The sequence below is a fragment of the Labrys sp. F242 genome, assembly GCF_057813875.1.
In genome coordinates this window covers 1-57,671 of sequence record NZ_JBVASG010000011.1, presented here as the reverse complement: position 1 = coordinate 57,671, position 57,671 = coordinate 1, and the positions used below count along the sequence as shown (strand labels likewise).

Genomic DNA, 57,671 nt, shown 5'->3' with positions numbered 1-57,671 from the left:
TCGGCACGCCAGGCAGCAACCCGGCAACCGACGTCGTCATGGGCGGCGCTTGCGCTTACGTGCCGTGCGACGGGGCACTCGGCTATACCGGCATTGCAGCGGCGCTCGGGCCGCATGCGGCCGCATCCGGCTTGAGCCCCATCCTCATCGCGCATGATTTGCCGGTCGGCTACTGCCGCAAGATGCGCCACGGGGCTGCCGAGGCAGAGGTGTGGCCCAGTTCATGGTCGGCCGACCATGTTATTATCAACGATCCGGCGGCGTCGTAGCTTTCCGATTCGAAGCGGCCGTCATCATTTGGCTCTGATCAACGAGTCCTGGGCCTTGCCGCTTCTCCCTCTCTCTCAGCTCCTTCCATCAACGGCTTCTGCTATTGGTTGCAGGGCACGGAACCCCTGATTTGAATCTGCGATTGTAAGTGCTTGATTTTATTGATGCGCAATTTTTCGAGCGAAACGAGGTCGCTAAAACATTGTTTAAGCCATTGCCGGACCGGCCCATCGAGCAGGCGATAGCCGAGTCGGGCTGAAAGCCCGTCAGTTCGGCACGCCCGCCTTCGGATTCGGCGGGAAATAGGCGCTCTTCTGCGCACCATGCAGCAGGTCGATCGCCTTGTTGAGCTGGGTATCGTCCTTCTCGTTGGCGGGCACATAGGCCGAGGAGCCGCCTTCCTCCGACTTGTTGTCGGCATCCGGATTGGCCAGATGGCCCTTGAGACCGGATTCGCCCTTGGTCTGGTCACTGCCCTTGAGGTCGTCGGGCACGTTCTCCTGAACCACGATCTCCGGTTCGATGCCCTTGGCCTGGATCGAGCGGCCGGACGGGGTGTAATAGCGCGCCGTGGTCAGGCGCAGCGCGCCATTGTCCTGCAGCGGAATGATGGTCTGCACCGAGCCCTTGCCGAAGGAGCGCGTACCCAGGATGGTGGCGCGCTTGTGGTCCTGCAGGGCGCCGGCGACGATCTCCGATGCCGAAGCCGAGCCGCCATTGACCAGCACCACGATGGGTTTGCCCTTGGTGAGATCGGGGCCGCTCGCCGTGAAGCGTTGCACGTCGTCGGCCTGGCGTCCCCGCGTCGAAACGACTTCTCCTCGTCCCAGAAAGGCGCCGGAAACGGATACGGCCTGGTCGAGCAGGCCGCCCGGATTGTTACGCAGGTCGATGACAAAACCCTTGAGCTTGTCCGGGCCGATTTCCTTGCTCAGCTTGTCGATGCTTCTCTTCAGGCCGTCGAAGGTCTGCTCGGTGAACTGGCTGATGCGGATATAGCCGATATCATTGCCGAGTTTCTCGTCTCTCACCGACGCGACCTTGACGATGTCGCGCACGAGCTTGACGTCGAAGGGAGCTCCCTTGCCCGCTCGCAGGATCTTCAGCGTGATCGGCGTGTTGACGGCGCCGCGCATCTTGTCGACGGCCTGCTGCATGCCCATGCCCTGCACCGCATCACCATCGAGCGCAGTGATCACGTCACCCGCGAGGATTCCAGCTTTGGAGGCGGGCGAGTCATCGATCGGCGATACAACCTTGAGAGCATTGTCCTCCATGGTGACCTCGATGCCGAGGCCACCGAACTCGCCCTTGGTCTGCTCCTGCATGTCCTGGAAGCTCTTGGCATCCATATAGCTCGAATGCGGATCGAGCGAGGTCAGCATGCCGTTGATGGCCGCTTCCACCAGCTTGCCATCCTCGGGCTGCTCGACATAATCCGAACGCACCCGCTCGAACACGTCGCCGAACAGGTTGAGCTGCTTGTAGCTATCCGCCAGGGACGCCTGGGCACGGCCGACAAAGGAAACAGGGGATTGCGTCAGCGCGACCGTGCCGAGAGCGCCAAGGGCTGCTCCCGTCAACATGAGGGCAAGATTACGCATGGGGGAACTCTTCTGTTGGAAGCCAAGCTTGAGTCCAAACGAACTCGGTGCGCCTTCCATCCCCACTTCACTTTGCCCCAGGTAAGCGCCAGCGAAAATGATACCTCGATTATGGCCGCATTTTGTTGCTCGTTCGGCGCCATCCAACCAATGAGCTGCGTCGCAAACGCGTGCTTGGACAAAAAGGCCATCGGATACGGTATTCGGTCAGCGAGGAATTCGAACCGATTGGCGAGCAGTCGCACCGGATCACAGGCATACCTCGCCTGCCGTTTCCGCATCATGTGAACCATTTCGATCCCAGACTGTCGCTGCGCTGGCAGTCGATTTGAGGCTGGGCACGGCTTGGGTCCGCATCGGAGACATGGCGGACTTTGAGGTGGCCGAGCACCAAGGCCTTCCGACCGCGAAGTGGTTTCTCTGAAACGTGTCTGGTGAAAACGCGTTTGCGTTCCATCCGTGAATTTGCGACACAATCCTGTGAGTTCGCGCTATCGTGTTCCCGGTCGTCGGGCGCTACGGTCTTATTTGGCTGCTGCATGATCCTCTTGGTTGGCAACGGTCCCATCTCTCCTGACGCCGTGTCCCTTATCGATCAGGCCAACTTCGTTGTCCGGTTCAACGACTGCCGGTCTTATGGCGAGCTACCGGGCCCTACACATGCCGTAGCCGTCTGCAATACCGGCCGATCCGGCCGCTCGTTGGCGACCTCTGCCAAATGGCGATCCCATCTGGCGATCCGCGAGGCCCGCGAATTTTGGTGCGTGCGCAATCCAGCCAAATTTCTCGAATTAAGGGATTCCATCATAGATCAGTGGCCCGGCCTTGCTGACTTTTGCGACGATCACACATCGAGGTTCGCCGCCTATTCCGCCGCCCTTGGCAAGAATTTTGTCGTTTTTGATCACAGTATCCATGATGAAGTCGACCGCAATCTGGCGGATTTTGGCCCCCCGCGCTATGTGGTACCGAGCAGCGGAATGCTTGCCCTCCACTATGTTCTCCGACGTTTCCCGGACCTTCCTGTCATTCTCACCGGCTTTACCCACCAAGGGTGGAAGTGGCATCCTTTTTCTGCAGAAAAGACCCTCGTGGACCACTATATCCGTCTTGGTCGGGTAACTCGCCTTTAAGAGAGCCCAGCCCATGAGCGGCTATGTTCCAAGCTCAACTCGTCGCACTCTTCAGGGAGTGGTTCATCGGGGCCATGGCGGCCCGACGGTCAAGCAGCAACCTACGCACGAAATTCCTGACAGTCCCGCTTGCCGATCCCAATGGTCTTACGAGCCGAGTCCGCGTTACCTATTAAGCACCCATGCGGAAGAACCCTTGCGAGGCCCGCGGCCTTGTCGCCTCCAGCATGACGTAGTCATGCTTAGCCGCCCCGGCGAACCTCATTGTTGAGTAGATATTGGGCATAAAAGACAAAAAGTATCGACCGGTAGCTTAATTCCAAATTAAAATTACAATATTACGATGCATAAAGAATTTTTGGCCAAATAATCCAACATATCAATTTTTATACCAAGGTAAAATTGTCAAATCCGAATGAAAAATCAAAAGTTATATTACAAAATTGGAATGTACCTGCAAAAATATTGCTGGGCCACTGACAACACGATCCGGTCCATGCAACCAGCTCGCATCAAAGAATAAACTATCTCCTGGTGTCAATGCATAATACTTTGTATCATGCCGATATATCATCTCCCCTTCCAGCACATAAACGAGGAAATTTCCCTTCTTTTGCACCAATTCGAAACCAATACCACAATCTTCCAAGAGAATTATAGATGAATTTAATTGAAAATGACTTGAATCATTCTTGATTTCACCAAGTAGATAACTTGCACGCGTCTCAAGTAGATTACGATTTACGGGAGAAGTCGCGTGATCTCGCCTTACGAATATGGCGCTTCGATGCTGTTCGGCGCGCCGCATCAGCGTGGAGAGAGAGACGCCAAGAATTCGAGAGAGGGACTGTATAATTGTCAGCGACGCCGTAATGGTGCCATGCTCGATTTTTGACAGTGTCCCCCCCGATATCCGTGCTGCACGAGCCAAGTCGACGGCCGAAATTCCCTCGCGTTCTCTGCAGGCTCGCAGTTCTCGTCCAATTACAACCGGAAGGCGTTCCTTCTTTCTCCTGATTGACAACCGACCCTCCCGATCGAATGGTGCTGCAAATTCATCCATGGAAGAAGCAATTGGCTCAGGCCGATATAGCCTGGGCCTTTGTCACGCCCATGGATGACGGTGATCAGAACTTTGGTAACGGCGACGCGCATGGCTGTCTAAGCCAGACCGCCGAGAAGAACGACGCCGGCAATTGCGATGAGAGCGCCCGTGGAACGAACCATGAGCTCGCCCCGCCCCTCCCGCAGATTGCCGATTGCAAGGCCCGTTCCCACGCCAATTGCATGCAGCAAAGCCGTTCCAAGCACGAAACCCACGCCATAGGTGAAGCCTCCGACATTTTCTGGCATCTCGGCTCCATGCGCATACCCATGAAAGATCGCAAAAAAGCCGACAAGGGCCATCGCCACGGGTATGGCAGCACGCAATCGCAAAGCAACGATCGCGCCCAGCACCACCACGGAAAGACCAATGCCCAGTTCAACGAACGGCAAGGTCACGCCAACAAGCCCCAAGGCGCCGCCGAATGCCATGACGCAGACAAAACTCAGGGGTACGAGCCAGATTGCCCGCCCGCCCAATTGGGCAGCAAACAGGCCGACAGTGACCATGGCCAGGACATGATCCGGTCCACTGACAGGATGAAGGAAACCATGCGCGAGCCCGCTGGTCGCTCCAACACCCGTATGGGCATTGGCCGTGGCTGTCATGGCGCCAACAAGGATCGCGGCAAGCAATGGGGCGGTGCACCGGGATTTCATGGGCATGTCTCCTTTATAAAATCAGTCAACGTCCCCGAGGCGTTATTTTCTCCGGGGCATGGGCGAATGGCCGAATACGGCTTGGCAACACAGTGAGAACAGCCGATCGGAGGCCTTACGAGCCGCAATCGCATCTGCGGCAAGGCAGCGAATGCCCCAGCCGGCCACATTGGGGAGCGCACTCACACCAATGATCGAGCCGCCCTCGACATGCGAGTTCTGCAGGTCGGCTTGGGACGGCAGACGGGAGGAGGGCCCGAGAATGAGATAGCTTGCCATGACCTGCCAGCGGCCCATCGGAGAAGCCCGATCGCGTAGCGCATCGCCGACGAGCTGGAAGCAGTCCCGCACGGCCAGCCTTCCGCCACGATCCCGGATCACCACGTCCGAACTGAGCCGATCGAAACAGCGCCCTTCGGCCCTGGGGTCATGTATGCTGAAAGCATCGCAAAGGAACAGGACTGCGTCATCGGCCAGGCTAGCCTCCAGCCCGGCTGCAAAAAACGCACCAGGAAAGAGCACGAGCGGGTCAGGCGCATAGGCCAGGAAACCGCCGCTCTCGACCCGGATGGCGGTATTCTGACGAGCGGGCTGGCCCTGGCAGTCATGGACGATCGTGGCAGCTTGGGTCGTTATATGGGCGGCGGCACCTGCTGCAACGCGAAATCGGCAGGAGAGCCGCTCCCCTCGATAAAGGCCGCCGGATGACGATTGCTGGTAGAGCGTGAGTAGCGACGGAATGTCTGGATCCAGCCGAAAGGGCCGGGTCAAATGAAAAGGGTAGGAGACAAATTGGCGTGCAAGCGTCGTTCGTGCGCCGTGGCGAACGAAATCCAGTTCGAAGCGGCCGCGGGACTCGGCCATTGTCCGCAAGCCCGGGTCGAGATGCAATGCTTGAGGCTGCCAATGCTGCGTCATCGGAACAACACTTCGGCCAGAATACGATCGACAATTGCATCGATGCCCTCGGCTTTGCGGCAATTGGTCAGCACCAGGGGGCGACCACGGCGGGCGGCAGCGGCCTCGCCTGTCATGCGATCGAGATCGACACCGACATAGGGAGCCAGATCGCTCTTGTTGATCACCAGCAGATCGCATTTGAGCACGCCCGGGCCATTCTTGCGGGGAATGTCGTCGCCACCGGCGACGTCGATGACGAACATCCACCAATCGACGAGGTCCAGCGAGAAGGTGGAGGCCAGATTGTCGCCGCCGCTCTCGATCAGGATCAGTTCGGCATCGGGAAAGAGCAGCTCCAGCTCGTCGGCGGCGGCAATGTTGAGAGTGGGATCTTCCCGAATGACCGTGTGCGGACACGCCCCGGCCTCGACAGCCGCAACCCTCGCCGGATCGATCAGGCCGGAACGCCGCAGACGCTCGGCATCTTCCGCCGTCACGAGATCGTTGGTGACGACCGCCAGCGAGACACCTCTTGCCGCAAAGGCAGGGATCAGCTGTTCGATAAGCGCCGTCTTGCCCGACCCGACCGGCCCGCCAATGCCAACCCGGGCAGCGCCCACGCGGGTCGATGGCCGATCCTTCAATAGATATGTCGCGTCCATGGCGTCACCTCAGCATATAGCGTTGTGCCAGCGGCAGCTCCCGCGCCGGCTCACATGTGGCAAGCTCGCCATCGACAAAGACATCGAAGGTCTGGGGATCGACACGTATCTGGGGGCAGACGTCGTTATGGAGCATGTCCTTCTTGGACAGTTGCCTCGATCCCCGGGAGGGCAACAGCGCCTTCTTCAAATCGAGCGTGGAGGCCAGCCCACGGTCGATTGCGGCTGGATTGACGAAACAGGCCGACAAGGCCTGTTTGGCCCGTCCGAACGCTCCCCATTGCGGACGCAACAAGAGAGGTTCGCAGGTCATCAGCGAGGCCGCGCTGTCCCCCATCGCGCCCCAGGCTATGAAACCGCCCTTGATGACCAGTTCGGGCTTGATGCCAAAGAAGGCCGGGCGCCAAATCACGATATCCGCGATCTTGCCGTCCTCGAGCGAACCGACATGGTCTGCGATGCCAAAGGTGCGTGCCGCATTGATGGTGTATTTCGCGACGTAGCGTTTGATCCGCTCATTGTCGCCAAGACGCGTCTTCTCCTCGGGCAGGCGCCCTCTTTGCTGCTTCATCTTGTCGGCGAGCTGCCAGGTCCTGCAGATGACCTCGTTGATGCGGCCCATGCCCTGGCTGTCGGATCCCAGCATCGATATCGCGCCGATATCGTGCAGGACGTCTTCGGCGGCGATCGTCTGCGCCCGGATGCGGCTTTCCGCGAAGGCCACGTCCTCGGGTATGGACGGGTTGAGATGATGGCACACCATCGTCATATCGAGATGTTCGTCGAAGGTGTTGACCGTGTAGGGATTGGTGGGATTGGTGGAAGATGGAAGGCACCATGGCACACCGGCGACGCGGATGATGTCGGGCGCATGACCGCCTCCCGCACCTTCGGTGTGGTACATGTGGATGGTGCGCTCCTTGATGGCTGCAAGGGTATCTTCCAGGAAGCCGGACTCGTTCAGCGTGTCGGTATGAATTTGGACAGGAAAGTCCATATCGTCGGCGACCGACAGGCAGGTATCGATGGAGGCGGGCATCGTGCCCCAATCCTCATGCAATTTGAGGCCGAGACATCCCGTTTCGATCTGCTCGATCAGCGAGGCGGGCTTGTGCGAATTGCCACGGCCGAGGAAACCGAAATTGATCGGCCATTGTTCGGCGGCCTGCAGCATCTTGCCGACATTGAAGGCGCCGCCGCAATCGATGCCGACGGTGATGGGCCCGAGCGAACCGCCCAGCATCGTGGTGATGCCCGAGGCGATTGCGTGTTCGCAAAGCTGGGCGCTGTCGAAATGAACATGGACATCGAGCGCCCCGGCCGTGGCAATGAGGCCCTCGCAATCGCGCACCGTCGTCGCCGCCGAAACGATCAGACGAGGATCGACATTGTCCATGATCGCTGGATTGCCGGCCTTGCCGATGCCGACAATGCGCCCTTCCTTGATGCCGAGATCGCCCTTGACGATCCCGAGCACGGCATCGATCACGGTGACGTTGCACAAGAGAAAGTCCAGCGCCCCTTCGGCGCTGGTCACACCCGCAGCAAGACCCGCACCATCGCGCAATGTCTTTCCCCCACCGTGGAGACATTCGTCGCCATAGGTGGCGTAGTCCTTCTCGACCACGGCGATGAGCGAGGTGTCACCCAGCCGGAAACCGTCGCCCAGGGTTGGTCCATACATCGCGGCATAATCGCGCCGGGAGAGAGAGGCCATATCTGTCTTCTCCTTTTCAAGCGCCACGAAAGCCAGCGCCGCGGGCGCGTTCCAGGGCAGCCTCTTTGACTTTGGGATCCCGGGCCGAGCCATTGGACAACGCGTTCAGCCCGGAGAGCGTCTGGCTGCCGCCAAAGGTGGTGAGTTCCACTTCCCTTTCCTGTCCAGGTTCAAAGCGCACCGCCGTACCGGCCGCGATGTCGAGGCGCATGCCGAAGGCGGCGGCGCGGTCGAATTCCAGTGCCCGGTTGACCTCGAAGAAATGGTAATGGGAGCCGATCTGCACGGGACGGTCACCCGTGTTGACCACCCGAAGCGACCGCTTTTCCCGGCCGGCATTGAGCTCGATTTCGCCTTCTTCGCTGACGATTTCTCCCGGCTCAAACGTGTCGTGAGGACCGTCGGGCGCGGGGCGCAGGGGGTCGTGAACCGTGACGAGCTTGGTGCCATCCTTGAAGGTCGCCTCCACCTGCAACATGGGGAGCATCGCGGCTACGCCTGACATGACATCGTCCTGCGTGAGAATTTGCGACCCCAACGCCATCATTTCCGCCACAGAGCGCCCCTCGCGCGCACCCTCGAGGATCTCGTCGGAAATCAGGGCCACGGCTTCCGGATAATTGAGCCTGAGACCTTTGGCGCGTCGTTTGCGGGCGAGTTCTGCGGCCGTGAAGATGGTGAGGCGTTCCAATTCAGTGGGTGTCAGCAACATGAATGCGCTCCCTCCTTGATCGGGCTAATTGGAGAACAGCCGCTGACCGCCATCGCGTTGAAAGGCGACGGCGATTTCAGTCAGCGGATTGAATGAACGGATCGGCTCGTTGGCAGCCACCGGTTCCCGGCAAATGGCAGCAATGACCGGCAGGGCCGAGGTGAGGATGGCCTGCGCCTCGATGGCGCCGATCAGGCCCAATCTGATCGCGGCGGTGCTAAGCGATGCGGCAGCCTGATAGCCGCTCATCGATGCAGCCGCGGTTTCGTCGAGCCCGATCACCCCCCAGAGCAGGCCCTGCACGACTGCCAGGTGCCCGCAGGCGGAACCGTCACGCACCAAGGTTCGATAGTCCGACGCTCTGGACGTGGCGATACGCGCGTGGGTCGTCAGCAGCGCCATGCCGTTGCGACGCGAACCGATCCTGAGGCCTTCCACGAAGGTCGACGCCTCGACTTCGAGATCCAATTCGGTAACGCTCGACAATTCGCCTGCACAACGATGGGCCCTGATCAAGGCGACGCGATCGGCGCCGGCCCAGCGATGGCGGAGCTGGGTAAGCACGAACTCGGCCAGGTCCCAACCGCCCAGCATCTCTCTCAAAAGGGCGGAGGCTTCCAGTCCCTGTGAGAAGGCAAAGCCCCCCGACGGGAACTGGCTGTCGGCGTGCTGCAGAGCCACCAGCAATTGCTCCGGATCGGCCGTGTTCATTGCTGCTCTTCAGCCGCGAGAACACGCCCGCTCCTAACCAGCGGTTCTATGCGCGCGATATAATCGGCGGCCGGGCCATCCAGCGACACCAGCAGGTCCCTGCCCTCGAAACGCACGCGCCAATGCAGATTGCCGGCATGATATCCAAGTTCCAGCGCCTCTTCGGCAGCACGCGGTGAAAGCCTGAGCCAGCGCTGTTCGCCGGCTTTGACGACGATGGCTCTCTTCGCTTCCATGAGCAGCACGGCCCCGTCGAACAGCTTCTGGTCTCTCGGAAGCGCGATAGCGAGTTCTTCACCACGTTCGGTCCGGGCGAGCAGGCGTCGACGATCGAGATCTCCGACCGCGATCTTGACCACTTCCAGATCACCGTGATGTTCGAGATGATGAAGATGCTCATGCAGGCCGGGATCCGTGCTGGCGCCGACAAGGCTCTCGATGCGAAGCATGCTGGGTTCCTCCCATTGTCTGGTTGCAGCGCCTGTCCTTGCGATGCGCTACAGGCTCATGTGTCGATGGACGACTTCTTGGGTGAGTTCGCTGGTCGGTCCGGCCGCCGCGACACGCCCCTTTTCGAGGATGGCGAAGCGGTGGGCCGCCGTTCGAGCAAAGCGGATCTTCTGTTCGACCAGGATGATCGTCAGGCCATGATCGCGGTTGAGGGCGATGATCGCTCTCTCGATGTCCTCGACGATGTTGGGCTGGATGCCCTCGGTGGGCTCGTCCAGGACCAGGAGACTTGGATCGGTGGCGAGAGCGCGAGCGATGGCCAGCTGCTGCTGCTGGCCACCCGACAAATTGGTTCCGCGACGGCCGAGATGGTCCTTCAGGAATGGAAAGAGGCTCCACACCAGCGGCGGCACCTCGACCTTGCCGTCGGTACGTGCATTGCAGCCCAGAAGGATGTTGTCGAGAACGCTCATGCCGGGAACGATTTCCCGCCCTTGCGGCACGTAGCCAATTCCGCGCCGAGCACGGTCATGGGTCAGAGACTGGCTGATTTCGCTGCCCTGAAATTGGATGCTGCCCGTGGTGCGTACCCCGATTCCAAGAAGACTGCGCAGCAATGTGGTCTTGCCGACACCGTTCCTCCCCAGGAGGCAGAAGGTCTCGCCCTTGCGGATCTCCAGGTCGAGATCGTGGATGATGTGGCTCGTGCCGTAGAAGGCATTGACGTGGCTGATCTTAAGCATGGCTGAGCGTCGCCGAACCGAGATAGGCTTCAATGACAGCGGGATTCTTTTCGATGTCGTCTGCCGTTCCCTCCGCCAGGACCGCGCCTTGATGGAGAACGGTAATGGTGCGGCAGATCCTGCGAACGAACGCCATGTCGTGTTCGATGACGAGCACGGTGTGTTCACCGGCCAGCGACAGCAGGAGTTCGGCCGTCTTGTCGGTTTCGGCGGCTGTCATTCCCGCCGCTGGCTCGTCGAGAAGAATGACCTTGGGATCCTGGCTGAGGACCATGGCGAGTTCCAGCCATTGAAGTTGTCCGTGGGACAATTCCCCAGCCCGGCGCATCATGAAGGAGGTCAGCCCCGTTCGGTCGGCGACCGCCAACTCCCTGTCGGTCGGCCGGCGTGAGAAGCGCCGAAACAAATTGTCGCGAACCTTGACGTACCGGTTGCTTGCTATCTGCAGGTTCTCGAGCACCGTCATTTCCTTGAAGACGGTTGGCGTCTGGAATTTCCGCCCGACACCACTGCGCGCAATCGCGGCCTCACCAATGCCGGTAATGTTGCGGTCGTTCAGCCAGATCTCTCCTTCGGACGGCAATACCTTTCCGCACAACAGATCGAGCAGCGTCGACTTGCCGGCGCCGTTTGCGCCAATAATGACCCTGAGTTCACCGTCTTCGATGGACAGGTCGACATTGCTCACTGCCGGAAAGTCATCGAAGCGGACGGTGAGTTGGCGAGTCATGAGAATAGGCGGTTTGGTAGCCTTCGATTGTGCGGCCGCTATTCTGGTCACGGCGTTCATGGATAGGCCTCCCGCCCGGAGGCACGCTTGCGAGGTGAACGTTCGAGCCACGCCTTGATGACGCCCGCAATACCGTTGGGCATCACCAGCACCACGAAAACGAACAATCCGCCCAGGATGATCGGCCAAACCGGCTGAAACACCGCATTCTCGCTGGCGTAGGACCCGACGAAGTTCACCAGCAAGGCGCCGATGCAGGCCCCGAGCAGCGACGCCCGTCCGCCCGTTGCTGCCCAGATCACCATCGAGATGCTGAAGGAGGTCGCCATCAGGGAGGGCGAAGCGAACTCTGCCGTGAGCGTAAACAACATGCCGGCCAGCCCCGCAATGATGGCCGAGAGGCAGAACACGAACAATTTGTAGCTCTCGACGTCATAGCCCAGATAGCGGGCACGCGCCTCGTCCTCGCGGATGGCCTTGAGAATCTGTCCGATCCTGGCGGAAAGGAGCAGGCGCAGCCCGAGCACGACCAGGAACAGCACACCGGCGACGGCATAGTAGACACTGGGTCCGTAGGGATCGAATTCAAAACCGGCAATCGTCAAGGCCGCAAAATTGGCCAGGCCATTGAAGCCGCCCGTCAAGGGCTGATTGTTGATCACCAGCAACTGTCCGATCAGGGCAAACGCCAAGGTGATGATGCTGACATAGACGCCCGTCGTCCGCCGCTTGAACATGACATAGCCAAGCCCCGCAGCCAGGGCGCACGGCACCAACAATCCTGCCATCACCCCGATCGCGAGCCATCTGAACGGGATCCAGAGAAAAGAGCCGGGAGTCACGCAGCACAGGTCGCGCACGGCGTCTGGCTGCATATTGAGCAACATGAGCTCCGGCACCGGGTTGTTTTCCGGCGCGGCCAGCGTGAGCGACATTGCCAGCATATAGGCGCCCATCCCGAAGAAAAGGCCCTGGCCCAGACTGAGTATTCCCGTGTATCCCCAAGCCAGGCTTATACCGACGGCGCAGATTGCGTAGACGAGATAGGTTGCAACCCGGTTGGTCCAAAAGCTGCTGAGCAGGAACGGCAGGGCGAATACCACCGCGAAGAACACTATGTAGGCGGCAATGGAAATATTTCGGTATGTCATGCGCTCATCCATGATCGTGGGGGTCAGCGGCTCTTGGTCACGAACAGACCTTGAGGCTTGAACAGCAGGATGAGGATGACCACGACAAACAGGACGGTACGGCCATACACATCATTGAGCCAGGTGGCGACGAAGCTCTGGACCTCGCCAAGCATTCCGGCGGCAGCAAAGGTGCCCAGCAACTGGCCCACCCCTCCGGCAACCACTACGAGAAAAGCATCGACGACATAGGAGGTTCCCATATCCGGGGATACCGTCTTGAACCCGGAAACCAGGACACCCGCTATCCCGGCAAGTCCGCAGCCATAGGCAAAGGCGAGTGCATTGACCCGCTTGTCGTTGACACCGCAGGCGGCTGCCGTGTTCCTTGCGACCGACACGGCCCTTAGCTGGCTACCGAAGCGTGTTCGGTAGAGGAGACACCAGGTCAGGGCTCCCAGAAGCGCAGCGACACCAAAAACGAAGGCCCGATAGACCGGTATGTTTGCGCCGAGCAAATGCCATGTCCGCTGCAATTCGGCAGGAACCGGAACATTCTGCAGATCGGACCCAAGTCCATCGATGGTGACCCCGAACAGGGCCAGCCCGAAATGGATGCGGATGAGCTGCTGGAGAATGAGCGCAATACCCCAGGTCGCCAGCAAGGTGTCGAGCAGGCGCCCATAGAGGTGGCTGACGACCGTGCGCTCGATGACGAGCCCGAAAATCGCCGTGACGATGAATGCCAGAGGCAGGCACAGGTAAATGTTCAAGCCCAGATGCCGGGTTGCCAGCACGGTGACATAGGCCCCGATCATCACCATCTCGCCATGGGCGAGATTGATGACTTTCATGGTGCCGTAGATGATCGCAAGGCCAAGCGCGACCATGAACAGGATGGACCCGATGCTCAGTCCGATGACGAAGGTTTCCATCTCAAACCCGATCGCAGGTTGCCGGCAGCCAGTGCAGGTTCTGCACCGGCCTTGCTTCCGGCCAATGATGCGTTAGAGCGATGCGCCGCTTGTGGTGCAGATACGCTTTTCCGCGCTTTCCCCGACGCTGGAATAGGGTAGAGGCAGTAGCGGTTCGGGATATTGATCGACGATGTCGAGCAGGCCATCGGCCCTCGTCTTGCCGATCCGCGGCGTCAGGTAGCTATGAAGGTTCTGCGGGTCGATCGTGACCTTGCCCTGCGGTGCCTCGAAGGACATGCCGCCGATGCTCGAAGTCACGCCCTTGGCTGTGAATTCGCCGGCCTTTTCCGCCGCCATCGCCCACATGTGAACGCCGATATAGACAGCCTCCATCGCCGCATGGGTTACCGCGTCAGCGCCGGCATAGGCTTTGAAAGCCTTCACGAATGCCTGGTTCTGCGGTGTTTCGACAGTCTGGAAATAGGGCAGGGAAACGTAGCTGCCGAGGGCATATTCAGGCCCCATTGCCTTGATTTCGACTTCGGTCGTCGTCGACGAACACAAAGGCAGCTTATCGAAGCTGTAGCCCTGATTGCGCAGCTCGCGATAGAAGGCAACGATCGAATCCCCGACGACATTGGAGAAGATCACATCAGCCCCGCTGGCCCCGATCTTGGACACCATCGACGCCCATTCGGTGTGCCCGAGCGGGAGATATTCATCGCCGACCACGTCCATGCCGATCTTCTGGCAAATCGTTTTCGAAGTCTTGGCCATGCCTCGGGGAAAGGCATAGTCGGAGCCGACAATGAATAGTTTGCTGCGCCCCAGTTTCTTCTTCAGCCACGGCAGAGAATTCTCGAGTTGCTGATTTGGGACAGCCGATCCGGCATAGAGTACGTTCTTGGAGCACTCTTCCCCTTCATACCAGGTCGGCCACACCAGCAGGCCCTTGCGACGCTCGACCACGGGTAACACCGCCTTGCGGCTGGCGGTGGTGTAGCAACCGAATATGACGGGTACCTGGTCTTCCATCACCAGCTTGCGCGCCTTTTCGCTGTAGGTGCGAGGTTCGGAAGCTGGATCTTCGATCACCGGACGCAATTGCTTACCGAGCACGCCTCCTTTGGCATTAATCTCGGCGATTGCCATCTGGGCGCATTGATTCATCGATTTCTCGACGATCGCCGTCGTGCCCGTGAGCGAATACATGATGCCAACCGGCACCTCTCCGGCTGCCCAGGCCCGATCGCCCAGCCGCAGAAGGGCTGGCGCGGCCAGTCCCATAGCTGCCAATCCGCCCACCTTGAGAAAGGTGCGCCTTGTCTTGTCGTTCATTACCCCTCCTCTGCGCCTCGATGTGCGCGTCCTTGTCTTCGTGCCGCCCCTCGCGGCCGTGCAGGATCATTCGGAAGTCATGCGGGCGCCTGAGCGCACCGCGGTCGTCGCGGACGAAAGCTCCGGATTCGGAGAAAGACCGCGATCGAAAAACGATGAAATGAACTCCTCTTTTTCAGTCGAACTCGACCGCGCAAGCGGGCACGAGCCCAAGCACCGTGCTTGGACAAAAGTATTTCGGATGAGGATATGAAAGCATCGCCTCGCATGCTCCGGCTCGAACATGCTCAGTGTCGCCGATACGGTAGGACAGGGAGGCCAACAGCCTTGTCGGCCTAACCAAAACAAAAAAACCCGCCACCTCCGAACAGGAGTTTGCGGGCTACCCAGCCAAATGGTGCGGACGACACTGTCCTGCACCAACAATGACGCCGTTTCACCGGACGTCAACTAAGTTTCATACTAGGCATGTCTTTCTTTAAACGTCAAGAGCTCATAGGCATTGATAATTGCAGCGGCTACATCGTCCATCGCCACGCGCTTGCCCATCGCCTGCTTGCGGATGCTCTCATAGGCTTCCGGCTCGCTAAGCCCTTGTGTTTCCATGAGAATAGTCTTCGCTCGCAGGATCCTGTTATTACCGGCCACCTTGCGTTCGAGCTTGCGTATCCTCTTGGCCGCGCTCTGGCGCTCCATCCAGAGAGACCGAGCTATGATCAAATTGGTGAGCAATCCAAAGGGACGAATGGGCCGCTCAATCACCGCCAGCGCACCGCATTCGAGCACCACCTGCAGGGTACTGGGATCCTCGAAGGAGACGACCGCCAACACGGCAGGATCAGAGGGTTCGACAGGCCTGAAAAGCCGCAGGATCTTATCGCGATTTTCTTGCTCGATGGAGACCAAGACGACGACGGCCGTCGAGCTGATTGCCTGCGGCAACGGCCACGTGATCTCACAGCTGCATCCGATACGGCGCAGGTGTTCGACCAGTGTCACCCCCTGCGCGTCGGGAGGGTGTATGACCTGAACCCGCAGGCCCTTGAGGTCCTTGAGCAAATGGGCTGACATCATCTGCTCCCATCAGGCCTTGCGACGCGTGCCGGTCAGGCTGGTGGCCCAGCCTTCGTGAGCGGCCGTCACGAAATAAGGATCGGGCCTTACACGTGCCTCCGATTCCCAGATGATGTCGAACTTGCCTTGCGGGTTGAGCCTGCCGATGCGCGCCCACAGTTCCGTGTGATGGTTGTTGGGATCGATACGAACCCGCCCCTGCGGCGCGTCGAATTCCAGCCCCGCCAGGTTGGGCACGAGAGCATCGGCATTGTCGCTCCCTGCGCGTTCGAGTGCCGCCGCATAGAGATATATCTGAAAATAGGCGGCCTCAGCACTGGCAGTCACCGGTGCCGCCTCGCCGAAACGCCGCTTGAACGCAGTGACGAAGCGTTTTGCGGCAGGTGTGTTCAGCGTCTCGAAAAATGAAGCAGCCGTCAGGTGTCCTGCCGCCAACCCCGCCGGCATGAGTGCGACTTCCGCCTCAGTCGTCGCCAAGCTGGCGATGGGCATCGAGCTTGGGTCAAAACCGGCCTCCCGGTAGGCCTGATAGAGGAGCACTGCACCCGTGCCGACAACGTTGGAGACGACAACATCGGGCTTGAGATCTTTTATCCGCTTGATGACCTTGTCGAAATCCTTGCTGACCGCTTCGATCGGGACATAAATCTCGTCGAGTATCGTTCCATTCGCCAAGGTAACAAGGTCGCTTACGACACGATTATACTCATAGGGGAAAACATAATTCGAGCCTATCAGCAGAAATCTCTTGCCGTAATTCTCGATCAGATATTGCGCAAGTTGAAGAGCATTTTGATTTGACGAAGAACCCGTATAAAAGCAGTTTCCAGAATATTCAAAACCCTCATAAAATGTCGGATAGAACAGCAATCCCCTATACGCTTCAACTTCCGGAAGCACAGCCTTTCGGGCAGTCGACATATAGCAGCCAAAAATAACTTTAATTTTATCTTCAGTCAGAAGCCGAATGGAAAGCTCACGATATTTACGAGCAGAACACTCGGGATCATAGAATGTCGGCGTAATTCTTCGCCCGAGCACTCCTCCCGCTGCATTGATCTCCTCGGTAGCGAGGAGAGTCGCATTTGCTTCGGCTATTTCCGCGGCGGCGGTTACGCCGCTCCTGGAAAACAGAACTCCAATTTTCCAATCGTCGTTGGTCACAATTATCACCTGAGGACAGAGCACAGACAGGAAATACGCCTGTCGGGCCGGTCGACACAGGCGAGAACGGGAAACGCCGCTGTTTCTCTAGCCACAGCAGTATACCGACGAGGTTATTCGTGCAATGCGCCACCCCGGTCAGGACCGCAAGGCCTCCGTCAGAGATGCTTGTATATGGTGGTTCGCGATAATCCGAGCATCTGCGCCGTGCGCGTGACGTTCTGGCAGACGCGATATGTCGCCCTGATTTCGCGGCAGATCCGACTGGCCAGGCCGCGATCCCGACAGGCTGGGCAGGTATCGCCCGATCCCGCTGCGGTATCGGCAAGATCGGTCTCGTCGATGAACCCTGCGCGCCGGCGTATGAGCAGGCGCTGCAGCACGCTACGGAGCTCACGGATATTGCCGGGCCATTTACGTTGGGCCAGCCTCGCGATGGCGGCATCGGTAATCGCCACGCCCGGGGCCAGTCCCTGTAAGAGGTGCTGGACCACGAGCGCAAAGTCGCTGCGGGCCGACAGGGGCGGCAGATGCAGGACGAGGCCGTTGAGACGGTAGAGCAGATCGGCCCGGAAGGTTCGCTCCGCCACCATCTCCCCCAGATCACGGTTGGTGGCGGATATGATCTGAACGTCGACCTTGTAGACTTTCAGCCCACCTATCGGCCGCACTTCCATGGCATCGAGAAAACGCAGCAAAGCTGTCTGGGCCGAGGGTGGCACATCGGCAACCTCGTCGAGGAACAAGGTGCCTCCATCGGCCTGCCGCGCCAGCCCGATCGATCCCTCCGCTCGGGCGTTGGTGAAGGCGCCCTGCTCATGGCCGAAGATCTCGGCGACGAAGAGTTGTTCGGCCAGCGCGCCGCAATTGACGGCAATGAACTCCCCGCTCCGGCCGCTCACCTCATGGATATGACGCGCCATCAGTTCCTTGCCGGTGCCCGTCTCGCCGGTGAGATGAATGGGCATGCCCATGGCGACGGCCTGCCCGACATCGGCCATGGCGGCCCTCAGCGTGGGGTCCACACACACAAATCCGGGGGCAGATCCGCCCTTGTCATGGACAGGCACCTGCGGTTCCCGGCGCGGGTTGCGGACCGCGAGCCCGGGAGCGATCTGACGGCAGACCATCAGGACCTGGCTGCCTGCAGCATCCCGGATCGGGATGACGCCTCCCCTCAGGAGGCCATCCAGTGCCTTGGCAAAGGACATTTCGAACAGGGTGTCGAAACTCGTGCCCGCTCCGATCGGCAAGCCGGAGAGCAAGGCGGAGCCGGGACGGTTCAGCGCCGTGACGACACCATCGCGCGAAAGGGCCAGCAGCCCCGCAGACAGCGTATCGAGATATTCGGCACGCGGATGGAAGGCCAGGATGAATCTGTCGGCGCATTCCTGGAAGATCAACCCATTCTCGATCTGGGCCGCGGCCATGCGCACCAGCGCGTGCGTATGCTGCTGCCGCGCCTCGTTGGCGCAGGAGGCATCAAGCAAACCCAGGACCTGCCCATGCGAATCCAGGATGGGTGCCGCCATGCAGCTCAGATGGGCATGGCAGGTGAAGTAGTGCTCCCGGCCGAAAACACCGACCGGCTGGCTGCTGTCACTGGCCAGCCCGAGGGCATTGGTGCCCCGTCGCGCTTCGTCCCACAGGCTGCCGGGAATGATGGAGCGCCCCGCAGTGCTCTCCGTGAAGGCCTGATCGCTGATGGTGTCGAGCACCATGCCGCTCGCATCCGCCAAGGCGATCATCAGATTGGATCCGGCGATCTGGGCATAGAGCACCTGCATCTCGGCAAGGGCCAGCCGGCGCAGGCCCTCCATTTTCTGGCGCCGGCGCGTCACCGTCGCAAATGGCACCACCTCGCCGCGAGGCTGGAGGCGCGGGTCGAGGCCCAGGTCCCGGCAACGCTGCCAGCTTTCGGCGATCGGCGCCGGCAAGGTGCCACCGGGCAGGCGATCGCCGCGTTCGAGGGCATTTCGCGCCCGATCCATTCCCGACAAGATCTGCATGATCAACTCCTTGGATTCGACCTTCTGACCGGCCTCGCCAATGTCACGGAAAACTGTCCGCGAATTGGACACTCAGTCCGCGCGACTGTTCAGACCAGCGACATCCCGGGATTCATGAATTCATCCATATCATTGATATTGCTTGTATATTCATCGCGGCACGAGGATTGCTGTTTCCCTTGCGAAGCACGGACAAGACCGGGCTCGCGGAGGAAATGACAATGAAGGCGCAAGTACTCACCCGCTACGACGACGAGCTGAAGGCCGGCCAATGGGTCGATCTTCAGGAGGTTCCCGACCCCAGGATCGAGAAGTCGAACGACGTCATCGTGCGGATCGGTGGAGCGGGCGTGTGCCGCACCGATCTCCACATCATCGAGGGCGTCTGGCGTCCGCATATGGATCCCAACGGCGACCAGCTGCTGCCGCTGATCATGGGACATGAAAATGCCGGCTGGGTGGAAGCGATCGGCAAGGAGGTCGAAGGCATCAAGGTTGGGGATCCCGTCATCGTGCACCCCAAGATCTCGGGTGGCACCTGCCTGGCTTGCCGGCGCGGCATGGACATGCATGGTCCGGGTCGCTTCCCGGGCCTGGACTGCAACGGTGGCTACGCAGAGTTTCTTTGCACCTCCGAGCGCAACATCGTCCCGCTTCCCAAGACGCTCGCCCCCAAGGAAGTCGCTCCCTATGCCGATGCGGGCCTCACCGCCTATCGTGCTGCCAAGAAGGCGACGCGCCATCTCCTGCCGGGCGAAAGCTGCGTGGTGATCGGCGCCGGCGGCCTCGGCCATATCGGCATCCAATGCCTCAAGGCCATGTGCGCCGCCGATGTGATCGTGGTCGACAAGTCCGACGCCTCCCTGGCCCTGGCGGGCAAGATCGGAGCCGACAAACTGGTGAAGGCAGACGGGAACGAAGTGGAGGCCGTGCTCGCACTGACCGGCGGTGCCGGCGCCGAAGCCGTGATCGACTTCGTCGGCGAAAAGGGCACCACGGCCAAGGGCCTCGCCATGACCCGATCGGCCGGCAGCTATTATGTCGTGGGCTATGGCGAGGACATCAGGGTCCCCACCGTCGACATGGTCATCACGGAAAAGAACATCATCGGCAATCTGGTCGGCACCTGGGCCGAGCTCGTCGAACTGATGGCCCTGGCCGACCGTGGCCTGGTCGAACTGACCACTGTGGAATATCGGCTGGCCGACGCCAACAAGGCTCTCCAGGATCTCAACGCCGGCAGGATCCATGGTCGCGCCGTCCTCATTCCATGACGAGAAAAGCCCTGGCCTCCCCTTGATCGGCGGGGGCCGGACCCTCCCATGGCCGCGCCCGGACAATCGGGACGGCGGGAGGGCGACGGCAAGGCTGAAAGGGCGAGCCATGTGCAAGGTCCTCACGAGCCAGAGCCCGCTCCATTTTCGCAAGGCGAGCCGGTCGATGCGGATCGCCGGGCATTCGACGACGGTGAGGCTGGAGGAGGCGTTCTGGCAAGTCCTAGACGAAATGGCGCTCCGGGAGGGGCTCTCGACCTCCAGGCTGATTTCGGTGCTTTACGAGGAAGCCCTCGAGCGCCATGGCGCCGCTCCCAATTTCGCCTCGCTCCTGCGTACCGTCTGCCTGCTCTACCGGGGGATGATCCCGCCGGAGGGCTGACAATTCGAGGCAGGCCGGGTCGCTCCGGCCTCCTCTCCCCCACCTCGGCTCTCCACCTCAGCTCGCTTGGGCGACCTTGGCGATCCGATCCTCGGCGATCCATCGCGCCGTCAGGATCAGCGCTCCCATGGCAAAGTCCTTGTCATGGGTGTCGATCATCTCGCGGGCGAGATTTTCCAGCTTTTGGAAGAACAGGTCCTTGCTGTCTTCCTCGCGGGTCGGCTCTGTCGGCATGTCGTCCTCCTGTTGATCGGCGCTTTGCTGCACCTATTTGAAGAGCTGGGGCGGAAAGGTGAGGAGAGCGGCCTGGCCCTCGGTATCGCCGACGGCGAGATGACGCCCGTCCGCCGACCAGGCCAGCGCGGTAACTTTGCCGCCGAACGGTCGCACGAACAGTTCGTCGCGCCCACCGAGCCGCGCCACCACGATCCGGCCATCGGCATAGCCGGCGGCCACCAGATCGCGCGTGGGATGGGCGGCAACCGCCTCGACCAGGATCAGGCCGGTATGGCCGGTCAGCAAGGCTTGGCTGGCAGCCTCGGTCTTCGTTCCCCAGGCTGCAATACGATAGGCACCCGATGCCACCAGCTGGCCTCCAATGCCCCAGGCCAGTCCCCGCACCGGCGCGGGAAAGTCGAGGATGGTGTCGGTGCGTCCAAGCGAAACATCGACGATGCTGAGGCCGCCAATCTCCAGGCCACAGGCAATGCGGTCGGCCTGCCGATTCCAGGAAAGGCTTGATGATAGCGAGGGCAGTGTCACCACGCGTTGAACCGACACGCCCCCGTCCAACGCCATGATGACGAGGCTGTCTTCACTCAGTCCCGCCAGATATCGGCCGTCAGGTGAGAATTTGAGCGATGTCGGAATGGGCACGGGGCGCGAACGGCCAATGACGTTTGCCGCCTGGTCCAGGAGGCAAAGCTCGTCGCCGTCCGACAAGGCAGTCAAACCCGATTGCGCCGCATGGTCGAGAGCCAGGACGGGCCGGCCAAGGCCAAGAAAATCCTCGCTCGACTCTCCCTGCGCCGAAACCCGCCTCACCACGCCACCACCCGTCCGGACAAGGAAGCCTCCTTCATGAAAGGGCATGACAAAAGGGGCATCCTCCTCTTGAACCGCGAATGCGGTCAGGGGCGCCGGCGGCTTGGTGCGCGGCAGGATCCTCATCTGTCCGAGGTCGCCGCTGACCCGGATACGGCTTTCCGGTCCCTCCGCTTCCGCGACGGGCGCCAGAGCGATGGTTCCGTCGACAGCTGCAAAGGCAACGCAACCTCCCCGCCGATCGAAGCTCGCGCTTGCGACGGGTGCCGGCCGCTGCCAGCAGCGGCCCAGCAGATCGAACAGAGTCGGGTTCTGTCTGCTTTGCTGGTTCATGATGTCCTCCCCTCTCGCGCCATCGCCTGCCGGAGCAGAAGATCGAGATCCTCGATCTCCTGTTCGGCCTTTGCGATACGCTCGGCACATTCGCCCTGCCGCCCGGCGGCCGCGTCGGCACTCTCGCGTGTCGTTCGCAGATCGCGTTGCAATTCCCGCGCCAACTCTCCCTCCACCGTCGCCTGCTTCAATGCCAGCTCGAGGCGCAGCATCTCCATGTCGAGGCCCGCAAGGAACTGGGTCAGCTTCAGGGCTTGCGCGTTGAGAGCGGACAGACCGGCAACCAGTTCGAGCCGGCGGCCCAGCAGATCCTGCGGATTGGGTACTCGCTGGGTCATTGCCGTCTCTTCTCCTCGACCGCTCCAGGCCTTTCCCAGCCGGACAACAGGTTCGGCAGCTCTGGCAATTGGGCTTTGAACTGGCGTTGAGCCGTCTCCACATGGCTCCCGAGCTGGTCCCAGATGTCGACGCGCAGCAAGGAGGTGGTATCGCCGGTCAGGCGTTCAATGTCCTCCACCCGAAACTGCCGGGACAGGGAAACCCCCGAAAAGACGAAATCGCGCAGCGTGATGGCATGCCGTTCGACGAAAGCATGAAGCAAGGGATGGGTCTCTTCCGTGATCCCCGCCAGCATTAGCTCGGCGATCATGAAGTCGTGGAAATGGCGCTGCAGGCGCAGCTGGCTTTCGCCCAGAAAACGCATGGAGAAGATCAGGTCGCGCGGCATCAGCCGGAGCAGATCCATGATCACGTCGCTGTCGTCGGGCCCATCGAAAGCCGATGGCGATCGAGGATTGTCGGAAGAGGACATCGGTATGGCCCTACATCGGCAAGCTGTCACAATGCCGACAGGATAACCCATCAAACTAAGTTGTCTATAGTATCTGTTACAGAGAAACATAATAAATAAACCGGATTCATGAATAGATAGATAGTTTTACATATGTAAATTACAATTGTAACATTATGTTACACTCGCGACATTCCCGAGAATGACCGATCCATTCAGGGCGCCTGAAGCTGCACAATTTAGAGCTTGTCGCGAGTTGGCACGGTCCTTGCTGTACCATTTTCCATAAGAAGCCCATCGCGTTTCGGCGCGATGCCAAAAGAACGAAGGAATGGGGAACCCAAGGTCGGAATGCACGTGGCGCAGCATGCCTTACGTATGCACGCGCCAGGCTTTCAGCACCGCTCCAGATACCTTTGCCGTGATCCACTCGAGCGGCCGGATGGAGGCATGCCTGCTTCCAGGCGGACCGCCCGCACTCATCGGCGGCGATACCTGCCGCTCCCCGCCCGGACCATGGGGGTTCGTGGCGCAATCTGGTGGAGGCTCATGGCTATGACGTCTTTGACGCTCAACAAGATAACCTCGCAGCGCGGCATCTCCGTCGGCGAGGCGACCAAGAAGATATCCGATCTCGGCTGGAACCCGACCTATGTCCAGGAAGCGATGACCTTCCCGACGGACTACAAGATCAGCAAGGCGCCGCGCGATCCGATGAAGCAGGTGCTGCGTTCCTATTTCCCGATGCAGGAGGAAAAGGACAACCGCGTCTATGGCGCGCTTGACGCCGCCTTGCGCGGCGACATGTTCCGCAATGTCGAGCCGCGCTGGGTGGAGTGGATGAAGCTCTTCCTCGCCATCATTCCCTTCCCGGAAATCTCGGCCGCCCGCTCGATGGCGATGGTGGCAAGGCTGGCACCCGGCGAAGACCTGCGCACCGGCTTCACCATGCAGATGGTCGACGAGTTCCGCCATTCCACCATTCAGATGAATCTGAAGAAGTGGTACATGGAGAACTATATCGATCCAGCCGGCTTCGACATTACCGAAGAGGCCTTCGGCAAATGCTATGCCACCACGATCGGCCGCCAGTTCGGTGAAGGTTTCATCACCGGCGATACCATGACCGCGGCCTGCATGTATCTGACCGTCGTCGCCGAGACGGCCTTCACCAACACGCTGTTCGTCGCCATGCCCTCGGAGGCCGCACGCAATGGTGACTATGCCCTGCCGACAGTGTTCCTTTCGGTGCAGTCGGACGAGAGCCGCCATATCGGCAACGGCCACTCCCTCCTGATGGCCGCTCTCAAGGAGCCGGAAAACCACCTCCTGCTCGAGCGCGACCTGCGTTACGCCTTCTGGCAGAACCACGCCATCGTCGACGCCGCCATCGGCACTTTCATCGAATATGGCACCACCAACCGCGACAAGAACAAGGAATCCTACGCGGAGATGTGGCACCGCTGGATCTTCGAGGACTACTACCGCACCTACATGCTGCCGCTGGAAAAATACGGCATCAAGATCCATCACGACGACGTTCAGGAAGCCTGGAAGCGCATCACCGAGAAGTTCTACGTCCACAAGGTGGCCCAGTTCTTCACCGTGGGCTGGCCGCTCAACTTCTGGCGTATCGAAGCCCAGACGGACAAGGACTTCGAGTGGTTCGAGCATAAATATCCGGGCTGGTATGCTCAGTTCGGCGAATTCTGGAAGTGGCACGACAAGCTCAGCCACAGAGGCGAGAAGATCCTCACCTTCAACGAGGAGGTGGGCTACGTCTATCCGCACCGCTGCTGGAGCTGCCTGGTCCCCTGTCTGATCCGCGAGGACATGGTCGTCGACGAAATCGACGGCAAGCTGCACACCTTCGCCCATGAACTCGACCGTTGGACGGCAGTGGAGGCCTTCTCCGACGAGTACCAGGGACGTCCCACCCCGGCGATGGGCCGCTTTAGCGGCAAGCGCGAATGGGAGACGCTGTATCATGGCTGGGATCTCGCCGAGGCGATGAAGGATCTCAACTTTGTGCGCTCGGACGGCGAAACCCTGATCCCGCAGCCGCATCTGCGCTTCGATCCCAAGGAGATGTGGACCCTCGACGATGTCAGGGGCCACACCATCCTGTCGCCGCTGACGCTGCTGCGTGAGATGTCTCCCGCCGATCGCGAGAAACATCTGGCCGAGTATCGCGCCGGCTTCACCATCAACCCCTGTCACTGAACCCGCCAATCCGCGGATACCGTCCAGCGGTCTCCGCGACCGGACGGATCACGCCCCCTCTCCTCGCCGGGAGGGGGCACGGGACAGTCTTGGAGAAAGGACCGATGAGCGTGGCCCATACCGTGCGCCTGGAACCCGTCGGCGTCGAATTCGAAGTTGAGAACGGCGAAACCGTGCTGAACGCAGCCTTTCGTCAAGGCATCGCGCTGCCGCACGGCTGCAAGGAAGGGCAATGCTCGGCCTGCAAATGCGTCCTGCTCGACGGCGAAGTCGACATGCTGAAATACTCGACCTTCGCGTTGAACGACATGGAGAAGGACAGCGGCCACGTCCTCCTATGCCGGACGATCGCCTATTCGGACATGGAGGTGGAACTCCTCAACTATGACGAGGAGGTGCTGGCGAAGTCGATCGCGGTAAAGACCTATCGCGGCCAGATCACGCGTATCGAGCGGCTGACCCACGACATCCGTGGCATCGAGATCAGTCTCAATTCGCCGATGAAGTTCTGGGCCGGCCAATATGTCGACATCACGGTCACCACGCAAAAGGGGGAGACGCTTACGCGCTCGTTCTCCATGGCAAATACGCCGGACCAAACCCAGGCCCTCTCCTTCATCATCAAGAAATACCCCGAGGGAAAATTCTCAGGCGAACTCGACGCCGGAGGAATCCAGGTCGGAGCCGAGGTCTCCATCGTCGGGCCTTATGGAACCTGCTTCCGACGAGAAGAGCGCGAGGGACCCCTGATCCTGGTCGGTGCCGGGTCGGGCATGTCGCCGGTCTGGTCGATCCTCAACGATCACCTGGCCAGCGGCGAACAAAGGCCGGTCTATTTCTTCTACGGGGCCCGCACGCAAGACGACCTGTTCCATCTCGACCGGATCTCGGCCTTGGTCGAGCGTTACCCGGAGGTACAGTTCATCCCCGTGCTCTCCCATGCCGGCGAGGACGGTGCGTGGTTGGGCGAACGCGGCTTCGTCCATGAGAGCGTGGGCGCCAAGCTCAGGGAACTCGCCATCGATGGGCAGGGCGACGTCTATGCCTGCGGCCCGCCCCCCATGATCGATGCGCTGCAGCCCGTCCTGTTCATGAACGGCTTCGAGGTCGAGCACATCTTCTTCGACAAATTCACCACCTCGTCGGGCGCAACCTCGTCCGGCCACTAAGGACCGCCCTCACCTCGGGCGGATCGTCGAAACACACCACAACCAGGGAGTGAATACCATGCCTGCCATTTCGAGTTCTGTCGGATCCGGCGCAGCCGGTGCAGCGATCTTCGCCGACTCCGACAGCCGCAAATACCGCTATTTCGATCCCAGGGGGCAGCGCGCCACCCATTACGAGGATGTCACCGTTGATGTGCAGCCCGATCCCGAGCGCTATCTGATTCAGAACTGGATCATCAATTTTGCCGACGGCAAAGGCGCCTACGTCAAGGGCAACACCCTGGCCCAGAGCTCGAACTGGCACGCCTTCCGGGCGCCCGACCAGGAATGGGAGCGCACCCATTACCAGCGCCAATCCAAGATCGAGACGATGGTGCAGAGCGTGATCGCCAATGGCCGCAAATCCGGCGCGCCCAAGAGCTTCGACAAGGCCTGGATCAGCATCCTGCAGCACCATCTCGGGGCCTGGAAGCATGCCGAATTCGGACTGGGCACCTCGCTGATGCAGGCCCAGCGTTACGGCTACACCCAGATGATCAACAACGCCACGCTGACCAACTCTTCCTACAAGCTGCGCCTGGCCCAGGACATCACGCTCTATCTGGCCGAGATCGGCATGGATATTCCCGGCTGGAACGACGAACTGGGCAAGAAGACCTGGCTGGAAGACGGCGTCTGGCAGGGCGCCCGGGAAGCCGTCGAGACCATCATGGGATCGGAGGACTATCTGGAACAGTATTTCGCCATCAACATCGTCTTCGAGCCCCTGGTCGGCGAACTCTTCCGTTCCGGCTTCCTGATGCAGGTGGCAGCCGCCAACCACGATTTCATCACTCCGCCGGTGATCTCGGCGGCCGAAGCCGACTATGAGCGCAACCTCGCCAATGCCATCGACCTGATCTACCTGCTGGCGCATGACGAAAAGCATGCTCAGGGCAACCGCCAGCTGTTCAAGGCCTGGCTGAAGAAGCACCGCGCGCTCGCAGACAAGGCAGCGCTGGGGCTGCAGCCGATCTGGTCGATGGCGCATTCCAAGCCGGTCTCGTTCGAGGATGTTCGCGCCGTCTCGCAGGAGCGGATCGGCCAGATCCTGCGCGAACTCGGCCTCGACGACTGACCGGCCGGCAACCATCACAGGGAGAAACGACCATGTCCACGGCAGCACGCGATTCCTCGCACGCCAATATCTTCAAGTCGATGAAGGACATCACCTTCGAGCAGACCATCTCGCATCAGTGCGGGGTCACCATGAACGACTCGGTTGAGGCGCGCGCCATCGCAGAATTCATGGGCAAGAAGGATGGTGTGACCGTCACCTATCAACCCGCGCTGATCCGCATCGACGGCAACGGCAAGCTCATCTTCATGATGGACGAGATCAGCGAGTATCTCGGCCGCGAGATGACTGCGGAGATTTTCGAAGTCAATACCTCCACCCATTATGGCCGCATGGTCAGGGTCGACGACAATACAGTGATCCTGTTCGGCGATATGGACGAGGTCTTCGAATACATCTGAGCACGACGGCAGATCTCGGGCGATGCGCCCTGAAGCGTTTTGCGATTTGGCGGTCACGCCAAGAATCGCAAAGACGCGTCGAAACAAAGAGTTAGAGCAAACAAGCGTTCACGCTTGAACGCGCTTTGCTCTAGAGCGCATCGCCCTTCCCCCGCCCATGCACAGCCGAAAATGAGTAACCGATCATGCCAAGCAAAATGAAGGCCGCGATCTTTGTCGAGAAAGGGCGCATCGTTCTCGATGACAAGCCGATCCCCGAGATCGGTCCCGCCGACGCCCTGATACGTGTCACGACGACGACGATCTGCGGAACGGATGTCCATATCCTGAAGGGAGAATATCCCGTCGCCAAGGGCCTGACCATCGGTCATGAGCCCGTGGGTATCATCGAAAAGCTCGGTTCCTCGGTACGCGGTTTCAAGGAAGGCCAGCGCGTCGTCGCAGGCGCCATCACCCCCTCGGGCTGGAGCCATGCCTGCCTATGCGGCTGTGGTTCGCAGGACGGAGCCGGCACCAAACATGGCTGGAAGGCCATCGGCGGCTGGAAGTTCGGCAACACTATCGACGGCTGCCAGGCCGAGTTCGTCTGCGTGCCCGATGCCATGGCCAATCTCGCCCCCATCCCGGACGAGGTCAGCGACGAACAGGTGCTGATGTGCCCGGACATCATGTCGACCGGCTTTGCCGGCGCCGAAACCGGCGGCATCCGGATCGGCGACATCGTTGCCGTTTTCGCGCAGGGACCGATCGGCCTGTGCGCCACGGCTGGCGCCAAGCTGATGGGGGCGACCACCATCATCGCCGTCGACACGGTGCCCGCTCGCCTTGCCATGGCCAAGCGCCTGGGCGCCGACATCGTGGTGGACTTCAAGAAGGAAGATCCCGTCGAGGCCATCATGCGTCTGACCGATGGCCGCGGCGTCGACGTGGCGATCGAGGCGCTGGGCACGCAGGTAACCTTCGAGGCGGCCCTGCGTGTCCTCAGACCCGGTGGCGTGCTGTCGAGCCTGGGCGTCTATTCGTCGGATCTCAAGATCCCGCTCGATGCTTTCGCAGCCGGCCTCGGCGAGAAATCGATCCGCACCTCGCTCTGCCCGGGCGGCAAGGAGCGCATGCGCCGCATGCTCGACGTCATCGGGTCGGGTCGGGTGGATCTGGGCGGGCTGGTCACGCACCGCTTCAAGCTCGACCAGATCGAAGAGGCCTACGACCTCTTCGCCAATCAGCGCGACGGCGTGCTGAAGGTCGCCATCACGACCTGAGAGGTACCCGCCACGAAGGCAGCAGTGGGAGAGACAACCATGCTCGATGCTTCACACGCATCCTGTGTCGAGGCCGACATCCCGACCGTGAGAATCGGCCGGTGGGGGCATGAGCCCGGCGCCAGCCCAGAAGACGCGGAAACGGCGGCGCGCGATGACCATGCCTGCAACGGCGCTACGCCCGAGGGGTGTGCGGGATGCCCGCTGCGCACCGCCCGGATGGCCCGCTTGTCTCCCGGCCATACGCCTGGCGGAGCTGCAGCGCGCCCGACCTCGCTCCGAGAAATCTCCAAATAGTCAAATTAAATCAAAACTTTAGATCTAAATACCAACGGAGGAAGCCATGTATATCACGCCCGAAGGCAAGGAAATTTTCGTCGTTGATGGCCACACCCATTTCTGGGACGGCAGCCCTGAAAACCAGCGCAACATTCACGGCAAGCAGTTCGTGGAGTGCTTCTATGCCTATCACACGGCGCTCAGCCCTAAGGAACAGCTGTGGCCCAAGGACAAGTTCGAGAAATACAGCGCCGACGATCTCTATCGCGACCTGTTCGTCGACGGTCCTGATGATGTCGCCATCGTGCAATCGACCTATCTGAAGGATTTCTACAAACAGGGTTTCAATACCCTCGAACGCAATGCCGAGATGGCCAAGCGCTATCCCGAGCGCTTCATCGTCAACGGCTCCTTCGATCCGCGCGATGGCGAGGCGGCGCTCGAATACATCCACTTCATGAAGGAGACCTACGACATCAAGGGCGTGAAGATGTACACGGCCGAGTGGCATGGGGATTCCCGCGGGTGGAAACTGACCGACCCCAACGCCTATCGCTGCTTCGAGCTTTGCGAGAAACTCGGCATCCGCAACGTCCATGTCCACAAGGGCCCGACGATCATCCCACTCAGCAAGGACGCCTTCAATGTCGGCGACGTTGATGACGCGGCCACCGACTTCCAGAACCTGAACTGGATCGTGGAACATTGCGGCCTGCCTCGCCTGGACGATTTCTGCTGGATCGCCGTGCAGGAGACCAATGTCTATGGCGGCCTTGCCGTCGCCCTGCCCTTCATCCATTCGCGTCCGCGCTACTTCGCCGAAGTGATCGCCGAGCTCCTGTTCTGGCTCGGCCCGGACAAGATCCTGTTCGGCTCCGACTATGCAATCTGGACGCCGCGCTGGCTGGTCGAGAAATTCTGGGCTTTCGAACTGCCCGAGGACATCAAGCGCGAGCGTGGGGTCGATCTCACACCCGAAATCAAGGAAAAGATCCTGGGCCTCAACGCGGCGCGGCTCTACGACATCGACATCGCGACCAAGAAGGCGGCCCTGGCCAAGGCGCCGCTGTCGATCGCGGCGGAGTGAAGCGCATGATGAGCGCTGCGCTCCGTGGTCGCCGCCAGGCCGAACTCTGGCGGCGGCTGTCCGAGGTCAACGATCCCGAACTCGACGAGCCCGTCACCAATATGGGCTTCGTCGAGCGTGCCGAGATCCTGGACGATGCCTGCGTGGACGTCGAGTTCAGGCTGCCAACCTATTGGTGTTCGCCCAACTTCGCCTTCTTGATGCTCGACGGCGTGCGCGAGGCGATCGAGGCACTGTCCTGGAAGCCGGCCTATCGGATCCGGCTGCAGGATCACATGTTCGCCGATGAGGTCAATCGGGGCATCGCGGTGGGCAAGAGCTTCGGGCAGGTCTTCGGGGAGATGACGGGTGATCTCGACCTTGAGGCCCTTCGCGAGACGTTCCGTGCGAAGGCCTATAAGCGGCGGCAGGAAGCCGTGCTGCTGGGTCTGCGCCAGGCCGGCGTCAGCGACGACGTCATCCTTGCCATGGATCTTGCAGCCCTCGACGCCGCCCAGCCGATGGGGCCGGAAGCGGCGGCCCAGAAGCCGCGCTATCGCCAGGCCCTGCTCGAGCGCCATCCCCAAATCGGCCGGGGAAACGGCGTCTTCCTGACCTGGGAGGGCATCCCCCTCACCGCCGCAACGCTGGCTTCCTATCTGGGAGACCTGCGCAGCCTGCGGATCAACATGGAGTTCAACGGCGCCCTGTGCCGTGGGCTCAAGCAGACCCGGTACAAGCAGGCCGACTTCGCGGACGGCGAACCCACACTGGTCGACTTCATCCTCGATCGCGTGCCGCCTGCCGCTGGGGAAGCGCCAGCCCTCAACAGCTGAATCGACGCCTCGTCGCCCGAGGTCAACAACAACCACCCGCGAGGGTGGAAGGAGGAGCCATGCCCAAATTGATGCTTCACAATTCGCACGCCCGCCGGGCGCTCGCCCGCGGCGTTCACCAACTCGCAGCCGCCGTGGAACCGACTCTCGGTCCCAAGGGCATGAATGCCATGATCGACCGGCCGATCGGCACGCCGATGGTGACGCGCGACGGCGTCTCCATTGCCTCGGAGATCGAATTGCACGATCGCTTCGAGAATATGGGCGCGCAGGTGGTGCGCGAGGTCTCGATGCAGACCAACGAGATCGCCGGTGATGGCACCACCACCGCCATCGTCCTGGCCAATGCCCTGGTCCAGAAAGGCGTGGAAGCCAACGAGCAAGGTGCCAAGGCCGTCGACCTCGTCAAGGGCATCGATCTTGCCGTCGACGCCGTGGTGTCGTCGCTGAGATCCAGCGCGCGCCCGGCTCGCGAAAACGGCGCCCTGGCGGCCGTCGCCAATATCGCAGCCACCGACGCCAGGCTCGGCGCCCTGGTGGCCGAGGCCTTCGAGAAGGTTGGTGCCGACGGCATCATCACCACCGATTTCAGCATCACCACCGAGACCACGCTCGACGTCGTCGAGGGCATGTCCTTCGACCGCGGCTATATCTCCCATCACATGGTCACCGATGTGGAGAAGATGCAGGCGGTGCTGGAGCGCCCGCTTATCCTGTTGACCGACCTGAAGATCAAGGACCCTACTTCACTCGACGCAGTGCGGGCGATCGCCGACAAGGCCGGCAGGCCGCTGCTGATCGTGGCCGAGGAAGTCTCGCCCGAGGTGATCGTAACACTGCTCGGGCGCAACGGCGCCGGCAAATATCTCATCGTGCATCCGCCCGAATACGGCCATTGGCGCAAGGCGCTGCTGGAGGACCTGGCCATCATCACCGGTGGGCGCGTCGTTGCCCGTGACCTGGGCGGTAGGCTCGAACAGATCGAAGCAGCCGATCTGGGCGGCGCCGAAAGGGTGCGCACGAGCGCGACCCACACGGCGATCATCCATGGCGCCGGCGACAAGGCGGCGATCGCCGCACGCCGCACCCAGGTCCAACATCAGTTCGAGAACGCGCCGCCCAATATCGAGCAGGACAAATTGCGCGAACGCCTCGCCAAGCTCTCCGGCGGCACGGCGGTGCTCCATGCCGGCGGGGTCACGCCCGTCGAGCAGAAGCGCACCATCCAATTGATCGAAGACTCGCTCTCGGCCGTGCGGGCTGCGCTCGATGAAGGGGTGGTCGCCGGCGGGGGCGCCGCCCTCGCCCAGATCGGGCCGGTGCTCGATCCCCTGCTTGCCCGGCTCGACGGGGATGTCGCGGCGGGCGTTCGCCTGGTGAAATCGGTGCTGACGCGTCCGCTCTGGCGTATCGTCGCCAATGCCGGCGGCGATCCCGAGGCGGTGGTGGCGAAGGTGTCGAGCGTCAATGGCGGCTTCGGCTACAACGCCGCGCTCGGCGAATACCAGAACATGTACGAGGCAGGTATCATCGATCCCGTTCGCGTCACCTGCGCCGCGCTGAGCAATGCGGCCTCGGTCGCCAAGCTGATTCTCACCACAGAGACCCTGGTCGGCGATCTCGCCGAGGACGAGGATCCCACCGCGGGCCCGGCCCTCGGCGGCGGCGCCGAAAAACTCGGACGCGCCTGAGCGGCGCTGCTGCCAGGCCGAACCATACAAGGGCCTTTCACATCGAGACCCCGGACAAGGCGACGCGCCTTGTCCGGGCAGGCCGAGTACGGCCTTGCGCCGGCTCGCCCCCTGCTCGCAGGCGGCACAGTTCAGACAAAACCGCGGCGGATGCCGTATTGATCGAGCTTGCGGTAAAGCGTGGGACGGGAGACGCCGAGCCTGCGGGCTGCCCGGCTCAGATTGCCGTCCTCGGCAGCCAGGACCTGGCGGATCGCCTGTCGTTCGGCTTCTTCCAGCGTTCCCGAAACCACCGGCAACGATGAGGCCTGGGCGTGGCCATCGCTGCATGTGGAGCGGATGATTTCCGCTGGCAGGTCGGAAAGGCCGACATTGCCGCCATTGCTGAGCACATGCAGCTTCTCGACCAGATTGCGCAGCTCACGCACATTGCCCGGCCAGCGATAGGCCATAAGGTGATCCAGTACCTGCGGCGTAAACACCAACGGCTCCATCTGCATGCGGGCAGCAATCTTCTGGTTGAAGTGGTCGAGCAGCAACAATATGTCCTCCCCGCGCTCGCGCAGCGGCGGTACGCGGATCGACACCGTGCTGATGCGGTAGAAGAGATCCTTGCGAAAACGCCCCGCCTCCACCTCCTGCTTGAGCTCGCGATTGGTCGAGGCCACCAATCGGACATCGATCGGCCGGCGCCGGCTGTCGCCGATGCGCGTCACCACGCGGTCTTCGAGCACACGCAACAGGAAAGGCTGGATATCCAGCGGCATTTCCCCGATTTCGTCGAGGCTGAGCACGCCGCCATTCGCAAGCTCGAACACACCCGGCTTGCCCTCGCGGCTGGCGCCGGTGAAGGCGCCGGGAGCATGCCCGAACAGCTCGCTGCCGAACAGTTCGCGCGTGATCGCCCCGCAATTGACCGCAACGAACGGAGCGTTCGCCCCCGATGGGCTGCCTTGCTGAACGAGCCTGGCAAACAGCTCCTTGCCGACGCCGGTCTCCCCTTCGATCAGCAAAGAGGTGACGTCACTGGACTGGGACACCCGACAGGCAATGTCGACGGCTGCCCGCAAGGCCGGGCTGTCGCCGACGATGGCAGCTCTCGCCTCGTTGAGGCGCGTGGATGCCGGATTGACGGCCGACACCAGGCTCGGCGCCGAAACGGGCGGAAACACCAGCGCCGCACCGCGTAGATCTCCATCCAGCTCGAGCCGATTGACATGACAGGTCTGGAATTCCTGCGGCAGTTGGCTGACCACCCTCTCCAGTCTGTCGGCAGCCGTCAATTCGACAAGTCTCCTGGCCTGGGCTCCCGAGAAGGAGGCGAGGATGCCGCCCTCGATCGGCCTGGGCAGATTGGCCTTGTAGATCACCCGGCCATGGCGGTCGACAATCATCAATCCGTCGGAACGGCGATAGCGCGGCGCCGAGGTGATGAAGGCTTCGAGCAGGCGCGTGCGCTCCTCGCTCTGCTGGTCGGCCAGGGCCTTTTCGATTTCCCGCGCGGCCGCTGCGACCAGGGCGGTGTTGTGGGGCCTGAAGATATCGGGATGGCCGGACAGATCGACCACGCCGATGATGCGCCCGTCGAAGGGATCGCGCACCGGTGCACCGGCACAGGTCCACGCCTTGATGCCCGCGCAGAAATGCTCGGCCGCATGCACGAAGACGGGTTCACCAGCCCAGAGCGCCGTACCGATGCCGTTGGTGCCCACGACATCCTCGGTCCATTTGCCACCAATCGCCAAATGGATGTCCATGCCATCGCGCAAGGTGCGCTCGTCGCCGACAGTGTCGATGAGGGTGCCCTCGCCGTCAGCGAGAACCAGCATGGCGCCGGTGCCTTCAAGCAACCGGCCGATCGTGAAGAAGGATCGGCGCGCCGCTTCCAGGAGTTCCCGATTGAGATAGGCCAGATGCTCGACCTCATCGCGCCCTCCCCTCAGGGGAGCCTCATTCTGTTGAGCGTCGATGCCGCCCGTCGCGCAACGATGCCAGGAGTCGTGAATGAGGGAACGGACCGGCGAACGCGCACGATCCTGATCCGAGGCACCGGAGAGCAGGTTCTCCCAGGCTCGCATGGTCCGTCGTTCGTCATAGTCGTGGTTCGCCACGGACAGGTTTTGTGCCTGCCGACCGGGTTGGGCAACGCTGGTGCGGATGTCGTCCAGATCGATATCGCGTGTCATGCGTGCTTCACATTGCTTTCTCGAGTAGCACCTCTAGTTCATGTGAGTTCCAATCGGACGGCGCCCTTCTTGCGAAGTTCGAAGGACGCCGCCATGCCGTGGCCAAACGAACATCAAGAGCACGCTGTCTCCGCCCTATCAGGCAGACAAGGCAAGAGCGAGGCTCCGGAGCTCATTCGAGCTCCAGCCGGTGGCCGATTTCGGCAACAAGCCAGTCTTCGGAATGATTGCCGGACAATATCCGGTTGTCGAGATCGGCAATGAGGACGGCGATCTGCTCCTCGAGAGGCGCAAAAAAACCATTCTCACTGGTCGCCAGCACGAAGATCTCGTTCCCGTCACGCGCCGTGATCTGGCCGAGATGATGGAGCTGGCGGCTGGTGTTTTCATCCACGATGATGACACGGCCATTGAGACTGACCCGCACCCGCGCGAGGGCCTCCTGGGCAGCAGCAGCCCCGCTCATATCGTGGAAGATGAGCCCTCTCGGCTGAGGTTTCGGCTTGGCTGCCCTGCCCGCGGAGTAAGCGCCGCCGCTGAACTGATCGGCAAGACGCGTGATGGTAGCCCGATTTTCCGAAAGAAGCCTGCGAAACGCGGCATCCTCCCGGCGCGGACCATCCCGCTTGGAAATGATCTCGACCACGAATCCCTCCCAGATTTCATTGGCCAGAACGGCGGCATTTCATGCTCTGAAACGAGCATATTCTTTTTCCGGCCGCCCCACCAGCGTCACCTTATAGGCCAGGTCTTCGCATCACGGGTAGTAGAGGAGTACGACATTGGAGGTTCCAGCCGCAGCGTGTGCCGGACCATCAAGGCGAGCCGAAACGCGATTATCGCAACCGCGACTGCTCACGAAACTGACGTGGTGTAAGGCCAGAAATTCGGCGGAAGGCGCGGCTGAAGTGTGCGGGATCCGTATAACCGGAAGAAAATGAAACATCGATGATCTTGGATTCAGTATCGCGCAAAAGCTTACTGGCGTTCTCGTATCTGACGGCGTCGAGTATATCCGAATATGCAAGTCCGAGATGAGAGAGCTTACGTTGAAAGGTTCGCGCGCTGACGCCTGCCATCTCCGCAACATTAGCAAGAGCCGGAATTCCCTCGTCGAGATAGGCGGGCAACATCAGCTTGAGGAGTTCGACGATATCATAGGCAGCAGGACCGTCCTCGTTATCGTCCGGCGGAAGACCTAATTCGGTCGGACGCCGGGAAAGACTGAGATACGAGATCGGCAGGCTGATCCAGGCGGCAGGCTGGCCTGACAGAAAGCGCACATTTGGCCAGAAAGCCTGTGTCGCCGGCCCCGGCGTGTAGCGCGCTTCGAAGGCGATCGTTGCCGGCATCCAGTCGAGCCCCGCGAATTGCCGGACGATATGTATGGCGAAAATATTCTGGATCCACTGTGCGTGCTCCAGATGCAAGAATCCATTCGTCCTGGCGAGCCTGCTGCAAATCCGCACGTGATCGTCATCATGCTCGAGCCACATACTCAGAACCGTATCCTCTCGCGACGCCCATCTGCAAGCGTGCCGCAGCGCCACAAGCAGCGTGGGGGAGTGAGCGATCAGGGTCCGGGTTTTTCCCCTCATGTGGGAGTAGCTGATCCGCTGCGTGGCCAGAAAGCCTAAATCTTCGATACCCTGGCTTCTTTGCGCGGTTTCCGCAAAACGGAGTGTCGGGAGCAACGGGATATAGAGATCGCTCTTGTCCTCCAGAGACGACGGCAGTCGGAATTTTTCCAGAAGCGAACTGGTCGGTGCACCAATATCGTCAAGAATTCCGATGAAGGGCAGAAGAAACTGGCAGCGCGTCAAAGGGATGTTCGCCATCGGATCTCGCCGCAATGGTAGATTGATACTTCTAATTAGGCAGAGTTTCGTGAGATTCGCTATCGGCGCGAACAAAGAATATACCCTAGAGCAAAACGCGTTTCGACGCGTCTTTACGAATCCTGGCGCTTGCTTCCAATCGCAAAACGCTTTGGCGATTGGCGCGAAATGGCAAGACCAGCGATCGGCCAATGTCCGAAATGACCTGAACAAGGTCCATCTGTCGGTCCGGAACGTCGGCCATGCCGTCCTTCGTGCGGCGGTCCCTGCTCTCGGGAGCGTGTCGACGACGGTGAAATGCCAAGGGAAAACAGTGCGCTATCTCGCTATCGGGGTGATTTCGGCATCATTGGCAACGCCAGCTTGGGCATCCGATTTCTCACAGCCTCCCTCGCCGCACCAGCCCTTCATCGCATCGGGCCCGAGCTTTTTCATCACCAGCTATATCTGGGCGACCGCGATCGACGGAAAGAGTGCAACATTCCCCCCGCTTCCTGCCGCCGCCATCAATTTGAGCTTTCGCGATGTGCTCAAAGAGCTCAACGGCGCGATGATGGCCTCCCTGGAGATGCGTATCGGCCGCTGGGGTTTTCTGGTCGATGGGCAATTTTCCCAGGTCACCTCTGCGGGCGCGCTGCCAGGCCCCTTCTTTTCCTCGGTGAAGCTGCGTTCCCAAACCACGACCGTACAGGGCTCCATTCTTCATCGGGTCTATGACGGCCCGACCGTTTCACTGGATGTGGGCGGCGGCGTGCGGTTCTGGAACCTGAACAACAAGCTGGAGATCCTGCCGGGCCTGGCCAATCTTCGTATCGATCATCGCGACTCCGAGATGTGGGCAGACCCCATCGTCGGTGCCCGGCTCGGGATCAAGCTCAGCGGCCCGTGGAGCTTGACGGCAGCAGGCGATATCGGCGGTTTCGATATCGGCGCCAAGTTCACCTGGCAGGCATTGGGCAGCGTCAACTACGCCTGGAGCGAGAGCTTGACGTTGAAAGCGGGCTATCGAGCGATCCATGTCGATTATCGCAATGGCGGCTTTTCGTACAATGTGACACAGCACGGTCCGGCCTTGGCGGTAACATACCGATTTTGATCGATCAGTCTATTATATCGACGATGTTAAAAGGAATGGAAATGTTTATGACTGGGAATGCGGTTCGGGCGGCAAGTATTTCCGCGCTTGCGCTGCTCGCGCTCTGCGGGCAGGCCTTCGCGCAATCAAGCGAGGCCCAGCCCAATGTCACCGATCCGCATTTCAAGATCGCGCCGGGCTATCTGAAGAAATCCGACCTGCCCAACAGCCTGCTCCTTCTGGGGCCGCCACCCGAGAAGGATTCGGCAGCGCTGGCCAGGGACGAAGAGGCGCGCAAAGCGACGATCCCCATGCGAGACACCGCGCGCTGGAAGCTCGCCTATACCGACGCCGATCTCGCTTTCCCGCAGGCGGCCGACAATTTTTCCTGCGCGATGGGAATCAAGATCGATGAGAAACAAACCCCGCGGCTCTATGCGATGATGCAGAAGATGTTGTCCGATCTCGGACTGTCGACCTATGGCGTGAAGAACAAGTACAATCGCGTCCGCCCCTTCGTCGTTCACAACGAGGCGACATGCAGGGCGGATCAGGAAGCTATTCTGCGCACAGACGGCTCCTATCCGTCAGGTCATACGGCGGCCGGTTGGGGCTGGGCCCTCATCTTCGCGCAGATCAATCCCGAACGTTCCAACGAGTTGCTCAAGCGCGGCATCGCCTTCGGACAGAGCCGCGTGATCTGCGACGCTCACTGGCAGAGCGATGTCGATGCGGGGCGCATCATGGGTGCGGCGACCGTTGCGCGGTTGCAGACCAATGCGGCCTTCCTGGCCGACCTCAAGGCGGCAAAAGCGGAAGTGGAAGCGGCGAAGGCCAAGCACGCTGTTCCGACAGCGGACTGTGCGGCCGAGGCTACGGCCTTGTCCGAATAGTAAGCCGATTCCGGCCGGGTGAGCCGTACTCCTTCGCGTCCGTTCGACACCGAACGTCATGGGCTCGCAAGAAGAGCGAGCTCCAGCTGGCGGAAAACCACACGAATGACGGCTTTATCGCAAACTCATCGTCAATGGTTGTTGGTGCATGAGGGGCATTCGATTTCAGGGGTGCCCTTCAATGTTTTCAGGGCATCACTTTGATCGCTCGGTGATCCTGCTGTGCGGTCGACCATCGTCGGATCAAGCAGGGTTTCCGACCCGCACTCGGATGTAGATCACGCCCCACGCGCGGAGACGATCCGCTCCAGCTTCGAGATGGTTCACATGATGCGCAAACGACAGGCGAGGCAATGCCTATGATCCGGCGCCGTCATTGGCCGGGCAATTGGAGACTTTGGCGGCTTGAGCCGGTGCTAGCTGGCCTTGTCGTGACTGCATATCGCCGCTGCGACAAAGCCAACCGCCTTCTCCTTCCTCGCAGAATAATCCCTTGAGGACTCAGTTTAACGGGCTCGCCTCCGGAACCTTCCACTTCCCGCTGACAATGGATTGCTCCGGACGATAAAGCCGCGTGGTGTAGTTCCAACCCTCGACGATCGGCAGGCAGTTCGGGATTTTGCCGTCACAGCCGCCGAACTGGATTGTCGTCGATCCGTCCGCATTCTTCTTGGCGGTAATGCTATTGACCGAATAGGCGTTGTAGGCGTTCTTCTCGAAGAAGCCCTTTGGGTTGTAGACGCTGACCGACCAGAAATCCTTCACCGGCACATTCGCCGGCACGCTGAGGGTGTGGACTGTTTGGCCATCGTTTTTCGCGGGAGTGAAGCTCACATAGATGGCGTCCCTGTCTGGAATACCGCCCCATCCGGCGGCTGTGCCAATCAGGTGCTGGATCGGATCGACACTGCCGCGAGCTCCAAAGGCGCCCCGAAAAGACGTCTGATATTTTGCCAAGGCAAGCAGTGCATTGCGAATATCCGTGAGATTGCCTTCGTCCCAGTTTGGAAGATCGAGCCTGCCTGCCTCGTTCTGGTTGACCTTGATCGCATCCTGAAGCCTGTGGACCTCGTCGAGATCCTTCGGATCGTTGGGATCGACCAGAGTCCGGACAGCCACGAAGGCATATCGGGTGCCAACCGATTTCTGCGTCAGCGTCACTGGCTTCGTGCCGTAGGCGACGATCGGCAGGTAGTGGTCCTGGTCGACCACCATCATCGACATATAGCGCTTGCCCGCGTCAGGCAGCGAGAGTGTTACCGGGCCGCCGGCGAGATCAAACACCGCAAACGAATAGAGCGTGTCGCGGTTCATGCGAATGACCGTTTGATTGTCGATCGACGCGGGCTCTCGGGAGTGCTGAAACTTGCCCAGTCCGCCTATGACCTTTGCATTCATCGCGAGGTAATGGTCGGTCTCAGCGCGGAGGAAATTGTCCATGGTGACCGGCATTTTACTGCTTGCCGTCTGGGCAAATGCTCCACTGGTCAGCGCAACTGAAGCAAAGGCGAGACCGATCCCAACCAGGCGGAACATAAACAAACCTCTTCATTCAAGACCGCGCAGAGTAACGATGTGGTGCCATTCCACAGGGCGCGGCGCGGGGCATCTCAAACGCTGTCCAACCCGTCAAGGTCTGATCAGCAGACGAACTTTGTTCGGCCCTTTTCGAGCATAGGCAGACCACCCGTCTTGCCATTTCGCGCCAACCGCCGTCCGGCGACTGCTTTTATTCCATGAAGCGCCCGAGATGGCTTCCTCCCTACCGCCGCTCACCAAAACCTCAGAGAAATGGCGGGCTCTTGCCGGTCAAGCCCCGAGCATCCGCAAGGGCATAATCGTCTGCGGCGCAAAAAGGCTAAGCGCAAGTGAGACCGGCAGCAGGATCAGAAGCTTGTTCTTGAGCGAGTATGTGAAGATACGCGGCGAATGGATGGACACCGGGCCGTCGCCGCGTTGGAGACGGCTGTCGGGGGGCAGCACAAAAGTCGGGGTCGTCCCGCGTGTGAGGCATGCGGATCAGGCGGTCGCCGTCTTCTCCAGCAGATGGAGCAGATCCGGATGATGTTTGGCGGCAACGTCCGGATGAGAGCGCAGGCGGCTCTTGAGATGATTGATGCCCACCTCCCGGAAGATCGGATTGAGCGGATCGACCGTCACGCCGCGCTCGCTGCCCCGAAGCGCGTCCGGCAGCGGGATCACCGGTATCCGGGCGTGATAGCGGGCACCGAGGAAGAAGGCGACCGAAAAGCGTTCCGTGCCGCTCGGCGGTGTAACGACATCATGAACGTCGGCGCGCACGAAGCCGTTCGTCGCCATTTCCAGAAGTTCACCGCTGTTGATAACGAAGGTACCGGGTACGGGCGGTGCATCGATCCAGGCGCCTTCTTCCGTGCGGATCCGCAGGCCCGGCGTCGTATCCTGCAGCAGGACGGTGACGAAGCCGCCATCCTTGTGCGCGCCGACCCCCTGGTCGCTGCCGGCAGCCTCGCGACCCGGGTAACGGATGATCTTGAGAAGCTGCGACGGCGAGGGCTCGTAGATCTCGGCAAAGGCGTTTTCAGCCTGGCCGAGCGCAAGCGCCATCGCCTTCAGCACATCGATGCCGATGCGCGTGACTTCTGCCTGATAGCGCAACAGCAGCGGCTTCAGCTCCGGCTGGGCTTCCGGCCACTGGTTCGGGCCATAAAGCCTGTTCCACGGCGTGTCGGGACCCGCTTCGACAGGTTCGCCTTCGGTGTTGATGTCGAGCTGTTCGCGCCAATCCCGCTCGCCTCGCGTGCGCTCGTAGCCGGCTCGGTTATAGCCGCGGAAGTGCGGCGACCTCACCATCTCGATCTTCAGCTTCTCGTCTTCAGGCAGTGCGAAGAAACGCTTTGAGGCAGCCAGCACATCGTCGATCAGGCTCTGGGGCACGCCATGACCGGTCATGTAGAAGAAGCCGTGCTCATGCAGAACGCCTGTCAATTCCTTGATGAAGGCATCTCGTTCGGGCGGAGCGCCGTGGAAGCGTGAGAAATCGATTGTCGGCAGATGGGCCGCAGGGGCGCGGGTCGTCATGTCACAACTCCTGGAAGACAGGTCTGGCTCAAACTGCAAGCGGGGACCAACGCAAGCAAGGGGCATGACGATTGGTCGAAATGGAAGCCTTTGAACACGATGTGATGTCCAGAAAACAGAGGAAGCCTCTTCTCAGACGCCCTCTATCGAAAGGTTTGCGACGCAATCGCTTGGCCAAGCACGCCACCTGCGCGACGAAAGGGCCTGCCTTCCACGCGCTGCACCGGCACCGCTGTCACAGGTTTCTCAGCTGCGCGCAGAGGTGCAAGGGCTTCATCGGCAACCGCGTCGTCGGTAATGATTTCGTCGATCTCCGAAACCTCGCAAAGGGTACAAAAACTCGGCGAGGTAAATTTGGAGCTGTCGACGAGCAGGATCTTGCGTCCCGCCGATGCAATCATGGCGCGCTTCAGCGAGGCCACTTCCAGCGACGCCTCGGTCAGGAGGGTGCCGGTAACAGCCGAAGCCCCCATTAAACAAAGATCGGCATGCAACGTGCGAATGAAGCTCTCTCCAGGTTCTCCAGCAAGATGCCTATAACCGGCCCGGATGCTTCCGCCGGGCATGATCGTCCGCCAGGACCTGATGTCGGCGGCGAAATCTGCGATTTCGAGGCTGTTCGTCACGATCGTCAGGGGAAGATCTCGCTCGGCCGCAGCCCGCACAGCCTCCATGACGGTCGAGGAACTGTCCAAAATGACGCTGTGCCCAGCGCTCAGTCGTGATGCAGCCTCCCGTCCGATCGCCAACTTCTCGGCGCGCTGCAGTTGAGCGTTGAGCGAATTCTCGCGCTCAAAGGTCGCTCGTGCAGGCTGAACCAGATGTGCACCGCCATGGGTTCTCTCAAGATAGCCCTTTTCCATCAGGTATTCGAGATCGCGCCGCGCGGTGGATTGAGACCCGCCTGTCGCATCAGCCAGCTCTTGGACGCTGGCTGCGCCATTCGCCCGCAGATGCTCCAGGATGATCGCCCTGCGCTTCGCGGGAACCATGTCTACTCGTTTGGTCGCCGATTCCATGGCCCTACCTTGGTTGTCCCTGCCGCTTCCCGCTGCCACTAACAGATCGTGTACCCGCAATCCACGACCAGACCAGATCCGATCCGATCCGATCCGATCCGATCATTGCGCCTAATCCTTCAATTTCTACCATTATCGATCAAGTAAGCAATCGAAGTCTTGCTGATGACGACACCATCGCTGCCGGAACCGTGACGATCTGCATCACTCACATTGATTCTCATGCTCCTCTCTCGTCATTTGATCATGGTCTCCGAAGATGGGGAGAAAATATGAAACCAAAAACGGAGATGGCGTCCATACCCGACCCAGTCCCGAAGGAGGATAGATCACCAGCCAATTCACTCGACTTTGACATAAATAGCCAAAAATATCGAAGATATCGCGGTGCATCGAGAGCTTGGACATGGAGGCTCTCCCAATTTGGCTGCGCTAATTAGATAGAGATTGACAGAGTTTGGAATTTTGCTTTTATGGCAAGCGAACCAGAGCGGTGCCGTCAACGAGGATCACCCGGTGTCAGCCAGACTTGATCAGAAACCGGCACATAGTCGCACTGGCCGCGATGAGCGCTCTGAGTTCATTTTCAGCGCCAACGCGGATAGCGATGTCGGGGCCGATCTAACTGACGCTGGCTTCGACTGGCCCTCCAAGCCGCTACCCCGACGCAATCGTCTGAGGCTCATCAAACAGGTCATAGAGATCGATCGGCGAGACATCGTCGACATCACGCCGGTCTCTCAGCCGCAACGTCTTCGCTGCCTCGTTTCAATGCGCACATAGCGAGGAAGGACCACAAGCAGTTACGGCACCGTGCGCGCGCCTAAACATAAAAATATCCATGAGGAGGAAACGTTATGCGACGCAGAGCCTTTCTTGGCACAAGCTTGCTTGTGTTCGCCTTGTCGACCGTGTCAGCATTTGCGCAGCAAAAGGAAGTCACGGTGTGGTCCTGGTTCATCCAGAGCACCATGCAAAAGTCCATCGATGCCTTCGAAAAGGCGCATCCGGATATCAAGGTAACCTATACCTACTATAATTACTCGCCAGAATACATCACAGCGCTTAAAGCGGCTGCCGCCTCGAACAGTCTACCCGATGTCATCGGCCTGCAGCCGGGCTCCCTGACCCAACAATATCGTGACAATCTGGTTCCGATCGACCAGCTCGCCGCGAAGACGTGGGGCGACGGCTGGAAAGACAAGATTTTCGTCGTCAACCGCAAGCAGATGCAGATGGGAAACCCGGCCGGAGACAACAATAATTATATTGTTCCGCAGGAATCGCAGGTTCTTTGCATTTGGTATAACAGAAAACTCTTTGAAAAATTGAACATCGCCGTACCCAAGACATATGCCGATTTGAAGGTGGCTTCCAAGGCTCTCACCGATGGTGGCTATATTCCGATGTTCCAAGGGGCCGCTGACGGCTGGCAGAACGAGAACGTATTTCTGATGCTCGCCAACCAATTCTCGCCAGGAATCGTCGACAAGGCTCAGGCTGGCCAGATCCCCTGGTCGACCCCCGAACTGATCTCTGCAATGAAGGCCTGGAAGGGCTTGTTCGACGACGGGATCTTCCAGCAGGGCGCCCTGGGCGCGCATGCCTATCCCACCGGCGCTCAATTGTTCGCGCAGGGTCGCGTAGGCATGATGGCACTGGGTTCGTGGTGGATGCAGGAAAGTAAATTTCCACCGCCGCTTTCCGAATTCGTCCAGAACATGGATGGCTTCGACTATTTCTATCTTCCGCCTGTCAGAGACGGCGGATCCGCAAGCCCGCCGGTGGGCGGCATCGACATCGGCTATGGCCTGACGAAGAACGGCGCGAAGAATCCCGAGGCCTGGACCTTCCTCTCCGAGTTGACCAACGGCGTCGGCTTGCAGGCGGCGTTGAACGACCTCAACGATCTGCCGGCTTTCGAGGGGCATGAGCCCAAGGGCGACATCACCGATCACGTCAAGCAAATGTCGGCTCGGTTCATGGCCGACCTGCCAAAGGCCGAGAACCAGCGATTTGCCTCGCCCGCCGTTGCCGAGGCGTTGGACAACGCGCTCGCTGGCGTCGCAGATGGAAGTGTTCAGCCAGAGGCGGCATTGGCCTCCGTACAAGCTGCGACGGACAAAGCTCTCGGCAAGTGACCATCAAGCTGAACAGCCCAGGGGTCGGGTGCGGCGCGCCCGGTCCTTCCCGGAGATGAAAACATGGCAGCAAGAACCGGGATGACGGGACATGCGATCGCGACGACGAAGCCCTCCTCTTCAACGAAATTGCTGCGCCTCTACAGCTTCGTGGTCCCGGCGGTAGCGCTGTTCGTCGTCTTCATCGCTTATCCCATTCTCTGGGTTCTGGGCCAAAGTGTTTATGTCAAGGATGCGGCTGGCGCAGTCTCGTTGAGCGCATTGGCGAACTACATCGCCGTATTCCGCGACCCGACATTCTGGTTGGTCGTCCGCAACATGACGCTTTGGGCGATGATCACCATCCCGGTACAGATGTTGATTGGCGGCCTGCTCGCCTATTTCATCGAACGGCATACACATCGTCTGCGCGGCTTTTTCCGCACGATGTTCTTCCTGCCGGTGGTGACATCGGTTTCCGTCGTCAGCCTCGTATGGGTCCAGATCTACGCGCCTTACTATGGCATCGCCCAAGAATATCTGAGGCATGTCGGGATCACGATGTCGACCTCGCCCATCGGCGATGCCAAGACGGCAATATATGCCCTCATCATCGTGAATATCTGGCAGTGGACCGGGTTTTCGATGCTGATGTATATCGCGGGCATTGCGAACATGCCGAGCGAGATACTCGATGCGGCCCGTATCGACGGCGCGACTGGCTGGCGCCTGGCTGTGAATGTCGTGATACCGATGCTTGCTCCGGCGACCAAGTCGCTGCTGTTGCTCGGCATCATCGGTACGCTGCAGACATTTCCGATCGTCCATCTGATGACCGGCGGCGGGCCCAACCATGCCAGCGAGGTATTCGGCACCTACATTTTCAAACAGAGCTTCATCCTCAACGATGGCGGAGGCGGAGCGGCACTCTCGGTTATCGTCTTGCTGCTCGCCCTGGCGCTTTCGCTGGTCCAGATCGTTCTACTCGGCACCCGCCTCGCGCCTGCCTCGAAGGAGCGACCGTGACAAGCCTCACCCGAAGCCAGATCCACTCTTTTGCCGTTCACTTCGTGCTGTTCATCGTGCTGGCGCTTTGGATGGTGCCGCAGATCTATATGCTCTCGATCGGCCTGCGGACCCCGGCACAGGCCTTCGACGCTTCTCTTGTCACCTGGCCCGTCACCTTCGACAATTTCGTGACGGTAATAAGGGACAATCCTCTCAGCAGGATCTTCTTGAACAGCCTTATCGTCACGGTTGCGACTGTGGCGATCGTCGTCGCGGTTTCCTCGCTCTTTGCTTTCGCCTGCGCTGTACTGCGCCTGAGGGGAACACTCTTTATCTATACCGCCCTTTTGACCACGCTGATGGTGCCGCTCGCCTCGCTGGTGCTCCCGCTTGCGATCCTTCTCAAGAATTTCGGCTGGATCAACACCTATATCGGGCTGATCATGCCCTATGCCGCGCTTGGCGTGCCCTTCGCCATGGTGATCCTCAAGGCTTTCATGGAGGACTCTCCGCAGGAGCTCTTCGAAGCAGCACGTGTTGACGGGTGCACCCCCTGGCAGACCTATTGGCACGTGGCGCTGCCATTGGTGCGACCGGCCCTGGTCTTCGTGACGATCTGGCAATTCATCGTGACCTGGAACGAATTCTTCCTGGCGCTGATCGTATTGACCAAGGCCGAGATGAAAACGCTTACCATCGTTCCGATGCAATATTCCGGCCTCTACATGGCCAATCCAGGCGCTTTGTTCGCGATCCTGACTCTGATCGCACTTCCCCTGATCCTCCTCTATGTGCTGGTGCAGCGAGCCTTCGTTCGAGGTCTGCTGGCTGGTGCGGTGAAAGGCTGAGATATGGCCACGCTGTCGATCGACAACATCACCAAGCGGTACGGAAGCTACTCGGTCATACCGGAACTCTCGCTGACCATACCCGATGGAGAGTTTTGCGTGCTCGTTGGGCCCTCGGGCTGCGGGAAGTCCACCCTGTTGCGGATCATCGCCGGGCTCGAGCCGATTTCATCGGGCCGTATCCTCATCGACGGTGCCGATATGAGTGCGGCCGAGCCGACGGAGCGCGGCGTGGCGATGGTCTTCCAATCCTACGCACTCTACCCGCACATGGATGTCAGGCGGAACATAGGCTTTGGGTTGGAAATAGCCCGCACACCGCGTAGCGAGATCTCGGACCGGGTTGGCAAGGTGGCGGCCAAACTGCGCCTGTCCAGCTATCTTCGTCGCAGGCCTCGGGAGCTTTCCGGCGGGCAACGCCAGCGCGTTGCGATTGGGCGAGCGATTACACGCAAGCCCAGGCTATTCCTTCTGGATGAACCCTTGTCGAACCTCGATGCGGCTTTGCGTGTCGGCATGCGGCTCGAGATCGCCCGCCTCAAGGCCGAACTTGCATCGACCATGATTTACGTCACCCATGACCAGGTCGAGGCCATGACGCTGGCCGACCGCATCGTGGTGATGAATGCGGGCCGCATCGAGCAGGTCGGCCCGCCGCTGGAGCTCTATGAAAGGCCGGCCAATCTCTTCGTTGCCGGTTTCATCGGCTCACCGGCCATGAACCTCCTGAAAGGCAGGGCCGAAGCCCTTGCCGACGGGCAAATATCCATTGCGCTGGAGATCGGGGCCCATGTGCCCGTTCCCCCGATCGCAGGCTTGAAGCCTGGCGATCTGGTGACTTTGGGCATCAGGCCCGAGCACGTGTCCTACTCCCTTGACGGGGGGGCCGCTGATTATATCGGCCAAGCCCACATGGTCGAGATGTTGGGCAGCGACACCTTTATTCATCTGCGTTGCAACGACGAAGCCCTGGTTATCCGCGACAGTGCGGGCCGCCGCGCCCGAGCGGGGGATAGGATTGCTTTGTCCTTCCCTGCGGAGGCCTGCCACTTGTTCAACGCCGCTGGCCTGCGCGTGTCACAGGCAAACTGACGAACCGGCTTCGTGCCGCCGCCGAGGCAGCGCAAATGCCTCGGGCACCACAAAAACTTGCAAAGGAGACGACAAATGACCGACTTCAACGGGCGCACTATCTTGGTCACGGGTGGTAGCGGCGGGATCGGGGGAGCCACCGTGCGCCATCTCGTCAAGGCCAATGCCAAGGTCATCGCGAGCGGACGTTCGCAAAGCGCGCTGGACGCGATTGCGAAGGAAACAGGCTGCCGCACCCTGGCGTTCGATCTTGCATCGGAGCAAGAGATCCGCGGCGCCCTGGAAGGGCTCGATCTATGGGGGGTCGTCAATTGCGGCGGCTTTGGCGGAGAGATCGCCACCCCGATGGATACCGATATCGCGATCTTCGACAAGGTGATCAGCATCAATGCCCGCGGTGCACTGATCGTCACCAAATACGCCACCCAGTCGATGGTTCGGCTTGGCGAGGGCGGCGCCATCGTCAACGTTTCCAGTCAGGCTGCCCTGGTGGCTCTCGACGGTCACATCTCCTATGGGTCGTCCAAAGCCGCACTCGACAACATCACGCGTGTCTCGGCACTTGAGCTCGGCAAATACAACATTCGCGTCAACAGCGTGAACCCAACGGTGGTCATGACGCCGATATCATCCGGACATTGGAGCCAGCCCCACGTTGCCGAGCCTTTCTTGAAGAACATGCCACTAGGCCGTTGGGCAACGGAGGACGAAATTGCCGCTCCCATCGTGTTCCTGCTGAGCGATGCGGCATCGATGATCACCGGTGTCTCCCTTCCAATCGATGGCGGCTATAGCTGCAGATAGGGAAAAGGCACCGTCACGGAGACGTCCGGGCTGGGTTAAGGGCGGGGACGACATCCATTTCCTACGCCCGCCCTCGCATCCTGCCCGGGGTCGTTCGGCATGCCATCTGCGGGTACCTTCGCTTCTCCTGGAGCTACCGCGATATTGAGGACCTTCTGGCGGAGCGAGAGATCGACATCTCCGACAAAACTATCCGTCGTCGGGTCGCCGAGTTCGGGCCGCGGTTTGCGAAGGGGCTGCGGCGTAGGCGACCCCGCCCAACCGGTGGTTGGCATCTGGACTTGCTGGCGCAATTTTCATGCCCGGCCTCCGTTTCCTTGTCCCCATCTGCTGATGAGGCGCCTGGCGCTGCAGGGCCCGCGAGCAACCGGTTTGAGGTCAGAGGCTGATATTATGGCGGTGCGACGCAGCGGTGGCTGCGCTCAGGCGACGCCTGCGCAATTCACGAAACGAAATGAGTTTTCCCTGGTTTTCGTCCCACAAAGCCAGGCCGGCACAGTGCAGGCTTTGGACCAGCGTAAGCCTGCCGACGGTTGCCAATGCTGGATGATCGATCAAAACCTGCGGAAGGCGGTAAAACGGAACACGACTGCATAAATGATGTACGTGATGCACACCTATATTACCAGTGAACCACGCCAAGGGAGGTGGAAGTTCATAATAGGAACTTCCATGAAGCGCTGCCTCCTGCACATTCCAGTCACCGTCATGTGCCCATTGCGTATCCTCGAATTGGTGCTGCACATAGAAGAACCAGACCCCGATCGAGGCGGCGATCAACATCACCGGGCCTTCCACGAGAAGAAATGACTTGATCCCCACGAGCCATAGCATCGTAACGACCAGTGTTGCGATTGCTGCATTTGTTCCCATCGTGCTGAACCAGGGCTGCCATCCGGCACGCATGAAACCGAATGGCAGCCGCTGATGCAGCAAAAACAGATAGGCCGGCATGAAGCCAAACAAGACGATCGGATTTCGATACAGGCGATAGCCGAGCTTGCTGTAAGGGTTCAGGGCAAGATATTCAGTGGTTGTGAGGGTGAAGATATCTCCCACGCCTCGATGCTCGAGATTGCCCACGGCTGCGTGATGCGTCGCGTGGGCCCTGCGCCAAAAGCCATAAGGCGTCAGTGTCACCACACCGATCACCCGGCCGAGCCAGTCATTTGTCGCGCGCCGGCGAAAGAACGCTCCATGTCCGCAATCATGTTGGATCATGAAGAGGCGTACGAGGAATCCGGCAGTCGGTATAGCCAGAAGAAGACACAGCCAATAGCCGACGCCGAGCGCTAGCCACATGAGCCCCCACAGGCCGATGAATGGAATGGCTGTGACCAACACCTCGAAGACACTGCGTGAGGTTGCCGGCTCACGATATTGGCTCAGGATGAAATTCCAGGATCGCGGAGCCTGGGTGAGGGCATCGATGTCTTTGTCGTCCAACATCCGAATTCTCAAATAAATAGACGGTGGACACTTCACGCAACGGCCACAGCCGTTCGCTGCATCTGCGTTCCACGCGGGCAATCCGAACCTCAGTTGTAGCTGGCAGCCATCCGACAGAGTAGCCTCGGAAACTACTCAGGGCGCAGGAAATCGGCCTCACCTACCGAACTCCCCTCCCTATGAACTCCTATCCTCGGATCAATTTAGTTCCGACTGCGGGAATAGCCCCTTTGTGAGAAATGCGATTTCGGTACGATTGCGGGCCTTGATCTTTTGCATGATATTGCGGACATGCACCTTGACCGTGCACTCGCCCACATTGAGACTGTACGCAATCCGCTTGTTTGCCTCTCCCTGGCGCAACAGGCGAATGACGTCGAGCTGCCTATCGGTGAAGAGATTCTGGTCCTGATCGTCGCGCGCCCTCGGATCTGAAACCGACGCAGCAGCAGACCGGAACGCCGTAAGGCTACCGGCCGGAACAAAGATTCCTCCTGCGCGTACCAGACGAATGGCTGCGATAGCCACGTCGAGATTTGCGCTCATGGATATATAGCCTTTTGCCCCCTGTTCCAGCGCTTCAACAATTTCAAGCGCTTCCTCCCTGTCGGACACGACAATGACTTGTGCTGCAAAGGCAGCTCGAATGACAAAGGCCACATTGCGGCGAATCGCAACTCTGGTCGGCTCAAGCCCCGTGGCACATAGGAGAACAATCCCGACCGGAACGTTGGGAGCTATCCCATGCCAATGCTCCACATCCCGATAGCTAGTAAGCATCAAGTCCGTATCGCCAACTGCGAGGCAATGCGCCAAACAATCGCGGAAAAGAGTATTCCCATCGATGACGGCAACACTGGTTTTGGGGTGGTTTTTCGACACAGCATCCAAGCTCTGATCCTGGGACGAGCCAGAAGCCGAATTGCCCTCGTCTCGGATTTCCGGCGAAGATACTGTTTTATTGAAATGTTTATCTATCATCGGCGAAGTATTCATGGCCTCCGTCTCCGTCGGACTTCTCGTGAATGCCTAGCTCGAACTCTCACACGGGCCAGCAATCACAGCAGGCGACCTACCGGTCCTGCTATCCTATGCGTCAGCCTTTACGAGGCGGTAGGTTCGGAAACTACTCAAATCCGCGCCTCCAAGCCGGCCCTATGCTTTGACGGATTCAGGGCCGGGCGCGCCCTGGAAGGGCTTGAGAATACATGCCTTTTACCTTGCTTCCTGGACGCAATATCAACACAGGTGCGTCATTTGAATGCGAAGGGAGCTTTCCCGGCGCGCGGGCCTTCTCAGCAGGATCCACGATTGATCATATCTGGGATCTCTTCAAAACTGAGCACTTCGTAGCCTTGCCTACTGTTTCTCCAGCCTGGCCTGCGACGCGCGATTATTCCGCCACGACGTGCCAAATGCCGCCCTTACCGTCGCCGGCTTTATCGCCCGCTTTCTTGTCTTCCTTATAGAAATACAAAGGCTTGCCGTCATACGACCATTGCATTTGGCCGTCCTTGCGCTTGGCCAAGGTCCAATCTTTCGTCATCTTCTCGCTCGTTTTACCCAAATAGGGCGGCCAGTTCTTGGCACAATCGTCATAACAGCTCGAGACCCCTGCCTTGTCTTTATCAAAGACATAGAGCGTCATGTCATTTTTGGCCTTGAGCATGCCCGCGTGAGCGGCAGGTACGAGTAGGGCCAGTGCACCGCACAAGGCGGCAGCGCCCGTCAGATGGATCTTCATGACGATAATCCCATGCACCGCGTTGCCCGCGGTGTGAAGGCGTACAGGTGCCTATTTGTTCTTCGACGGCACGAGCCTGCAATTATCCAGCGTATGTCGCCGGCAGGAGCAATTACAGGCTCGGAATCTACTCAGGCCGGCGTCCAAGCGGTCATTGCGACAACCGGCGTCGCCACCAGGATTTCGTGATAACATGACGCGCCACCGGATTTGTGGAGGACCTCGCGAAAGCAAAAGCGCCATGCCGACACATGACCTACCCCGGGACCAGCGGGCAGTTCGCCAATCCAGGCAGCGCTCGCTGCCAAAGCGAGGTCCTCCGAGCGGGAACGACGATTTTTTGGTTGTCGGGATCGGTGCCTCGGCCGGCGGGCTGGATGCTGCAGCCGGTCTCATGAAGGCCCTGCCTGCGAATAATGGCATGGCTTTCATCCTGATACAGCATCTCGATCCCACGCATCACAGCATGATGGCGGACCTGCTGGCGGGCCACACCTCCATGGTCGTCGGACAGGCTGAGGACGGCATGCGGCTTGAGCCCGATCACCTCTATGTCATTCCGCCCGGCACCTACCTCTCGGTCACCAACGGCGCTCTTCGCCTTTCGGAACCCCAGGCCCGCCACGGCGCGCGCCTGCCCTTCGACTTTCTGCTGCATTCGCTGGCAGAGGGATATGGCGATCGCGCCGTCTGCGTGATCCTGTCGGGAACCGGAGCCGACGGCAGCCTCGGGCTGAAGGCCGTGAAGCACGAAGGCGGTCTCGTCATCGCCCAAGATCCGAATGAGGCCGGTTATGACGGTATGCCGCGCAATGCAATCCTGACAGATTCGGTGGACCTCGTGCTCCCTGTTGCCGAGATGCCCGACGCGCTGGCCCGATATGATCGGCGTATGGCCCTTCCAGGCACAAAAAGCAATTTGGGCCTGGAGGGCTCACCCAAAAAGGGGCTATCCCAAATCCTCGAACTTCTTCGCACCAGGACCGCCCACGATTTCAGGCTCTACAAATCGGGAACGCTGCAGCGCCGGATCCAACGGCGCATGGCAATGGCTGCGATCGAGCCCGAAGGCATGGAGCGCTATCTCGATCTGCTGAACAACGATGCGGGCGAACTGGATCTGCTTGCCAAGGATCTTCTCATCAACGTCACCAGCTTCTTTCGCGACCGACAAGTATTCGATTTTCTGGCTAAGAAGATCATTCCGAACCTCGTCCGCAACCATCCACCCGATCGGCCGCTACGGATCTGGATCGCCGGCTGCAGCAGCGGCGAGGAGACTTATTCCTTGGCGATGCTCTTTCGCGAAGAAATCGCGGCTGCAACGCCCAACCTCAAATTGCAGGTCTTCGCCTCCGACGTAGACCCGGACGCCGTCGCGAGCGCACGCGAAGGCCTTTACCCAACGACGATCGAGACGGATGTTTCACCGAAACGGCTGGCGCGCTTTTTTGTGAAGGAAGAGCAAGGTTACAGGGTTTTGCCCGAGTTGCGCGCAATGGTGGTCTTCACGGTGCAGGATGTTCTGGCCGATCCCCCCTTCTCCCGCCTCGACCTGGTCTCATGCCGCAATCTTCTGATCTATTTGCTTCCGGAAGCGCAGGAAAAAGTCATCGCGCTTTTCCATTTCGCGCTACGGGAGGGCGGGTTTCTCCTTCTCGGCAACTCGGAGACCATGCTCAACGCCGCCGATCGTTTCGAGATGATCTCCAAGCCAGAGCGCATCTATCGCCGTATCGGTCGCACTCGGGCGGGAGACCTCGACTTTGCGCTGAACGCTGGCGATAGCTTGCGGGTACCGGCGCGCACGGGGCAAAACAGCGCGCCCTCTAGACAAGCCGCCCTTGCCGAACTTTGCCGGCGGATGGTGCTGGAGACCTACGCGCCTGCGGCCATCCTGATCAACCGGGAGCATGAGTGCCTCTATTATCTGGGGCAGACCGATCGCTATCTGCATGTGCCGGCGGGGTCCCCCACACGCGACCTGCTGGCCATGGCCCGGCAAAACATACGCATCAAACTTCGATCGGCCATCCAACGCGCCAGCCAGGAGAATGTACGGACTGTCGTCGCCGGTGTTCGTTCGAACCGCGACGACGGGGGATCGTTCCGTATCGTCGTGCAACCGGTTCAGAGCGGGGGCGAGGATCTCTTGCTGATCTGCTTTATCGACGAACCGGCTTCTGCCCGAAGGCAAAGGCGCGGGAATGCGTCCCATGACGCGCCTCGGATCGCCGAACTCGAAGAAGAACTGGAAGCGACGAGGACTGAGCTGAGCTCCGCCATCCGCAATCTGGAGACTTCGAGCGAGGAACAAAGGATCATCAACGAGGAAGCCCTCTCCGTTAACGAAGAATACCAGTCGACCAACGAGGAGCTGGTAACGTCTAAGGAAGAACTGCAGTCGCTCAACGAGGAACTGACCGCCCTCAACAGTCAGCTCCAGGAAACACTGGAACGTCAGCGCACGACATACAACGATTTACAGAATGTTCTATACAGCACCGATGTCGCGACACTCTTTCTCGACACCAAGCTCAACATCCGCTTCTTCACGCCGGCAACCAAAGCGCTCTTCAGTGTCATTCCGACCGATGTCGGCCGGCCGCTCGCCGATTTGAGTTCGCTTGCCGTCGACGGCTCGCTTCTTGCGGATGCGCGAACGGTGCTGGACACTCTTCATCCCATCGAGCGGGAAATCAAAGCGCGTAACGGTAGCTGGTACCTTCGGCGTATCTTGCCCTATCGCACCCAGGACAACGGTGTCGAGGGCGTCGTCATCACCTTTGCCGACATTACTGAACGCAGGCACGTGACGGACGCGCTGGAAACGGCCAGGCGGGAGGCACAGCGCGCCAATGTCGCCAAATCGCGCTTTCTCGCTGCTGCAAGCCATGACCTCCGCCAACCTCTTCAGGCGCTCAGCCTTATGCGGAGCATTCTGGAAAAAAGCATCAGGGAGGACAGGAAGAAAGAAGCATTGGTGCTGGCCGCGCGGCTCGATGATACGACCATTGCGATGTCGGGCATGCTGAATTCCCTACTCGACATCAATCAGCTCGAAGCAGGCACCGTTCATGCCGAGATGGCGAGTTTTCCGGTCGCAGATCTACTTGTGCGCTTGAAGGACGAGTTCAGCTATCATGCGCAAGCACAAAACCTCGTCCTGCGTGTCATTCCCTGTGGCCTTTCCATCTATAGTGACCCGCGTCTGCTCGAGCAGATGATCCGCAACCTGCTATCGAACGCATTGAAATATACCAGGCGTGGCAGAGTGCTACTCGGCTGCCGCCGTCAGCAGGACAAGCTGAGCATCGAGATCTGGGATACCGGCGTCGGAATTCCCAACGAAGAACTGCAGGCGATATTCGACGAGTATCATCAGCTCGACAATGCCGCACGCGAGCGCAACCGCGGCCTGGGGCTGGGCCTGTCTGTCGTTCGACATCTCGGCGAGTTGCTCGATCATCGGGTGCATGTCCGCTCGCGTCCGGGCAAAGGGTCCGTCTTCGCCGTTGACGTCATGCTCCGGGCAAAGCCAGTAGCGCGCCCGGTTCAAAACCTGCAGCCACCCCAAGCCGAAGGCAAGGTCGCGGCTCCCCATTGCACGGGCGCCATTCTGATCATCGAAGACGATCCTGAGATACGCGATCTCCTGGACCTTCTTCTCGCGGGTGAAGGCCACCAAACGGCAACGGCGGCGGACGGGCTCGAAGCCCTCGGCCTGATCGCACGAGAAAGGATCCGGCCGGACCTCGTCCTAGCGGATTACAACCTGCCAAATGATTTGGACGGGCTCGGGGTTACGTCGAAGCTGCGGACTCAGCTTCGACGGAATATCCAGGCCATTATCCTGACCGGTGACATATCCACAGCAACACTGCGCGATATTGCCAACCATGATTGTTTCCAACTCAATAAACCGGTGCAGCCAAAGGAACTGGTGCAGGCCGTCCAACATCTTCTTCATGCATCGCGGGCATTGACGTCCAACCCTTCACGCGCGCCCGACAATGCTGAGGCGGCCAGAACTGTTGGTCCGGTCATCTTTGTCGTCGACGACGACAGCTATATCCGCGACGCAATCTGCAGGATGCTTAAGGAAGACGGCTATGTCGTGGAGGCATTCGCGACGGGCGAGGCATTTCTTGAGATTTACCATCCGGGCCGCGAAGCCTGCCTTCTAGTCGATGCGTATCTCCCTGGCATGAGCGGGCTCGAATTGTTACGGCATCTGAATCATGCAATCCATCGGCTGCCGGCCATCATGATCACTGGCAACAGCGATGTGCGCATGGCTGTTCAGGCCATGAAGGCCGGCGCCTTGGATTTCATCGAAAAACCGTTCGGCCCCAGCGAACTGCTCACTAGTGTCAAACGGGCTCTTGAACGATCGCGCGATGCCAGCACCTTGTCCGCCTGGCGGGAAGGCGCGGCAGCCCATATCGCCACACTGACCAAACGGCAGCGACAGATCATGGATCTGGTTCTCTCCGGCCAACCCAGCAAGAACATTGCGGCAGACCTCGGCATCAGTCAGCGCACCGTCGAGAACCATCGCGCCTCAATCATGAGGAAGACGGGTTCGAAGTCGCTTCCGGCGCTGGCCCGATTGGCGCTCGCGGCCGCCTCCACGGACTCCTAGGAGGCTTATCCGTTGGCATATGTCGCGCGGCAACTCTTCCCTACTACTGTTCGCAGCTTGTCTGCCGATCGTCTACCCCCCTGAGCAGCGCCCTCTCAGACTTGGGCTTTCCTGCCGATGTATTCGTGAGATATCATTCTCATCCTGGCCGATTGCATGTTCGGCACCGAGGCGGGTTGGTTGCGGCAGATAATACCCAGCTTTAAAAACACTGACACATTGAGAACATGGGGGGAAACAGTCGACGAGGGGGCGGCTTTACCTCACGAAGCGGCAATTGTCCGTTTTGCTCGGACCGAAGAAGCATCTTGTGCTTGGCGAAAGCGTCAAGGCTTGACGTCTGCCGATACGGCCGATCGCACAAGCATATTGATCATGACATCGGAAATACGACATGGGAGGCTGTCGCCTCGTCTACATAGCCACTCATCTGCCACAACCTCCGCAGTCTCCTTGATAAGGCAGCCTCCAATGAAAAGAATAGCCTCTCTAGTTCGCTTGATCGGGGCAACTACGAGGCGCCCAGTTTCAGGATCAAAGGTTTCATAGCTAAATATTTTTGTCATTATTTCCCCTCATCAAGAGGATATAGAAATCTGTTGTCGAGCGAGATCTGCGACCCGAGACCCGAACTGGTGGATGAGAGGCTCTAAGCTCGCCCAGCATCGCTTATTTTGTCTCGCAAGCGCGCGCGCGACCGTAAGCCTTAGCCTTCCGCGGATCGGCGAATGGCCCAGGGCGGTTCCCTGCCGCTGGCGGACGGCATTGTCCCAGCCAGGAGTCACGAGCGCCCCAATAACCGGGACTTACGTCTAATATTGAAAGCCAATACAGAAGCGGCCGACGGCCTGTTAAACCCTGCCGACACCTGTCAAGCGAAGCGAGGATTTGACCCCTTTGGCGAAGTGAGGAACTGACCCCCTTGTCATTGCGCTGCGGTTGAAGTGGCATCAAGCGCAGATCCGGCCTTCTGCAGAAGGCCGGATCTGCGCTTT

The 57,671-nt window shown here is 60.0% G+C and carries 51 protein-coding genes and 1 pseudogene (1 of these 52 running past the window's edge); 20 read left to right on the top strand and 32 right to left on the bottom strand.

Features of this window, described 5'->3' with window-relative positions:
* Positions 1–269, top strand: partial view of a nitrilase-related carbon-nitrogen hydrolase gene (locus ACZYTC_RS34015; RefSeq protein ID WP_441770536.1) — the final stretch only. The gene continues 655 nt to the left of window position 1, outside the view; the window shows 269 of its 924 coding nt (coding positions 656–924); its start codon lies off the left edge, out of view; its stop codon occupies positions 267–269.
* A 267-nt stretch (positions 270–536) separates the two neighbouring features.
* Here the strand turns inward: ACZYTC_RS34015 and ACZYTC_RS34010 are convergent, their stop codons facing one another.
* Both ACZYTC_RS34010 and ACZYTC_RS34005 read right to left on the bottom strand, forming a co-directional pair.
* On the bottom strand, positions 537–1,874 hold the full coding sequence (locus tag ACZYTC_RS34010) for a S41 family peptidase (RefSeq protein WP_488991728.1): 1,338 nt from the start codon (positions 1,872–1,874) through the stop codon (positions 537–539).
* Positions 1,875–2,083: 209 nt separating this feature from the next.
* Positions 2,084–2,176 (bottom strand): annotated as a pseudogene (locus ACZYTC_RS34005) (IS6 family transposase); the annotation flags it as partial.
* A gap of 237 nt (positions 2,177–2,413) precedes the next feature.
* Between ACZYTC_RS34005 and ACZYTC_RS34000 the strand changes: the two are divergent.
* The gene (locus tag ACZYTC_RS34000) at positions 2,414–3,007 is read left to right on the top strand and encodes a Urease operon accessory protein (protein ID WP_488991727.1); all 594 of its coding nucleotides are present in this window, start codon (positions 2,414–2,416) and stop codon (positions 3,005–3,007) included.
* A gap of 430 nt (positions 3,008–3,437) precedes the next feature.
* On the opposite strand, the gene ACZYTC_RS33995 is transcribed toward ACZYTC_RS34000, so the two are convergent.
* From ACZYTC_RS33995 to ACZYTC_RS33920, 16 genes are all read right to left on the bottom strand, one after another.
* Entirely contained in the window at positions 3,438–4,070 is a 633-nt protein-coding gene (locus ACZYTC_RS33995) for a helix-turn-helix domain-containing protein (RefSeq protein WP_441773607.1), read from the bottom strand.
* A 98-nt stretch (positions 4,071–4,168) separates the two neighbouring features.
* Entirely contained in the window at positions 4,169–4,771 is a 603-nt protein-coding gene (locus ACZYTC_RS33990) for a HupE/UreJ family protein (protein ID WP_441773606.1), read from the bottom strand.
* Between the two features lie 42 nt (positions 4,772–4,813).
* Positions 4,814–5,635: an urease accessory protein UreD gene (locus ACZYTC_RS33985; RefSeq protein WP_488991726.1), complete on the bottom strand. Its 822-nt coding sequence runs from the start codon at positions 5,633–5,635 to the stop codon at positions 4,814–4,816.
* 50 nt (positions 5,636–5,685) lie between these two features.
* Positions 5,686–6,333, bottom strand: a complete 648-nt coding sequence (gene ureG / locus ACZYTC_RS33980; protein ID WP_434960433.1) for an urease accessory protein UreG — start codon at positions 6,331–6,333, stop codon at positions 5,686–5,688.
* A 4-nt stretch (positions 6,334–6,337) separates the two neighbouring features.
* Positions 6,338–8,050, bottom strand: a complete 1,713-nt coding sequence (gene ureC, locus ACZYTC_RS33975; protein ID WP_434960432.1) for an urease subunit alpha — start codon at positions 8,048–8,050, stop codon at positions 6,338–6,340.
* Between the two features lie 16 nt (positions 8,051–8,066).
* Positions 8,067–8,762 carry an urease subunit gamma gene (locus ACZYTC_RS33970; RefSeq protein WP_434960431.1) on the bottom strand — a complete coding sequence of 232 codons (696 nt, stop codon included), beginning with the start codon at positions 8,760–8,762 and terminating at the stop codon, positions 8,067–8,069.
* A gap of 24 nt (positions 8,763–8,786) precedes the next feature.
* On the bottom strand, positions 8,787–9,473 hold the full coding sequence (locus tag ACZYTC_RS33965; RefSeq protein WP_488991725.1) for an urease accessory protein UreF: 687 nt from the start codon (positions 9,471–9,473) through the stop codon (positions 8,787–8,789).
* Entirely contained in the window at positions 9,470–9,922 is a 453-nt protein-coding gene (gene ureE, locus ACZYTC_RS33960) for an urease accessory protein UreE (protein WP_454817487.1), read from the bottom strand. The genes ACZYTC_RS33965 and ureE overlap by 4 nt, the downstream gene beginning before the upstream one ends.
* Before the next feature lie 48 nt (positions 9,923–9,970).
* A complete protein-coding gene (urtE, locus tag ACZYTC_RS33955) occupies positions 9,971–10,666 on the bottom strand; it encodes an urea ABC transporter ATP-binding subunit UrtE (protein ID WP_441773601.1) in 696 nt (231 codons plus the stop codon).
* On the bottom strand, positions 10,659–11,396 hold the full coding sequence (gene urtD / locus ACZYTC_RS33950) for an urea ABC transporter ATP-binding protein UrtD (protein ID WP_434961340.1): 738 nt from the start codon (positions 11,394–11,396) through the stop codon (positions 10,659–10,661). The genes urtE and urtD overlap by 8 nt, the downstream gene beginning before the upstream one ends.
* Before the next feature lie 56 nt (positions 11,397–11,452).
* On the bottom strand, positions 11,453–12,547 hold the full coding sequence (urtC, locus tag ACZYTC_RS33945; RefSeq protein ID WP_488991724.1) for an urea ABC transporter permease subunit UrtC: 1,095 nt from the start codon (positions 12,545–12,547) through the stop codon (positions 11,453–11,455).
* Positions 12,548–12,570: 23 nt separating this feature from the next.
* Positions 12,571–13,461, bottom strand: coding sequence for an urea ABC transporter permease subunit UrtB (gene urtB / locus ACZYTC_RS33940; RefSeq protein WP_454817483.1), 891 nt, complete (start codon positions 13,459–13,461; stop codon positions 12,571–12,573).
* A 72-nt stretch (positions 13,462–13,533) separates the two neighbouring features.
* Positions 13,534–14,781: a transporter substrate-binding domain-containing protein gene (locus ACZYTC_RS33935; RefSeq protein WP_488991723.1), complete on the bottom strand. Its 1,248-nt coding sequence runs from the start codon at positions 14,779–14,781 to the stop codon at positions 13,534–13,536.
* 462 nt (positions 14,782–15,243) lie between these two features.
* A complete protein-coding gene (locus ACZYTC_RS33930) occupies positions 15,244–15,852 on the bottom strand; it encodes an ANTAR domain-containing response regulator (protein ID WP_434961339.1) in 609 nt (202 codons plus the stop codon).
* A 12-nt stretch (positions 15,853–15,864) separates the two neighbouring features.
* Positions 15,865–17,022, bottom strand: coding sequence for a transporter substrate-binding domain-containing protein (locus ACZYTC_RS33925; RefSeq protein WP_441773615.1), 1,158 nt, complete (start codon positions 17,020–17,022; stop codon positions 15,865–15,867).
* A 155-nt stretch (positions 17,023–17,177) separates the two neighbouring features.
* Positions 17,178–19,028 carry a sigma-54-dependent Fis family transcriptional regulator gene (locus tag ACZYTC_RS33920; RefSeq protein ID WP_488991722.1) on the bottom strand — a complete coding sequence of 617 codons (1,851 nt, stop codon included), beginning with the start codon at positions 19,026–19,028 and terminating at the stop codon, positions 17,178–17,180.
* 221 nt (positions 19,029–19,249) lie between these two features.
* Here ACZYTC_RS33920 and ACZYTC_RS33915 point away from each other — a divergent pair, with 221 nt between their 5' ends.
* A complete protein-coding gene (locus ACZYTC_RS33915) occupies positions 19,250–20,302 on the top strand; it encodes an NAD(P)-dependent alcohol dehydrogenase (protein ID WP_187829371.1) in 1,053 nt (350 codons plus the stop codon).
* Between the two features lie 109 nt (positions 20,303–20,411).
* Positions 20,412–20,684, top strand: coding sequence for a ribbon-helix-helix domain-containing protein (locus tag ACZYTC_RS33910; RefSeq protein WP_105865575.1), 273 nt, complete (start codon positions 20,412–20,414; stop codon positions 20,682–20,684).
* A 57-nt stretch (positions 20,685–20,741) separates the two neighbouring features.
* On the opposite strand, the gene ACZYTC_RS33905 is transcribed toward ACZYTC_RS33910, so the two are convergent.
* Genes ACZYTC_RS33905 through ACZYTC_RS33890 form a run of 4 tightly spaced genes read right to left on the bottom strand, consistent with a single transcriptional unit; the run spans position 20,742 to position 22,872 of the window.
* Positions 20,742–20,918, bottom strand: coding sequence for a hypothetical protein (locus tag ACZYTC_RS33905; RefSeq protein WP_434960422.1), 177 nt, complete (start codon positions 20,916–20,918; stop codon positions 20,742–20,744).
* A 33-nt stretch (positions 20,919–20,951) separates the two neighbouring features.
* A complete protein-coding gene (locus ACZYTC_RS33900) occupies positions 20,952–22,061 on the bottom strand; it encodes a WD40 repeat domain-containing protein (protein WP_488991721.1) in 1,110 nt (369 codons plus the stop codon).
* Positions 22,058–22,399 (bottom strand): hypothetical protein, encoded by a 342-nt coding sequence (locus ACZYTC_RS33895; RefSeq protein ID WP_434960420.1) that lies wholly within the window; start codon positions 22,397–22,399, stop codon positions 22,058–22,060. Before ACZYTC_RS33895 ends, ACZYTC_RS33900 begins: the two co-directional genes overlap by 4 nt.
* On the bottom strand, positions 22,396–22,872 hold the full coding sequence (locus ACZYTC_RS33890) for a hypothetical protein (RefSeq protein WP_488991720.1): 477 nt from the start codon (positions 22,870–22,872) through the stop codon (positions 22,396–22,398). The genes ACZYTC_RS33895 and ACZYTC_RS33890 overlap by 4 nt, the downstream gene beginning before the upstream one ends.
* Positions 22,873–23,400: 528 nt before the next feature.
* On the opposite strand from ACZYTC_RS33890, the gene ACZYTC_RS33885 reads away from it, so the two are divergent.
* From ACZYTC_RS33885 to ACZYTC_RS33850, 8 genes are all read left to right on the top strand, one after another.
* The gene (locus ACZYTC_RS33885; RefSeq protein ID WP_441773592.1) at positions 23,401–25,074 is read left to right on the top strand and encodes an aromatic/alkene/methane monooxygenase hydroxylase/oxygenase subunit alpha; all 1,674 of its coding nucleotides are present in this window, start codon (positions 23,401–23,403) and stop codon (positions 25,072–25,074) included.
* A 104-nt stretch (positions 25,075–25,178) separates the two neighbouring features.
* Complete coding sequence (locus ACZYTC_RS33880; protein ID WP_434960417.1) at positions 25,179–26,243, top strand: NADH:ubiquinone reductase (Na(+)-transporting) subunit F; 1,065 nt, start codon at positions 25,179–25,181, stop codon at positions 26,241–26,243.
* A gap of 58 nt (positions 26,244–26,301) precedes the next feature.
* Complete coding sequence (locus tag ACZYTC_RS33875; RefSeq protein WP_454817467.1) at positions 26,302–27,360, top strand: aromatic/alkene monooxygenase hydroxylase subunit beta; 1,059 nt, start codon at positions 26,302–26,304, stop codon at positions 27,358–27,360.
* A gap of 32 nt (positions 27,361–27,392) precedes the next feature.
* Complete coding sequence (locus tag ACZYTC_RS33870) at positions 27,393–27,761, top strand: MmoB/DmpM family protein (RefSeq protein WP_434960415.1); 369 nt, start codon at positions 27,393–27,395, stop codon at positions 27,759–27,761.
* Positions 27,762–27,946: 185 nt separating this feature from the next.
* Entirely contained in the window at positions 27,947–29,023 is a 1,077-nt protein-coding gene (locus ACZYTC_RS33865; RefSeq protein WP_488991719.1) for an NAD(P)-dependent alcohol dehydrogenase, read from the top strand.
* A gap of 343 nt (positions 29,024–29,366) precedes the next feature.
* Positions 29,367–30,389: an amidohydrolase family protein gene (locus ACZYTC_RS33860; RefSeq protein ID WP_434960413.1), complete on the top strand. Its 1,023-nt coding sequence runs from the start codon at positions 29,367–29,369 to the stop codon at positions 30,387–30,389.
* Positions 30,390–30,394: 5 nt separating this feature from the next.
* Positions 30,395–31,204 (top strand): iron-sulfur cluster assembly protein, encoded by an 810-nt coding sequence (locus ACZYTC_RS33855; RefSeq protein ID WP_488991718.1) that lies wholly within the window; start codon positions 30,395–30,397, stop codon positions 31,202–31,204.
* Positions 31,205–31,263: 59 nt separating this feature from the next.
* On the top strand, positions 31,264–32,895 hold the full coding sequence (locus ACZYTC_RS33850) for a molecular chaperone GroEL (protein WP_441773586.1): 1,632 nt from the start codon (positions 31,264–31,266) through the stop codon (positions 32,893–32,895).
* 131 nt (positions 32,896–33,026) lie between these two features.
* Here ACZYTC_RS33850 and ACZYTC_RS33845 read toward each other — a convergent pair whose 3' ends face one another.
* The 3 genes from ACZYTC_RS33845 to ACZYTC_RS33835 form a co-directional block, all read right to left on the bottom strand.
* Positions 33,027–35,081 (bottom strand): sigma-54-dependent Fis family transcriptional regulator, encoded by a 2,055-nt coding sequence (locus tag ACZYTC_RS33845; RefSeq protein WP_434960410.1) that lies wholly within the window; start codon positions 35,079–35,081, stop codon positions 33,027–33,029.
* A 172-nt stretch (positions 35,082–35,253) separates the two neighbouring features.
* Entirely contained in the window at positions 35,254–35,727 is a 474-nt protein-coding gene (locus ACZYTC_RS33840; RefSeq protein ID WP_434960409.1) for a hypothetical protein, read from the bottom strand.
* Positions 35,728–35,917: 190 nt separating this feature from the next.
* On the bottom strand, positions 35,918–36,919 hold the full coding sequence (locus ACZYTC_RS33835; RefSeq protein WP_488991717.1) for a helix-turn-helix transcriptional regulator: 1,002 nt from the start codon (positions 36,917–36,919) through the stop codon (positions 35,918–35,920).
* A gap of 49 nt (positions 36,920–36,968) precedes the next feature.
* Between ACZYTC_RS33835 and ACZYTC_RS33830 the strand changes: the two genes are divergently transcribed.
* Both ACZYTC_RS33830 and ACZYTC_RS33825 read left to right on the top strand, forming a co-directional pair.
* Positions 36,969–38,015, top strand: a complete 1,047-nt coding sequence (locus tag ACZYTC_RS33830) for a hypothetical protein (RefSeq protein WP_488991716.1) — start codon at positions 36,969–36,971, stop codon at positions 38,013–38,015.
* A 47-nt stretch (positions 38,016–38,062) separates the two neighbouring features.
* Positions 38,063–38,887, top strand: coding sequence for an acid phosphatase (locus tag ACZYTC_RS33825; protein WP_434960406.1), 825 nt, complete (start codon positions 38,063–38,065; stop codon positions 38,885–38,887).
* A gap of 501 nt (positions 38,888–39,388) precedes the next feature.
* Here ACZYTC_RS33825 and ACZYTC_RS33820 read toward each other — a convergent pair.
* From ACZYTC_RS33820 to ACZYTC_RS33805, 4 genes are all read right to left on the bottom strand, one after another.
* On the bottom strand, positions 39,389–40,423 hold the full coding sequence (locus ACZYTC_RS33820) for a DUF1254 domain-containing protein (RefSeq protein ID WP_434960405.1): 1,035 nt from the start codon (positions 40,421–40,423) through the stop codon (positions 39,389–39,391).
* A 273-nt stretch (positions 40,424–40,696) separates the two neighbouring features.
* A complete protein-coding gene (locus tag ACZYTC_RS33815; RefSeq protein ID WP_434960404.1) occupies positions 40,697–40,828 on the bottom strand; it encodes a DUF808 family protein in 132 nt (43 codons plus the stop codon).
* A gap of 78 nt (positions 40,829–40,906) precedes the next feature.
* Positions 40,907–41,947: an isopenicillin N synthase family dioxygenase gene (locus ACZYTC_RS33810; protein ID WP_488991715.1), complete on the bottom strand. Its 1,041-nt coding sequence runs from the start codon at positions 41,945–41,947 to the stop codon at positions 40,907–40,909.
* A 143-nt stretch (positions 41,948–42,090) separates the two neighbouring features.
* The gene (locus ACZYTC_RS33805) at positions 42,091–42,966 is read right to left on the bottom strand and encodes a DeoR/GlpR family DNA-binding transcription regulator (RefSeq protein WP_488991714.1); all 876 of its coding nucleotides are present in this window, start codon (positions 42,964–42,966) and stop codon (positions 42,091–42,093) included.
* 857 nt (positions 42,967–43,823) lie between these two features.
* Between ACZYTC_RS33805 and ACZYTC_RS33800 the strand changes: the two genes are divergently transcribed.
* The 5 genes from ACZYTC_RS33800 to ACZYTC_RS33780 all read left to right on the top strand — a co-directional run bounded on the left by ACZYTC_RS33800 (position 43,824) and on the right by ACZYTC_RS33780 (position 48,838).
* A complete protein-coding gene (locus ACZYTC_RS33800) occupies positions 43,824–45,107 on the top strand; it encodes an ABC transporter substrate-binding protein (RefSeq protein ID WP_488991713.1) in 1,284 nt (427 codons plus the stop codon).
* A 63-nt stretch (positions 45,108–45,170) separates the two neighbouring features.
* Positions 45,171–46,112 (top strand): carbohydrate ABC transporter permease, encoded by a 942-nt coding sequence (locus tag ACZYTC_RS33795; RefSeq protein ID WP_434960400.1) that lies wholly within the window; start codon positions 45,171–45,173, stop codon positions 46,110–46,112.
* On the top strand, positions 46,109–46,942 hold the full coding sequence (locus ACZYTC_RS33790; protein ID WP_441773576.1) for a carbohydrate ABC transporter permease: 834 nt from the start codon (positions 46,109–46,111) through the stop codon (positions 46,940–46,942). The genes ACZYTC_RS33795 and ACZYTC_RS33790 overlap by 4 nt, the downstream gene beginning before the upstream one ends.
* A 3-nt stretch (positions 46,943–46,945) precedes the next feature.
* Positions 46,946–48,034: an ABC transporter ATP-binding protein gene (locus tag ACZYTC_RS33785; RefSeq protein WP_488991712.1), complete on the top strand. Its 1,089-nt coding sequence runs from the start codon at positions 46,946–46,948 to the stop codon at positions 48,032–48,034.
* Positions 48,035–48,109: 75 nt separating this feature from the next.
* Positions 48,110–48,838 (top strand): SDR family oxidoreductase, encoded by a 729-nt coding sequence (locus ACZYTC_RS33780; protein WP_454817440.1) that lies wholly within the window; start codon positions 48,110–48,112, stop codon positions 48,836–48,838.
* 378 nt (positions 48,839–49,216) lie between these two features.
* On the opposite strand, the gene ACZYTC_RS33775 is transcribed toward ACZYTC_RS33780, so the two are convergent.
* The 3 genes from ACZYTC_RS33775 to ACZYTC_RS33765 all read right to left on the bottom strand — a co-directional run bounded on the left by ACZYTC_RS33775 (position 49,217) and on the right by ACZYTC_RS33765 (position 52,031).
* Complete coding sequence (locus ACZYTC_RS33775) at positions 49,217–50,287, bottom strand: fatty acid desaturase (protein ID WP_488991711.1); 1,071 nt, start codon at positions 50,285–50,287, stop codon at positions 49,217–49,219.
* Between the two features lie 198 nt (positions 50,288–50,485).
* On the bottom strand, positions 50,486–51,283 hold the full coding sequence (locus ACZYTC_RS33770) for a LuxR C-terminal-related transcriptional regulator (protein ID WP_488991710.1): 798 nt from the start codon (positions 51,281–51,283) through the stop codon (positions 50,486–50,488).
* A 397-nt stretch (positions 51,284–51,680) separates the two neighbouring features.
* Positions 51,681–52,031, bottom strand: coding sequence for a COG4315 family predicted lipoprotein (locus ACZYTC_RS33765; protein ID WP_488991709.1), 351 nt, complete (start codon positions 52,029–52,031; stop codon positions 51,681–51,683).
* A 340-nt stretch (positions 52,032–52,371) separates the two neighbouring features.
* Here ACZYTC_RS33765 and ACZYTC_RS33760 point away from each other — a divergent pair, with 340 nt between their 5' ends.
* The gene (locus tag ACZYTC_RS33760) at positions 52,372–56,676 is read left to right on the top strand and encodes a chemotaxis protein CheB (protein WP_488991708.1); all 4,305 of its coding nucleotides are present in this window, start codon (positions 52,372–52,374) and stop codon (positions 56,674–56,676) included.
* The last annotated feature ends 995 nt before the right edge of the window (positions 56,677–57,671 follow it).

Coding starts and splice junctions, on each gene's coding strand:
- ACZYTC_RS33780 (WP_454817440.1), top strand. CDS start 48,110: ATGACCGACTTCAACGGGCGCACTATCTTGGTCACGGGTGGTAGCGGC.
- ACZYTC_RS33775 (WP_488991711.1), bottom strand. CDS start 50,287: ATGTTGGACGACAAAGACATCGATGCCCTCACCCAGGCTCCGCGATCC.
- ACZYTC_RS33920 (WP_488991722.1), bottom strand. CDS start 19,028: ATGCAGATCTTGTCGGGAATGGATCGGGCGCGAAATGCCCTCGAACGC.
- ACZYTC_RS34010 (WP_488991728.1), bottom strand. CDS start 1,874: ATGCGTAATCTTGCCCTCATGTTGACGGGAGCAGCCCTTGGCGCTCTC.
- ACZYTC_RS34000 (WP_488991727.1), top strand. CDS start 2,414: ATGATCCTCTTGGTTGGCAACGGTCCCATCTCTCCTGACGCCGTGTCC.
- ACZYTC_RS33880 (WP_434960417.1), top strand. CDS start 25,179: ATGAGCGTGGCCCATACCGTGCGCCTGGAACCCGTCGGCGTCGAATTC.
- ACZYTC_RS33900 (WP_488991721.1), bottom strand. CDS start 22,061: ATGAACCAGCAAAGCAGACAGAACCCGACTCTGTTCGATCTGCTGGGC.
- ACZYTC_RS33990 (WP_441773606.1), bottom strand. CDS start 4,771: ATGAAATCCCGGTGCACCGCCCCATTGCTTGCCGCGATCCTTGTTGGC.
- ACZYTC_RS33800 (WP_488991713.1), top strand. CDS start 43,824: ATGCGACGCAGAGCCTTTCTTGGCACAAGCTTGCTTGTGTTCGCCTTG.
- ACZYTC_RS33860 (WP_434960413.1), top strand. CDS start 29,367: ATGTATATCACGCCCGAAGGCAAGGAAATTTTCGTCGTTGATGGCCAC.
- ureG (WP_434960433.1), bottom strand. CDS start 6,333: ATGGACGCGACATATCTATTGAAGGATCGGCCATCGACCCGCGTGGGC.
- ACZYTC_RS33895 (WP_434960420.1), bottom strand. CDS start 22,399: ATGACCCAGCGAGTACCCAATCCGCAGGATCTGCTGGGCCGCCGGCTC.
- ACZYTC_RS33970 (WP_434960431.1), bottom strand. CDS start 8,762: ATGTTGCTGACACCCACTGAATTGGAACGCCTCACCATCTTCACGGCC.
- urtE (WP_441773601.1), bottom strand. CDS start 10,666: ATGCTTAAGATCAGCCACGTCAATGCCTTCTACGGCACGAGCCACATC.
- ACZYTC_RS33935 (WP_488991723.1), bottom strand. CDS start 14,781: ATGAACGACAAGACAAGGCGCACCTTTCTCAAGGTGGGCGGATTGGCA.
- ACZYTC_RS33905 (WP_434960422.1), bottom strand. CDS start 20,918: ATGCCGACAGAGCCGACCCGCGAGGAAGACAGCAAGGACCTGTTCTTC.
- ACZYTC_RS33915 (WP_187829371.1), top strand. CDS start 19,250: ATGAAGGCGCAAGTACTCACCCGCTACGACGACGAGCTGAAGGCCGGC.
- ACZYTC_RS33785 (WP_488991712.1), top strand. CDS start 46,946: ATGGCCACGCTGTCGATCGACAACATCACCAAGCGGTACGGAAGCTAC.
- ACZYTC_RS33885 (WP_441773592.1), top strand. CDS start 23,401: ATGGCTATGACGTCTTTGACGCTCAACAAGATAACCTCGCAGCGCGGC.
- ACZYTC_RS33765 (WP_488991709.1), bottom strand. CDS start 52,031: ATGAAGATCCATCTGACGGGCGCTGCCGCCTTGTGCGGTGCACTGGCC.
- ACZYTC_RS33810 (WP_488991715.1), bottom strand. CDS start 41,947: ATGACGACCCGCGCCCCTGCGGCCCATCTGCCGACAATCGATTTCTCA.
- ACZYTC_RS33875 (WP_454817467.1), top strand. CDS start 26,302: ATGCCTGCCATTTCGAGTTCTGTCGGATCCGGCGCAGCCGGTGCAGCG.
- ureE (WP_454817487.1), bottom strand. CDS start 9,922: ATGCTTCGCATCGAGAGCCTTGTCGGCGCCAGCACGGATCCCGGCCTG.
- ACZYTC_RS33770 (WP_488991710.1), bottom strand. CDS start 51,283: ATGAATACTTCGCCGATGATAGATAAACATTTCAATAAAACAGTATCT.
- ACZYTC_RS33795 (WP_434960400.1), top strand. CDS start 45,171: ATGGCAGCAAGAACCGGGATGACGGGACATGCGATCGCGACGACGAAG.
- ACZYTC_RS33890 (WP_488991720.1), bottom strand. CDS start 22,872: ATGTCCTCTTCCGACAATCCTCGATCGCCATCGGCTTTCGATGGGCCC.
- ACZYTC_RS33870 (WP_434960415.1), top strand. CDS start 27,393: ATGTCCACGGCAGCACGCGATTCCTCGCACGCCAATATCTTCAAGTCG.
- ACZYTC_RS33850 (WP_441773586.1), top strand. CDS start 31,264: ATGCCCAAATTGATGCTTCACAATTCGCACGCCCGCCGGGCGCTCGCC.
- urtD (WP_434961340.1), bottom strand. CDS start 11,396: ATGACTCGCCAACTCACCGTCCGCTTCGATGACTTTCCGGCAGTGAGC.
- ACZYTC_RS33910 (WP_105865575.1), top strand. CDS start 20,412: ATGTGCAAGGTCCTCACGAGCCAGAGCCCGCTCCATTTTCGCAAGGCG.
- ACZYTC_RS33930 (WP_434961339.1), bottom strand. CDS start 15,852: ATGTCAGCCCATTTGCTCAAGGACCTCAAGGGCCTGCGGGTTCAGGTC.
- ACZYTC_RS33995 (WP_441773607.1), bottom strand. CDS start 4,070: ATGGATGAATTTGCAGCACCATTCGATCGGGAGGGTCGGTTGTCAATC.
- ACZYTC_RS33825 (WP_434960406.1), top strand. CDS start 38,063: ATGACTGGGAATGCGGTTCGGGCGGCAAGTATTTCCGCGCTTGCGCTG.
- ACZYTC_RS33985 (WP_488991726.1), bottom strand. CDS start 5,635: ATGGCCGAGTCCCGCGGCCGCTTCGAACTGGATTTCGTTCGCCACGGC.
- ureC (WP_434960432.1), bottom strand. CDS start 8,050: ATGGCCTCTCTCTCCCGGCGCGATTATGCCGCGATGTATGGACCAACC.
- ACZYTC_RS33820 (WP_434960405.1), bottom strand. CDS start 40,423: ATGTTCCGCCTGGTTGGGATCGGTCTCGCCTTTGCTTCAGTTGCGCTG.
- ACZYTC_RS33805 (WP_488991714.1), bottom strand. CDS start 42,966: ATGGAATCGGCGACCAAACGAGTAGACATGGTTCCCGCGAAGCGCAGG.
- ACZYTC_RS33965 (WP_488991725.1), bottom strand. CDS start 9,473: ATGAACACGGCCGATCCGGAGCAATTGCTGGTGGCTCTGCAGCACGCC.
- urtB (WP_454817483.1), bottom strand. CDS start 13,461: ATGGAAACCTTCGTCATCGGACTGAGCATCGGGTCCATCCTGTTCATG.
- ACZYTC_RS33855 (WP_488991718.1), top strand. CDS start 30,395: ATGATGAGCGCTGCGCTCCGTGGTCGCCGCCAGGCCGAACTCTGGCGG.
- urtC (WP_488991724.1), bottom strand. CDS start 12,547: ATGACATACCGAAATATTTCCATTGCCGCCTACATAGTGTTCTTCGCG.
- ACZYTC_RS33845 (WP_434960410.1), bottom strand. CDS start 35,081: ATGACACGCGATATCGATCTGGACGACATCCGCACCAGCGTTGCCCAA.
- ACZYTC_RS33835 (WP_488991717.1), bottom strand. CDS start 36,919: ATGGCGAACATCCCTTTGACGCGCTGCCAGTTTCTTCTGCCCTTCATC.
- ACZYTC_RS33865 (WP_488991719.1), top strand. CDS start 27,947: ATGCCAAGCAAAATGAAGGCCGCGATCTTTGTCGAGAAAGGGCGCATC.